The organism is Planctomycetota bacterium, assembly GCA_033763975.1.
In the GTDB taxonomy this organism is placed as follows: Bacteria; Planctomycetota; Phycisphaerae; order Phycisphaerales; family UBA1924; genus RI-211.
This window is the reverse complement of sequence record JANRJM010000001.1, coordinates 229502-287172: the sequence shown is the minus strand read 5'-3', so window position 1 is coordinate 287172 and position 57671 is coordinate 229502. Positions and strand designations below refer to the sequence as shown.

Sequence of the window (57671 nt, the reverse complement as noted above, 5' to 3'; positions counted from 1 at the left end):
GGGACGTTGTCGAGATACGCGACGACCGAGCCGGCGCCGAGCAGCACCACCAGCTCGCCGGGCGGGGACGAAGCCGGCTCGGTGCGACGACGCCCGCCCCCGATGATGAACACCGGCGTGCGGTTCTTGATCGTGTCGGGCACGCCGATGGTCAGGTAGTGCGTCCAGATGGGGTGGCTCGTGTCGGCATCGGGGCGCCAGCGCTGCGACGTGAGACGCAGCACATGGACCGTGCCGCCGGGCACGACAAACTCCTTCGCCTTCGACCACGCGTACGCGCCGTCGTCGAACGCGACGTAGCGCTCGAGCGCGGACGCGCCGGGCGGCGAGCTGTCGGGCACGCCCTCGCCCAGCGGGATGGCGCCGATCCACCGCGTGGTGTCAACGTCGGGGAACCCCACGGGCAGGACGGGCGTCTGGGCCGCCGCCACGGCGTGCAGCAGCACCGCCGTCGTGACCGCCGCGAGTGTGCGCATGAACTTCATGGCGAGAGGGTACGGCATTTCCCGCGGCGGGACCGCGTCGGCCCGCGCGGGCGGCGCGTCTGCCCGCGTCACGAGGCCGGGTAAGCCAGGACTCACGGCGGGCGTGAGATGCCGCTCATCCCCCGGCGCATCCCGCCGCGATGCACCCGCGACCTGCAGCCCCGACGCCCGCCCCCCATGCCGGCGAGATCGCGTACGACATTCTCTGCGCCGCGTGCCGCTACCCCGCGGAAGGGCGGTCACCCGGCCGGTGCCCGGAGTGCGGCGGGTCCGGAACGGCGCGGGTCGTGCGGCGCTCGGCGTACGACCTCCGCTGCGAGCGCGTGCTGTGGGGCGTGCTGGCGGCGCACGCGCTGCTGATCATCGCGGTCGTCGTCGTCGCCCGGTTCGGGGCGCGCCTGCTGAGCGCGTGATCGCGCTCAGGACGGCGAGCCCGTTACGCCCGCGGACACTGCGCGGCGAGGCATCGCTGCGCCCGGGCGGGAGATAGACTTGCCTCCTTGCGGTTGACCGAAGTGTCTTCTCCCGGGAACTTTTGCGTGAATATGCACCGCTCGTCGCGCCGTCGCGCCTTCCTGCTCGCCACCCTCTCGGGCACTGTGCTGCCCGCGCTCGCGTCGGGCCAAACGACGCCGAACGCCGGCATGCTCCGCTGGCCCGACGTCTCACGCTCGCACATCGTGTTCTCCTACGCCAACGACCTGTGGATCGTGCCCAAGGACGGCGGCACCGCGACGCCCATCGCCTCGCCCCCCGGCCCCGAGCAGTTCCCGCGCTTCAGCCCCGACGGCGCCCGCGTCGCCTTCGTCGGCAACTACGACGGCAACCGCGACCTGTATGTCGTGCCCGTCGCGGGGGGCGTCGCCGAACGCGTCACCCATCACCCCGGCGCCGAGACGCTCTGCGACTGGACGCCCGCGGGCGACTCCCTGCACTTCATCACCAACGGGCTCGCCGGCCTCGCCCGCCAGACCCAGGCCTTCACCATCGACGTCGATGGCGGGGCGTACGAGCCCCTGCCCGTGCCCTACAGCGGCTTCGGCGCCATCTCGCCCGATGGCACCTGGCTTGCCTACACGCCCCACTCCACCGATTCACGCACCTGGAAGCGCTATCGCGGCGGCATGGCGACCGACGTGTGGCTCTTCAACCTCAAGGACAAGTCCAGCCGGCGCGTCACCGACTGGGAAGGGACCGACACCATCCCCATGTGGGTGCCCGGCAGCGACGGCGCCACGCTGTACTACCTCTCCGACGCGGGCCGCGAGCACCGCCTGAACATCTGGGCGTACGACGTCGCCCGGCGCACGCCCACGCAGATCACGACCTTCACCGACGACGACGTCCGCTGGCCTTCCATCGGACCGGGCTCCAACGGGCGGGGCGAGATCGTCTTCCAGCTCGGCGCCAAGCTCATGCTGCTCGACCTCGCGACCAAGGCGTCGCGCGAGGTGAAGGTCACCGTGCCGGGCGATCGCCCGACGCTGCGCGCCCGACGCGTGAACGCGGCGGACGCCATCACCTCGGCCAGCATCTCGCCCACCGGCAAGCGCGTCGCGATCGAGGCGCGCGGGGACATCTGGTCGGCCCCGGCCAAGGAAGGTGTCGTCCGCAACTTCACGCGCACCGACGGCGTGGCCGAACGCGACCCCGCGTGGAGCCCCGGCGGCAAGTGGATCGCGTACTTCTCCGACGAGGCCGGCGAGTACGAACTCTGGGTCCGCCCCTCCGACGCCAAGCCCCCGGAAGCAAAGAAGGACGATGACAAGAAGGACGACGACGCGAAGAAGGACGACGCGAAGCCGGACGAGCCGGGCACGCCCGACGCCGAGCCGAAGGACGACGGCGCCGAGAAGCCCGCGGGCGACGACGCCGCGTCGCACGCCAAGGCCGCCCCCCGCAAGCTCACCAACCTGGGGCCCGGGTTCCGCTCGCGCACGAACTGGTCGCCGGATTCCAAGCACATCGCGTTCACCGACCAGGGCGGGCGCCTGTTCGTGACGACGCTCGAATCCGGCGAGACGCGCGAGATCGACAAGGACCCGTGGATGAACTCGCCCTCGTGGAGCTGGTCGCACGACAGCGCGTGGCTCGCGTACACCCGCGCCGACGACCGCACCTCGACCGAGGTCATCTGGATCGCGAACGTCGCGACGGGCGAGAAGACCCGCGTCACCAGCGGGATGTTCGCCGCCGGCAGCCCGGCCTTCGATCGCACGGGCGACTATCTCTTCTACCGCTCCGCGATGGCCGTGAACAACCCTGAGTATTCCGACCTCGACTCGACCTACGCGTATCGCGGGAGCGAGGTCATTCTCATGACCCCGCTCCGTGCGGACGTCAAGAACCCCATGCTCCCCAAGAGCGACGAGGAAACGCTCAAGAAGGACGACAAGAAGGACTCCAAGAAGGACGCCGACAAGAAGGACAGCGACAAGAAGGACGCCGACAAGAAGGACGCTGACAAGAAGGACGCTGACAAGAAGGACGACGACAAGAAGGACGACGCCGCGCCCGACGACGGCGTGAGCGGGCGGTGGACCGGCACCGCCACGGGCGCCAGCCCCGAACTCGCCGCCGGGATGGCCGTCACCATGACGCTCACCCTCGGGCCCGACGGGCGGCTCACGGGGACGATCACCAGCGCGATGGGCTCGGGCGACCTCAGCGGCACGTACGACCGCGCCTCCGGGCAGCTCGACTTCACGTCGCGCATCGGCGAGAACCTCGTCACCTTCACCGGCACGCTCAAGGACGGCGCCGCCCGCGGACGTTGGACCGTCGGCGATCGCTCGGGCGACTGGTCCGTGACGCGGGACGCGGGGGGCGGGCAGCCCGCGGCGGACGGGAAGCCCGACGCCGCGAGCGCGACTGATGCCGAGAAGAAGCCGCTCGTCATCGAACTGGACGGGCTCGAGGCCCGCGCCATGCCGCTGCCCGTCGCCCCCGGGAACTTCGGCGGCATGGGCGTCGCCGACGGCAACAAGCTCATCTTCTCGCGCACGCAGGCGCGCGGCAGCGGCGAGACGGGCATCCGCGTGATCGAGTACCTGAGCGATGAGCGCGAAGAGAAGGGCGTCACCGGCGCGGGCGGGTGGGAACTCTCGGCCGACGGCAAGAAGCTGCTCGTCATCCGGGGCTCGAGCATCGCGATCCACGACCCCGCGGCCGGGGGCGGCAAGGCCCAGACCGTGCCGACCGCCGGCATGCAGTCGTCCGTCCGTCCGCGCGAGGAATGGCGACAGATCTTCGACGACGCCTGGCGCATCATGCGCGACTATTACTACGAGCCGACGATGCACGGCGTGGACTGGGCCGGCATGAAGGCCCACTACGGCGCGATGCTCGACGACGCCGCCAGCCGCGACGACGTCAACTGGATCATCGCCGAGATGATCTCCGAGCTCAACGTCGGGCACGCCTACCTCAGCGTCCCGGGCGATGTCGAGGATCAGCCGAGCGTGGGCGTCGGGATGCTGGGGTGCGACTTCGAGCGCGTCGAGACCGACGCCGGCGGCGCCTACCGCATCTCGCGCATCCTCGGCGGCGCCGCCTGGGACGCCGATGCCCGCTCGCCCCTCGCCCAGCCGGGCGTGGACGCCAAGGTCGGCGACTACCTCCTCGCGGTGAACGGCGTGCCGGTCGACGCGAGCCGCGACCCGTGGGCGGCCCTCGTCGGAAAGGTCAACCAGACGGTCTCGCTCACGCTCAACGCGCGCCCCGAGTTCGACGGGGCCGAACGCGAGGTCGTCGTCAAGACGATCCCCAGCGAGGTCAACCTGCGCTACCGCGCGTGGATCGAGGCCAAGCGGGCCTACGTCGCGGAGAAGTCCGGCGGCAAGGTCGGCTACATCTACGTCCCCAACACCGGCGTCGACGGACAGAACGACCTCTACCGCCAGTTCTTCGGGCAGCGCGGGACCGAGGCGCTCATCATCGACGAGCGCTGGAACGGCGGGGGGCAGATCCCCACGCGCTTCATCGAGCTGCTCAACCGCCCGGTGACGAACTACTGGGCCCGGCGCGAGGGCAACGACTGGCCCTGGCCGCCCGACGCCCACTTCGGGCCCAAGTGCATGCTCATCAACGGGCTCGCCGGCTCGGGGGGCGACATGTTCCCGTGGCTGTTCCGCCACAACAAGCTCGGGCCGCTCATCGGCACGCGCACGTGGGGCGGGCTGGTCGGCATCTCGGGCAACCCGCGCTTCGTTGACGGCGGGGCGATCACTGTCCCCACGTTCGGCTTCTACGAGACCGATGGCACGTGGGGCGTCGAAGGGCACGGCACCGACCCCGACATCGAGGTCATCGACGACCCGGCCCGGATGACCGACGGTGGCGACCCCCAGCTCGACCGCGCGATCGACGAGATGCTCAAGGCCGTCCGCGAGCGCCCGTACCGGGCCCCCAAGCGCCCGGCCAGCCCCAACCGCAAGGGCATGGGCATCCCCGAGAGCGATCGCTGAGCATCCGCCGGCGCACCGCGGTCGAAACGATCCGGCAGGGCAGGCGAAGAATGACGGAGTCGCCGGCGCCGGACGCCGCGCGCCCGGTGTCGCCAGGAGGTAGTCGCGCTCGTGTTCGTCATCGCCCTGACCATGCTCGTGCGCGACCGGTCGAAGTTTCTCTTCATCGTGATGGGCGTCACGCTGGCGTCGATGGTCATCACCTGGCAGGGCTCGATCTTCCTGGGGCTCATGAGCCGCACCGTCGCCGTGCTCACCGATATGCGCGACCCGGACATCTGGGTCATGGACCCGAAGGTGCAGTACATCGACGACGTGAAGCCGCTCTCGAGCACGGCGTTGTACCGCGTGCGAGGGGTCGAGGGCGTGGCGTGGGCGTCCCCGCTCTACAAGGGTCAGACCCGCGCGCGCCTCGCCAACGGGCAGTTCCAGAACTGCAACCTCATCGGGCTCGAAGATTCGACCCTGACCGGCGGCCCGCCCCGCATGCTCGAAGGGCGCCTCGAAGACCTGCGCCGCGCCGACGCGGTGATCGTCGACGCCGTCGGCGCCTCGACGCGCCTGGCCCGCCCACCGGCTTCGCCCGGGGGCTCGCCCGAGCCGCTGCGGGTGGGCGACATCATGGAGCTCAACGATCGGCGGGCGATCGTCGTGGGCATCTCCCAGAACACGCGGACCTTCCAGAGCCTGCCGACCATCTACACGACGTACGCCCGGGCGACGTCGTACGTCCCGCGCGAGCGCAAGCTGCTGTCGTTCATCCTCGTCAAGGCCGCCCCGGGAGAGGACATCCCCGCGCTGTGCGACCGCCTCGAACAGACGACCGGGCTGGCGGCGTACACCCGCGACGAGTTCAAGGGGCGCACGATCAACTACTTCATCCAGAACACCGGCATCCCGATCAACTTCGGGATCGCCGTGGGCCTGGGGTTCGTCATCGGCACCGTCATCACCGGGTTCATGTTCCTGAGCTTCACCGTCGACAACCTCCGCTACTTCGGCACGCTCAAGGCGATGGGCGCCTCCGACGGACGCCTGCTCGCGATGATCCTGCTCCAGGCGGGGGTCGTCGGCGGGATCGGCTACGGGCTGGGCGTCGGGATCGCGTCGGCCATGGGCAACGCGGCGGCGAACAGCCCGCTGGCGTTCTACATGCCCTGGCAGCTCCTGCTCGTCGCGGGGGCCGCCACGATCGTCATCGCGCTGGGCGCGGCCATGCTCGCCATCCGCAAGGTCATCGCCCTGGAGCCGGCGATCGTGTTCAAGGGCTAGCCGCCCCCCCGGCGCCCGGGCCCGGGCGGGGAGTGCATCCGCGGGGGCTTGACCGGCGAACAGTGTGCGGTACACTAACGGCGTTCAGTGAACGCTGTTCACTGTGCGACCCGGAGCCCCCCGTGCCCCCAGCCGATCGACGGGCCAGAGAGAAGGCGGCCGCCCGCGGGAAGATCCTTTCCGCCGCCCGGGATCTGTTCGTGCGTGACGGGCTCGAGCACGTCACCATGCGGCGCATCGCCGACGCGGCCGAGTACACGGCGCCCGCGCTCTACGTGCACTTCCCCGACAAGGACGCGCTCATCGAGGAGCTCTGCCGCGACGACTGCTGCATGCTGCGCGAGGCCTTCGGCGTGGCCGAGTGCATCGCCGACCCGGTGGAGCGCCTGCTCGAGATCGGGCGGGCGTACGTGCGGTTCGCGCTCGACCACCCCCACCACTACCGCTTCATGTTCATGACCCCCAAGCCGCCGCCCCCCGAGGCGGTGCTCTCCACCGTGCGCGACAACCCGGACCTCGACGGGTACGCGTTCATGCGTCAGGCGGTCAGCGAGTGCATCCGCGCCGGGCGCTTCAAGCCCGGCTACCGAGATCCGGAGCGTGTGGCGCAGATCTGCTGGGCCGCGGCCCACAGCGTCGCGTCGCTGTACATCATCCACGGCACGTGCCCGTGGGTGCGGTGGCGCGACCCGCTCGAGACGGCGTACCGCCTGCTCGAGGCCGTCACCGACGGCATGCTCGCGCCCGGCGACGCGCGGAAGGGGGTGTCGGCATGATCCGCGTGGCAATCAAGATGATCATGGGCGACCGGCTCAAGTTCTTCGGGCTGCTCATCGGGCTGTCGTTCGCGTCGATGCTCATCACGCAGCAGGCGGCGATCTTCCTGGGCTACACCACGCGCACGTGGGCGTTCATCGACGACGTCCCGTCGCCGGACATCTGGGTCATGGACCCGCAGGTGCTCTTCACCGAAGACTTCAAGCCCATCGCCGACACAGCGGTGCAGCGCGTCCGCGCGGTCGAGGGCGTGCGCTGGGCCGTGCCGATGTACAAGAACCAGCTCCCCGTGCGCCTGCGCGACGGCACGCTCCAGGCGTGCACCGTGGTCGGCGTCGACGACGCAACGCTCATCGGCGCGCCGCCGCTCATGGTCGAGGGAGCACCCGAGCACCTCCGCCAGAGCGACGGGGTGATCGTGGACGCCCGCGCCAGCGACCTGTCCATCGTGGACGCGTCCGGCGTGCGCCGCGCGCTCGCGCTGGGCGACACGCTCTCGGTGAACGACAACACGGCGCGCGTCGTCGGCGTGGCGACGCTCACGAAGGCGTTCTACTGGCAGCCGGTGATCTACACGACCTACTCGCGGGCGCTCGCCTGGGCCCCGCCCCAGCGGCGCCAGCTCACCTACGTGCTGGCGAAGGCCGACCCGGGCGAGGCGATCGATGCGGTCGCGCGGCGCATCGAGGACACCACCGGGCTGCGCGCGCTCACCCGCGACGAGTTCATCCGGATGACCGCGTCGTACACGCTCGACAAGACGGGCATCCTCATCAACTTCGGCATCACCGTGGCGCTGGGCTTTGTCATCGGGCTGCTCGTCGGCGGGCAGACGTTCTTCAACTACGTCGCCGACAACCTCAAGACGTTCGGCGCCCTCAAGGCCCTGGGCATGAACAACCTGGGGCTGGTCCGCATGATCGGCGCGCAGGTCGTCGTCGTGGGGCTGCTGGGGTTCGGCATCGGGGTCGGCCTCGCCGCGTTCACGGGCGTCATCTTCTCGCGCATCGGGATGGGCTTCCACCTGCCGTGGCAGCTCGCGGTGGGCTCGGCGGTAAGCGTGCTGTGCATCTGCGCGGTGGCGGCGTTGCTCGCCGGGCTGCGGGCGCTGCGCGTGGAGCCGGGGATCGTGTTCAAGGGGTAGGAACGCACCGCGGGGGGGCCGCCCGCTCGCACATCGAGCCCGCCGCAGCAGACGAAGAGGACCGCATGACACCCGCGAACCCAGCCCCGCGCACGTCCGATCTGTCCGCCACGCTGCGCGACGGCGAGTCCGTCGCCGTCCGCTGCCGCGCCGTGACGAAGACGTACGGCTCGGGCAACGCCGCCGTTCGCGCGTTGCGGGGGGTGGACCTGGACGTCCGCCTGGGCGAACTGCTGATGCTGGTGGGGCCCTCCGGCTGCGGCAAGACGACGCTGATCTCCGTCATCGCGGGAGTGCTCGACCGCGACGAGGGCGAGTGCGAGGTGCTGGGCGCCGACTTCAAGAAGATCGGCTCGGGCGCCACCACCCGGTTCCGCGCGGCGAACGTCGGGTTCGTGTTCCAGGCGTTCAACCTCATCCCCACGCTGACCATCGCCGAGAACGTCGCCGTGCCCTTGCTCATCAACGGCGTGTCGCGCCGCGAGGCCGTCGAACGCGCCCGCGCGATGCTGGCGCGCGTGGGTCTGGGCGACCGCACCCGCGACACGCCGACCCGGCTCTCTGGCGGGCAGCAGCAGCGCGTCGCGATCTCTCGCGCGCTGGTGCACAACCCGCGCCTGCTCGTGTGCGACGAGCCGACCAGCGCGCTCGACCACGCGACGGGTCAGAAGGTGATGGAACTGCTCCGCGACGTGGCGGAGGGGCACGACCTGTCGCTCGTCGTCGTCACGCACGACGCGCGCATCTTCGAGTTCGCCGACCGCATCGCCGAGATGGACGACGGGCGCATCGTGAACGTCACGACCGGCCAGTCGCACCGCAAGTCCGCCCACGCCCTGCCCCACGCCCCCTGACCCATACCACCGAGGCTCGCCATGATCCGCACGTATCTCATCCCGCTGCTCGCGATCGCCGGCGTCGTCTTCGCGACCGTCCAGGTCGTGAAGGGAAGCCGCCCCCAGATAGCCCAGCCGCCCGTCATCGAGCCGCCCCGCGCGCCGTACGACTCGTTCGTCGCCGGTTCCGGCCTGGTCGAATCGTCGTCGGAGAACATCGCCATCGGCGCCCCCGTGGGCGAGATCGTGACCGCGCTGCCGGTGCGCGTCGGCTCCGATGTCGCCGCGGGCGACGTGCTGTTCGAGCTCGACACGCGCGCGCTCCGCGCCCAGCTCGCGGAGCGCGAGGCGGCGGTGCGCGTGGCCGAGCGCACCGTTGCGCGCCTGGCGGCGGGAACCCGCCCCGAACTGCTGCCCCCCGCACGCGCCAAGGTCGCCGAGGCCGAAGCCTCCCTCGCCGACCAGCGCGACCAGCTCCGCAAGTGGGAGCAGATCACCGACGCGCGCGCCCGCAGCGAGGACGAGATCAGCCGGCGCCGGTTCGCGGTGCAGATGAGCGAGGCACGCCTCGAGGCGGCCAGGGCGGAGGTCGCGCTGCTCGAGGCCGGCACCTGGTCGTACGAGCTGGGCGTGGCCGAGGCGCAGGTCGTGCAGGCCAAGGCCGCCGCCGAGTCGGTGCGTGTCGAGATCGAGCGTCGGATCGTCCGCTCGCCGCTCAACGCGCGTGTGCTGCAGGTGAACCTCCGCGCGGGCGAGTTCGCCGCCGCGGGCACGCTGAGCACCCCGCACATCATGATCGGCGCGGTCGACCCGCTGCACGTGCGCGTGGACGTCGACGAGCACGACGCCTGGCGCGTGCGCGCCGGCGCCCGCGCCCGCGCGTTCGCCCGGGGCAACAAGGACATCAGCACCGAGCTGGAGTTCGTCCGCTTCGAGCCCTTCGTGGTGCCGAAGCGGTCGCTCACCGGCGACAGCGTGGAGCGCGTCGACACACGCGTGCTGCAGGTGATCTTCCGGTTCCCCCCGCGCGACCTCCCGCTCTTCGTGGGCCAGCAGGTCGACGTGTTCATCGAGGCCCCCCCGCTCGGACAAGTCTCATCCGCTCCCACCACCGAGGAACTCCCATGACCCGCGCCCTGCTCGCCCTCTCACTCGCGTCGCTCGCCGGCGCGTGCGCGCCCGTCGGCCCGAACTACGAACGCCCGGCCGTCCGCACGCCCGCGTCGTTCGCCTCGCTCGCGCCCGACGAGGGCGTCGCCACCAGCGGGCGCGACACCGCGATCGCCACCTGGTGGCGGGTCTTCGACGATCCCGTGCTTGACCGGCTCATCGCGCGCGCGGTCGCCGGCAACCACGACGTCCGCATCGCCGCCGCCCGCGTGCGCGAGGCCCGCGCGCTGCGCGGCGCCGCCGACTCCACCCTCCTGCCCAGCGTCGACGCCGCGGGCGGGTTCTCCCGCAGCCAGCGCAGCGGCACCATCGCCAACGCCTTCGGCAGCGACGAGCCCAACAGCCTCTGGCGGGCCGGCCTGGATGTCTCGTGGGAACTGGACATCTTCGGCGGGCGCCGGCGCGCCATCGAGGCCCTCGACCGCGACCTCGAGGCCACCGAAGAAGCCCGGCGCGACGTGCTCGTCACCCTCACATCCGAGGTCGCGCGCACGTACGTCGAGCTCCGCTCGCTGCAGCAGCGCCTGGAGGTCGGCGAGCGGGCGGTCGTCGCGCAGAGCGAGACCCTCGACCTCACCGCCTCGCGCGCCCGCGCGGGCATCGCCCCCGACATCGAGACCGAGCAGGCCCGCGCGCAGCTCGCAAACCGCCAGGGACAACTCCCGCCCATCCGCGCCGAGATCCGCCGCGCCACGTTCCGCCTGGGCGTCCTGCTCGGCCAATCTCCCGACGCGCTGCTCGACGAACTCCGCGCCCCCGCCGCCATCCCCACGCCCCCGGCCAGCGTGCCCGTCGGGCTGCCCTCCGATCTGCTCCGCCGGCGCCCGGACATCCGCCAGGCCGAACGCCAGCTCGCCGCGTCGGTCTCGCGCGTCGGCGTGGAGACCGCGGCGTTGTACCCGTCCTTCTCGCTCACCGGCGCGGGCGGGGTCGAGAGCGCCGACCTCGCCACGCTCTTTGATTCCTCCAGCCGCTTCTGGTCCATCGGCCCCAGCGTGCGCTGGCGCGTGTTTGACCGTCGCGAGATCCGCCAGCGCATCGCCGCGGCCGACGCCCGCTCCGAGCAGGCGCTCCTCGCCTACGAACGCTCGGTGCTGCTCGCGCTCGAAGAGGTCGAGGCGAGCCTGACCGACCTCGCCCAGCAGCAGGACCGCCGGCGCTTCCTCGCCCAGGCCGTCGACGCCGGCCGGCGCGCGGTCGATCTCTCCACCCAGCGCTACCAGAGCGGCGTGGGCGACTTCCTCTCCGTGCTCGTCAACCAGCGCGACCTCTACGACGCCGAAGACCAGCTCGTGCAGAGCGAACTCGGCGTCACGCGATCACTCGTGCTCGTCTACAAGGCGCTCGGGGGCGGCTGGGAAGACGACCCCAACACCAGCGCCGGGCAGACTACGCCTTCCGACGCCGACGCCCCGCCTCAGGACCCCGCGGCCGCACCGCCCGCCGACGAGTCGTCCCGCTCCACCACCTCGCCCTCCTGATAGGCCCGCACGAGCGTCTCGAGGTTCTCGATGTCCTGGCGGATCTCGCGCCCGTGCCACGTCTCGCCGATGGTGCGCGCGCCGGGATACCGCCGCACCGTGCCCACGCCCGGCTCGATGTCGGCCCCCTCGTGCACGACCGACTCCACACCCGTGAACGGCGCGAGGTGCGCGAGGTCGATGCGGTCCGGGCGAATGACGAGCGTGTAGCCGCGATCGCCGTACGCGGCGCTGAACGCCCCATCGATGGTGATCGCGTTCCCGCCGCGCTTGAGGGGCTCCTCGCCCTTTTCCATCTTCACGGGCACATGCCCGTTGACGACGAGCACGTCCTCGCCGCAGCCGAAGAGCGCGCCGATCTTCCGAATGAACGCCGCGTCGTGCATGAGATCGAAGTACGCGTTCTTCGTCTCCTTGTGGGTGCTCTTGTCGCCCAGGAAGTACGTCTCGAAGGTCGCGAGCTTGTCCTTGCCGAACAGCGGGCTGCGCGGGCCGCCCCACAGGTACCAGAGCCAGTCGGCGTCCTCGTCGAGCCCGAACCAGCGTTTGCGCATGGCTCGGCGCACGACCGACCCGAGCGCGTCCATGAGCTCTCGCCCCGCGACCTCGCGCCCGTCCACGCGCATCGAGAGCGGCACGCCCTGCCCATCCACCGGCACGCACGCGTGGAACATCAGCACGTCGTCGCGCCGCGTCCACATGCCCCCGTGGCGCACCAGCCACTCCATGTGCTCGCGCAGGCGCATCGACCGCGTGAACGAGTCGCGCAGGCGGTCCACGCACGCCTGCTCCTCGGGCGAGTAGGCGTACGGGTTCGCGGGGTCGATCGTGGGCAGGCGCGTGTCGAGCAGCGGGTGCGTCACGCCGCCGATGGTGACCGTGCCCGCCCGCAGATCGATGCGGTGCAGCAATCGCCGGTGATCCAGCTCCCACTCCGGGTGGCGCTCGATCATCCGCCCCTCGCTCTTGAACTGCATGATCGCGAGCGCCTTCTGCATCCGCGCCACGGTCCGCTCGTCGCGCAGGCCCACGCCTTTGGGCTTGAAGTGCTCCGCCGGGTCGTCGGCGTACACCTCGCGCACCAGCCGCTCGAGGGGCGTGGTCAATATGCCGTACCCCTCCTCCAACTGCGCCGCCTGGCGGTACCGCGCCGAGAACCGCAGCATCGTGAGCATGCAGGGCTCGTGCCCGAGGTGCGCTCCCACCCAGAGCATGTCGTGGTTTCCCCACAGCAGCGACACCGACGGCTGACGCATCAGCGTGTCGCACACCCGGTCCATCCGGGGCCCGCGATCGCCCAGGTCGCCGATCACGAGCAGTTCGTCGATCGACAGATTCCGGATCAGCCTCGCCGCGGCCCGCACCGCGCCCCAGTCGCGGTCGTGCGCCGCCAGCCCGCGGATCATCTCGCCGATGTACGCCGGACGCAGCGCGTTGCCCAGCTCCATGAACAGCTCGCGGTACGTGCGGGGGATGAGCGCCTCGAAGCGGTCGCGCCGGTACGTGGTGCGGAGCACCCGCACGATCTCGAACTGCAGCGTGAGCGTGCGCTGCACCCACTCCAGGCGCTCCCCGCTCGCGACGATCTCGCGCGAGAACGCGTTGATCGACTCGCGCGGGTAGTAGAGCACCGCCAGGAACCGCTGCTTCTCCCGCGCGCTCAGCCGGTCGCCCACCACCTGCTCCACCAGCCCGCGCAGCGCGCCCGACGCGTTGTTGATCACGTGGCGCAGCTTCGCGTCCTCGCCGTGCACGTCCGAGATGACGTGCACCACGCCCATCGGCAGCGTGAGCTTGGCGCGCAGCGCCGCGATCTCGCAGATCGCGCTCTCGGCCGTCGGGAACCGCGCCGCCAGCGAACGCAGCATGCTCCGACGACGAACGTCTTCCCCCGAATCCTGCCCCTGGCCCTGGCTTGTACCCATAAGCGCGCAGTGTAGAGCCCCGCGGGCGTGCCTCGTCGAAACACCGGGGCGCCGCCCGGCGATCGGCGCCGTGCCCTACTCCGCCACCGCCTCGCGCAGCGCGCGCAGGACCCCCGGCGAGAACCGCCCGTGCGCGTCCCGCGCCGACGTGTGCAGCCAGTCGCTCCCCGACGCCTCCCGCACGGCGCGGGCGTTGTCGGCGCGAACCCCGCCGCCGGGCAGCAGGTCCAGCCGCCCGCCGATTGCGCCGCGCACGGCGCGTAGCCGGTCGGTCGCGCCGGGCGCACGCACGCTCTGCCCGCCCGAAGCGAGCAGCCCGCCGAACCCCAGCGAGACCAGCGTCTCGATCGCGCCCCGCCAGTCCGCCAGCGCGTCGAACACGCGGTGGAAGACGGGCGTGGCGCCCCCGCACGCCGCGACGATCGCCCCGCACGCGCGGGGGTCGATCTCGCCCGAGTCGGCGACCACCCCGAACACGAGCCGCGCCGCCCCCGCCGCCGAGAATGCGCGGGCGCTCGCCGCCATCGCGTCTACCTCGCGCGCCGACGCGCGATAGCTGTCCGCCCGCTCGCGCAGCATCACCGCCAGCGGCCCGCGCCCCGCCGCGACCACCCGGCGCACGTCGGCGAGGTCGGGCGTCACGCCGTTGGTCTCCAGGCGGGCGCACAACTCCACGCGGTCCGCACCGGCGTCGAACGCCGCGAGCGCGTCCTCGACGGAATCCACCGCGACCTCGATCCGCGCCGCGCGCGCAGGCGCCGCGCCGCGCTTCGCTCGGGGGCCCGCGTCCGGGACCGCGCCCGTGCCCGCCGCCGTCGTGTCGTTCTCGCGTCCGCTCATGCGCGCACCCCGCGGAACATCGCTCCCAGCGCGCCCTCCAACTCCAGGAGTGCTCGCTTGCGTTCCAGCCCGCCCGCGTACCCGTGCAGCGTGCCGTCCGACGCCAGCACGCGGTGGCACGGCACAAGCATTGCGATCGGGTTCGCGCCGTTCGCCGCACCAACCGCACGGACCGCCCGGGCATCGCCCAACCGGCGCGCGATCTCACCGTACGTCGTCGTCTCTCCGTAGGGGATCTCCGCGAGCAGCGCCCACACCCGTCGCTGGAACGCCGTCCCGCCCGCGTCGAGCGGCACGTCGAACGCCCGCCTCGCGCCCGCGAAGTACTCGCGGACCTGATCGGCACACCGATCCACCGCGCCGCGCGCGGTCCCATCGTCCGCCGCGCACCGCGCGGCGTCTGCGCACGCCGCGTCACCAGCGCCGGCGGGCGCCCCAACGGCCGGAGCCCCGTCGAGAAACCCCACCCGTCGCACCCCGCGGGCGCCGCCGACCACCTCGACCCACCCCAGCGGGGTCCGCAGCACCCGTCGGAGCACAACCACCGGTTCTCCCTCGCCCTGTCGCGTTGTGTCCACGCCCGCACGATATCGCGCCGGCGCCCTCCTATAGTCGGGGCTTTGGGGAGTAGTTCTCCGCGCCGCCGGCGCGGGCGTGCGGGTCGTCAAGACGGATCGGGGCGGCTGTCCCCGGTCCCGGCCCCCACGGCGCGTCGCATCGACGCCGCGAGCGAGACCAGCGTCAGCCCTGTCGCGCGCCGCGCGGAGGTCGTGATGTTGGCGGAAGTCGTTGTTCTCGCACAGGACCTTGCCCCGGCGGCCGGCGATCCCGCCGCCCTGAAGCCCTGGGCGTACGCGATCTTCCTGCTGCTCATCTGCGCGTTCCTGGCCCTTGATCTGGGTGTCTTCCACCGCGAGGCGCACGTGGTCTCCATGAAGGAGGCCGTCACCTGGTCGGTGATCTGGCTGACCTGCGGCGTGCTCTTCGCGGGCGTGGTCTACCTCGCCTACGAGAACCACTGGCTCGGGCTGGGGCTCTCCACCCCCATGTACAACCCCAACCCCGGGGTGGGCGAGGAAGTCATCATCCGGGGCGAGGTCCTCGGGTCCACCGCCGCCAAGCACTACCTCACCGGCTACGTCGTCGAGAAATCGCTCGCGATGGACAACATCTTCGTCATCGCGATGATCTTCTCGTACTTCGCGATTCCCGCCCGCTATCAGCACCGCGTGCTCTTCTGGGGCATCCTGGGCGCCCTTGTCATGCGGGGCATCATGATTTTCCTCGGCGCCGAACTCGTCCTCCGCTACACCTGGATCCTCATCATCTTCGGCGCGTTCCTGCTCCTCACCTCCGCCAAGATGGCGCTGGTCCACGGCGAGTCCGACCCCTCGCGCAACCCGGTCGTCCGCCTCGCGCGGCGGCTGTACCCCACCGTCACGTTCTACGACGGGCAGCGGTTCTTCACGCGGCGCACGGTCCCGCCGACCTACACGACCGACCCCGCCACCGGCAAGATGGTCATGGACCCGCCCCCCCCGGGCACGCTCCGAACCGCCGGGAAGGCCGCCACCCCGCTCTTCCTCGCGCTCATCATGGTCGAGGTGACGGATCTCATCTTCGCCGTCGACTCGATCCCGGCGATCTTCGCCATCACCCCGGACCCGTTCATCGTCTTCACCAGCAACATCCTGGCGATCCTGGGGCTGCGCGCGCTCTACTTCTGCCTGGCCGCCCTCATCTCCAGGTTCCGGTTCCTGAAGCCGGCCCTGATCCTCATCCTCGCCTTCGTCGGGGTGAAGCTCCTGCTGCTGAGCGTACCCCCGTACCTCCCTGTGCTGGGCCTGGAGGCCGGACGCCCCGTCAAGATCGAGGCCGAAGTCTCGCTGATCGCCGTGCTGGCCACGCTCGCGGGCGCGGTGGTGCTCTCGATCCTCTTCCCCAGCACGCCCCGCGCGAACTCGGGCGATCCCCCCGCCGCGCCCCCGGGCACCTGACCCCGGCGCACCCTACCGTCCCGGTCCGCACCGGCCCGACAGCGCGCCGGTCGCCGGAGACGCTCGCATGCTCGCGTGGTTGTGGGTCGGCTTCATCGTGTTCGTGCTGGCGATGCTCGCGATCGACCTGTTCCTCGTCAACCGCAAGCCGCACATCATCAACATCCGCGAGGCGCTCGGCTGGACGGGCGTGTGCGTCGTTCTCGCGCTCGCGTTCAACGTCGGCGTCTACTTCATCTACGAGCACGACCTGTTCGGCATCGGCGAGAAGTTCGCCCACATGCGCCCCGGCGACGACCCCGCCCCCGCCGGCGGCATGGGCCGCCCCGCCGCAATCCAGTTCCTCTCCGGCTGGCTCATCGAGTACTCGCTGAGCATGGACAACATCTTCGTCATCGCGCTCATCTTCTCGCACTTCCGCGTGAAGCGCGAGCACCAGCACCGCATCCTCTTCTGGGGAATCCTGGGCGCCCTCATCCTCCGGGGCATCATGATCGGCGTCGGCTCGGCCCTCGTCGCCCAGTTCGAGTGGATCCTCTACCTCTTCGGCGCCATCCTCATCTTCACCGCCTACAAGCTCGTCGCCCAGAAGGAAGACGACTTCCACCCCGAGAACGGGTTCGTGCTGCGACTCTCCCGCAGGCTGCTGCCCATCTCGCCCGAGCCCGACGGGCAGCGCTTCGGCACCCGCATCAACGGCAAGTTCTTCTTCACCCCGCTCTTCGTCGTGCTGCTCGTCGTCGAGACGACCGACGTCGTCTTCGCCATCGACTCCATCCCCGCCATCTTCGGCATCACCCGCGATCCGTTCCTCGTCTTCACGTCCAACGTCTTCGCCATCATCGGGCTGCGGTCCCTCTACTTCGCCCTCGCCGCGCTCATCGAAAAGTTCACGTACGTCAAGTTCAGCCTCGCCTTCATCCTCGCCTTCGTCGGCGTCAAGATGCTGCTGGAGGGCGTCCAACACCTGCGGGGCCTGGCCGACTGGGCCTTCGCCGGCGTGCCCGCGTGGCTCGGCTGGCTGCCCGCCGAACCGGTGCACCTCTCCCCGGGCGTTTCGCTCAGCATCATCGCCGCCTCGCTCATCGTCGGCATCGGCACCTCCTTCGTCGTCTCGTCCAAGCAACAGGATCCCGCCGAACCCGACCCGCCCCCGGGCGCCTAAGAACGGTCGAACACCCGGAGACGCCCCGCCTCCATGCCCTGGCCGTGGATCCTGCTCATCTCCCTGGTCTGCCTGCTGGTCGTCCTTGACCTGCAGTTATCCCCACGCGGGCCGCTGTCGCGCGCCTCGCTCTTTGCCCGCGCGGGGTTCTACGTCCTGCTCATGTTCGGCGTCGCGTTCCTCATCGCGCTGGGCTTCGAGCATCACACGTTCGGCCTCGGGCTCGACGCGCACGGCGCACCCACGCTCTCCCCGAGAAAGGCCGGCCTCGCACTCATCACCCTCACGCTCTGGCAGGTCGCCCTCGATCTCGACGGCGTCTTCGTCGTCGCCGCGCTGTTCACCCACCTGCGCACGCCCCCCGACGCACGACACCGCGTCCTCATGTGGAGCGTCCTGCCCGCCATGGCCGTCCGCGGCGCCCTCATCGGCAGCGGCGCCTGGGTGCTCGAGGTCGCCCCCTGGGCGCGATTCCTCATCTGCGGCCTGCTGCTCCTCGCCGCCCTGCGCATGCTCGTGGTGCGCCAGGAGTCCTTCGACGAAGGTCGCAACTGGATCCTCGCCGTCCTCCGCAGGTACATACCCCCCACTTCCCGCTTCCGGGGTGACGACATCCTCACCCGCGAGGGCGGGCGTCTCGCCTTCACCCCGCTGCTCGCGGCCCTGGTCCTCCTCGGCACCGCCGACCTCTGGATCTCCTTCGACTCCGTCCCCGCCGCGCTCGCCCTCTCCCGCGATCCGTTCCTGCTCTTCGCCTCCAACGCCCTTGCGCTGCTCTGCCTGCGTTCCATCTACGGGGCGCTCGAGGGGCTCAAGGGCTGGCTGCGCTTCGTCAAGATCGGCCTCGCGTGCGCCATCACGTACGCCGCCATCGTCATGGCCCTGCCGCGCGCACTGCACCCGACGATGCTCGAGTCGCTCGCGGTGATCTTCCTGTGCGTCGGCGCCGGGGGCGTGTTCGCGCTGCGCCCGCGCACGCCCCTGCCGGACAACATCTCCGCGCTGGGCGAAGACGCCGACCGGGCGGCCCGCCTCGCGCTCCGCCGCGCGCGGCAGGCGGTCGTGCTCGTCGTCGGTGGGTCGCTCCTGGTAATCGCGCTCATCATGATCCCCGGGCCGGGCCCGGGAATCCCCGTCGCCTTCATCGCGCTGGCCATCCTCGCGAACGAGTTCGCATGGGCGCGGGAACTCCTCGAGAAGTACCGCGGGAAGGCGATGAAGGCCGCCGAAGCCTCCGCCGCCGCGGCCCGACGCCGCTTCCGCCCGTGGATCATGATCCCCCTGGTGTTGGGCACGCTCGCGTTCTTCGCGAGCCTGTACATCTGGACACCCATGCCCCTCTTCGGCGCGATCCTGGGCGCGATCCCGGTGCTCGTCGGGCAGGCCGCCTGGGGATACCTGGCATTTGTCCGCAAGCCCGCCGCGAGCCCTGCGGGCAACGGAGCCTCTCCGGACGCGCCCGGCGCTGATACAGGTCCCTCCGCGCCCTCCGACGGCCCGCCGGCCAGTCACGAGGCCGCCTGACTACGCTCGCGTCGTGTCGCGCACGGCGATCTCCATCGGCAACTTCGACGGCGTCCACCTGGGCCATCAGCGCCTGATCCGCCGCGCCCGCGAGCTGTGCGGCCCGGCCGGACGCGTCGTCGCCCTCGCCTTTGATCCGCATCCCACCACCCGCCTGCGCCCCGCGCACGCGCCCGCGCGGCTCACTTCGTTCGAGCAGCGCGCCGACCTGCTCCGCGACGCCGGCGCCGACCTCGTCGAGCCACTCGAGCCCACCGACACGCTCCTCGCCCGCTCGCCCGAGGACTTCATCCGCGACATCCTCTCGCGCCACGCCCCCGCGTACTTCGTCGAGGGGCACGACTTCCGCTTCGGGCATCAGCGGCGCGGCAGCGTCCGCACCCTGCACGAACTCGGCGCCCGCCACGGCTTCGTCTGCGACGTCGTCGAGCCCGTCGACGTCGTGCTGGGCGACCACCAGCTCGCCCGCGCCAGCAGCACGCTCGCACGCTGGCTGCTCACGCACGGCCGCGTCGCCGACGTCGCCCGCGTGCTCGGACGCCCGTACGAGATCATCGGCGAGGTCGTGCCCGGCGATCGGCGCGGACGCCAGATCGGTGTCCCCACCGCCAACATCCGCACCGAGCAGGCGCTGCCCGCCGAGGGCGTCTACGCGGGCGTCGCCACCCTCCCCGACGCGCGGCGCCTGCCCGCGGCCGTCAGCGTCAGCTCCCGCCCCACGTTCGACGGCGTCGGACGCCGCCTCGAGGCCCACCTGCTGCTCGACCCCGCCGACGCCGCGCAGGCGCCGGCCCGCTGGGCGCCGATCCCGGGCCTGCCCGAGTACGCCTGGCCGCTGCGCATCGCGCTCACGTCGTGGATCCGCGACGACCTTCGATTCGACTCCGTCGGGGCGCTCTGCGACCAGATGGCACGCGACATCGCGCTCGTGCGGCGCCTGGCGCACGCGCCCGCGCTTCCTACCCTCCCCCTTCCGCTCGGGAGTTCCGCATGACGACCGCCTGGACAACCAGCGCTTCCCTCGCCGAGGTCAGCGAGTTTCTGCGTCCGCGCCGGCGCATCGTCGTCACGACGCACGTGAAGCCCGACGGGGACGCCATCGGCTCCACGCTCGCGCTCGTCCGCGCCCTCAACCATCCGGGCCCGTGGAACCCGCGCCCGCGCGCCGAGGCGTGGTACTTCGGCCCACCCCCCGCGTGGCTGGCCGACATCGCCGGCGACACGCCCCACCGTGTGCTCGCGCCCAACGAAGCCCCGCCCGATGATCCGGCGATCGACGCCGTCTGCGTGCTCGACACGGGCTCGTGGGCGCAGCTCGAGCAACTGCGCGTCTTCCTCGCGTCGCGGTCCGACATGACCGCCATCGTCGACCACCACATGCACGGCGACGCCGATGTCGCGCGCCGGCGTCACATCGAGACCGGCGCCGCCGCCGCCTGCCAGCCGGTCGCGGAACTCTGCCGCCTGCTGCTCGGCGCCGACTCCCTCAGCGCGCTCCCGCGAGCCGTCGCCGAGCCGCTCTACCTCGGGCTCGCGACCGACACCGGCTGGTTCCGCCACAGCAACGTCTCGCGCGCCGTCATGGAGACGGCGGGCGAACTGCTCGCCGCCGGCGCCGACAGCGCCCACCTGCACCAGGTCGTCGAGCAGCGCGAATCCCCCTCGCGCCTGCGCCTGCTCGCCCGCGCGCTCGCCAGCCTCGAGCTCTTCGAGCACGACCGGCTCGCCGTCATGACCCTCCGCCGCGCCGACTACCACGAGACCCGCGCCCAGCCCGGCGAGTCCGGCGGCTTCGTCGACTTCGGCCAGACCCTCCGCACCGTCCTCGTCACCTGCCTGCTCACCGAGGCCGAGCCCGCCGAAGCGCCGGGCGGCAAGGGTCCCCTCACCAAGATCAGCCTCCGCAGCAAGCCCGACACCGTCGACGTCAACCAGGTCGCCCGCGCCATCGGCGGTGGCGGGCACGTGCAGGCCGCCGGCGCCCGCATGCCCCTCGATCTCGACGCCACGCGCCGTGAAGTCGTCCGCCTCATCGCCGCCGCGCTGCGCAGCTGACCCATGCCCCGGCCTCCCGACCCCCACCGCTCGCCCGACAACACCCCCGCCCCGCGCCCCCGGCGCGCCGACGCCTCGCGCCCGCCCGCGTCCCGCGCGCCCGACCGCCCGGTCCTCCGCCTCTTCTCCACCACGCTCTGGGAGTACCCGAGCCAGCACTACGACTCGTTCGTCGACGACCAGGGCACCGTCCAACGCTCCCGCCATGCGCCCCCGACGCGCGCCCCCGCCATGCAGGGCGACAAGGAGTACGTCGGCGCCACGCCCTCCTGGGTCATCTGGCAGTGCCTCATGCGCTACACCCGCCCCGGCGACGTCGTCGTCGACCCCATGTGCGGCAGCGGCACCACGCTCGACGTCTGCGCCGACCTCGCCCGCGTCGGGCACGGCTTCGACCTCGCGCCCTCCCGCCCCGACATCCGCCAGGCCGACGCACGCGCCCTCCCGATGCCCCCGGCCAGCGCCGACTTCGTGTTCGTCGATCCCCCCTACTCCACGCACGTCGACTACAGCGATCACCCCGACTGCATCGGACGCCTCAGCGCGGGGGGCGAAGACGCGGGCCGCGCCTACTACGAGGCCATGGCGGGCGTCATCGCGCAGATCGACCGCGTGCTGCGCCCCCGGCGCTGCATGGCCCTGTACGTGAGCGATTCGTTCCGCAAGAAAAAGGGCGTGCCCGGCGGGGCGTTCATGCCGATCGGCTTCGAACTCTTCTCGATGCTCGCCGCCCGCTTCCGCCCGCTCGACATCATCTGCGTCGCGCGCCGCAACCGCAAGCTCGAGCGCGCCAACTGGCGCCGGGCCGCCGAGGAGGGCAACTTCTTCCTCCGCGGGTTCAACTACGTCTTTCTGATGCGCAAGGACGACCCGGCCTAGACCGGCTGCGGGGCGAGCGCGCCGAGCTTCCACGCCTCCCGCGCGTAGTCGCGGACCATCCGGTGCGTGCTGAACCGCGACCCATTCAGCGAGATCGCCCCGCGCATCACCCGCGCCCAGCCCGGGCGATCAAACCGGTACAGCGGCGCGACGAACTTCTCCAGCACGTCGTAGAACGACCGCGCGTCCCGCTCCCACTCTTCACCGGCGTCGCCGGGCGCGCGATCTTCGCCCACGCTCCAGCCCGTCTCGCCCTCGCGCCGTCCCTCGAGCCACCAGCCGTCGGGCACCGACAACGACGGCACGCCGTTCACCGCCGCCTTCATCCCGCTCGTGCCCGACGCCTCCAGCGTCCGCAGCGGGACGTTCACCCACACGTCGCACCCCGACACGAGCGCCGCCGACAGGTCCATGTCGTACCCGGGCACGAAGCAGATGCGGATCAGGTCCGACGAGCGGTGCGCCGCCGCGTTCAGCCGCTCGATCATCGCCTTGCCGCCCCCGTCGCGCGGGTGGGCCTTGCCGGAGAAGATGAGCTGCAGGCCCCCCGCCGCGTGCGCCGCGCGTTCCAGCGCACCCATGTCCGACAGCACGAGGTCCAGGCGCTTGTAGGGCGTGCACCGTCGCGCGATGCCCAGCGTCAGCACGCCCTCCGACAGCCCCGCGTTCGTCTCCCGGTTGATCCGCCGGATCATCGCCCGCTTCGCCCGGGCGTGCGCGCCCAGCAGGTCCGCGTCCGAGAGCGCCGCGGCCCGCTCCAGCAACTCCCCGTCGCCGCGCCACCCGGGGGCCGCACGGTCGAAGAGCGCCGCCATCCACGGGCTCGCCCACGTCGCCGGGTGCACGCCGTTGGTGATCGCGGCGATCTCCGCGCCGGGAAACATGTGGCGCGAGACCTCCGCGTGACGCACCGACACCGCGTTCGCCGCGCGAGAGAGCGCCAGCGCCGTGCGCGTCGTGTCCAGGTGCTCGTGGTGGATGAAGAACGGGCTGCGCGCCAGCACCTGCGACGGGCCCACCACGTCGCGCACCAGGTCCAGGTCGAAGCGGTCGTGCCCCGCGGCGATCGGCGTGTGCGTGGTGAACACGCAGCGCTCGCGCACCAGCCGGGCGGCGTCGGGCGAGTCGATCCCCACGCCCAGGTGCAGTGATTCCTCGCGCAACAGCTCCGCCGTCAGCAGCGACGCGTGCCCCTCGTTCATGTGGTAGCACGCGAGGTCGCGCAGCCCGAAACTCCGCAGGATCCGGATGCCGCCGATGCCGAGCACGATCTCCTGCGCCAGTCGCCACCGGTGGTCCCCGCCGTAGAGCGCTCCCGTCAGGGGCCTGTCCGCCGGGTGGTTCGAGTCCAGGTCGCTGTCGAGCATCAGCACCGGCACCACGTGCCCGCGCGCGCCGTGTACCTCGTACACCCACGCCCGCAGGTGCACCTCGCGACCCGCGACGGTCACCGACGCGCGCGCCGGCACAGGACGCAGAAAGTCCCGCGGGTCCCAGCGCACGGCCGACTCGACCTGCCGCCCGGCCTCGTCCAGCGACTGGTGGAAATACCCCTGTCGATGCAGCAGCGTCACGCCGACCACGGGCTCACCCAAGTCCGCCGCGGCTTTCAGCGTGTCTCCCGCCAGCACGCCCAGCCCCCCGCTATAGGTGGGCAAGGACGACTCCAGGCCGACCTCCATCGAGAAATAGGCGACTTTCGGCGAATGCTGCACGCGGTCGTCCTCCTCACGGGGCGGGGAGTTTATCGGATCGTGGGTCCGCCCGCGCGCCGTCAGAACGCACTCCCGGGGAATCTAGGGTGCAAATCCTCGGGTTGCAGAGACTTCGGACCTTGCGGAGTTTGCCATCCTCATTATGCTCCACCTTCATCATGCCGCGGCGCTCGTCCGCGCGGGCGGGCTTCACACCCCCCGAGTTTCGCAGGATCCATGGGAGTGCATCAACATGAAGCGTTCTGACGTGCTCAAACGACTGATCCAGGCCGCCTCGCTCACCGTGCTCGCGGGCTCTGCGCTCGCCGGGCCCGACGTCATCGTCGGCGACCTCCACGAGATCACCCGCTGGGGTTCGGGCACTTCCAACGGCGTGCCCGTGCAGGCCTACTCCGTCGGCACGATCTCCTGCAACGCGGGCGACACGCCACTCCTCTGGATCGCCAGCACGAACCAGCACCCCGTCATCTCCGGCAACATGTACCGGCTCGTGCCGGCCACAGGCCGCTTCGAACAGATCGGCCAGTCGTGGCTCAAGCACGGCTTCACCGCTCTCCAGGGCGACGTCTGCTACACCGATTGCGCCGCCTACCCCAACGGCACGCGCCTGGGCGTTCACTGCTCCGATCCCTACGGCGCGGGCCTGAACGGCGACCAGGGCCGCCTCGGCCCCAAGTGGGAGGTCAACGCTGCCACCGGCGCGTACCCCTACCCCTACACCAACAGCAGCGGTTCGGGCACCATCTTCAAGCGCCTCCAGGTCCCCACCGCCGATCTGCAGACCCCCGGCGCGCTGTACTTCGTCTCGGCCATGTACATCGCCCCCGACGACGCCGCCGCGGGCAACGGCCTGAACAACGCCTCCTACCGGCGCGCCACCATCGATTCCGTGACTTTCGCCCCCGCCCTCGTCGGCACCACCCAGCGCACCCGCCCGGCCATCTTCGCCTGGAAGGACCACGGCCTGGGCGCGAATCAGCCCGACCCCGACGTCTTCATCACCAGCGTCGACGTCCCCGGCGACGGACGCTTCTACGTCGCCGCCAAGGCCACCGATCTCGGCGGCGGACGATGGCGCTACCGCTACTCCGTCCAGAACCTCAACAGCCACCGCTCCGCACAGTCCCTCAGCATCCCGCTCCCCAACGTGCAGACCAGCAGCGTCACCAACGTCGTGTTCGACGATGTCGACTATCACTCCGGCGAGCCCTTCTCGCTCACCAACTGGACCCCCTCCACGACTTCCACGGCCCAGACCTGGGCGTCCCAGACCTTCGCGCAGAACCCCAACGCCAACGCCCTCCGCTGGGACACGATCTACTCATACGAGTTCGAGTGCGCCGTCCCGCCCGCCTCGGGCAACGCCACCATCGGGCTCTTCCGCACCGGGTCACCCTCTTCCGTCACCATTTCTACGGTCATTCCCAGCCCCACCGGCACCCAGCAACCCATCAACGACGCCTGCGCGTTCGCGGCCTCCGTCGGCAGCGGCGCCACCCCGTTCTCCACGGTCGGCGCGACCACCGACGGCCCGCTCGCCTGCAACGAGTTCAACTACAACCAGGTCGGTAACGACATCTGGTTCCGCTGGACCAGCCCCAACTGCGCCGGCAACTCCGTGATCAGCACCTGCGGCAGCGCCTACGACACCAAGATCGCCGTCTACGCCGACACCGGCACCTGCCCCACCGATAACTCACACCTCGCCTGCAACGACGACAACACCGCCGTCTGCGGCACGGGCTCGCTCCACTCCTCCGTCACACTCGCCACCACCCCCAACACCTCCTACCTCATCCGCGTCGGCGGGTACAACGCCATCACCGGCACCGGCACCCTCACCATCACCCCGCCCGACTGCGGGCCCACCAACGACAACTGCGCCAACGCCACCATCCTCGCCGACAACAGCCCTGTCAGCGGCACCACCGTCGAGGCGACCAACGACGGCACGGCCTCCTGCGGCCAGTCCGGGTCGTCGGCCGACATCTGGTTCCGATACACACCCCAGGTCTCCGGCAACTTCCAGGTCAACACCTGCAACAGCTCCTACGACACCGTCCTCGCCGCCTACTCCGGCACCTGCGGCTCGCTCTCGCAGATCGTCTGCAACGACGACGAGGGCACCACCGGGCCCTGCACCGGAACGCTCCAGTCCTCCATCACCGTCAACGGCGTCGCCGGCACCACCTACCTCATCCGCCTCGCCGGATACCAGGGCGCCACGGGTAACTACACCATCCGCGTCGTCGGCGGCGGCGGCGTCCTCCCGCCCATCAACGACAACTGCAACAATCGCGCGGGCGTGTCCAACGGCTCCAACCCCTTCACCACCCTCGGCGCCACCACCGACGGGCCCACCCACGCCGCGTGCTCCTTCAACGCCTCCAACCAGATCACCAACGACATCTGGTTCAACTACCCCTCCCTCTGCGATGGCCAGCTCACCGTCGACACCTGCGCCGCCGCCTCCTTCAACACCCGCATCGCCATCTACAGCGGGGACACCTGCACCAACTTCGATAGCCGCCTCCTCGACTGTTCCGACGACGACTGCCCCTCCGGGCGCTCCAGCGTTTCCATCCCCGTCGTCGCCGGCCAGTCCTACACCATCCGCGTCGGCGGCACCAACGGCGCCGTCGGCACCGGCACGCTGACCATCAACTGCGTCCCCACTCCGCCCCCCTGCGACCCGGACTTCAACCAGGACGGCAACGCCGATCAGGACGACATCGCCTGCCTCTCCCAGGTCGTCGCCGGCGACACCGACTGCTCCTCCATGGACCCGGACTTCAACCAGGACGGCAACGTCGACCAGGATGACATCGACGCCCTCTCCCAGGTCGTCGGCGGCTCGCCCTGCCCCTAAACGACGCGTCCGCTCCGTACATCGCGTCCGCTCAACCGCCCCGGCACCCGCCGGGGCGGTTTTTCGTTGCGCACCCAAACTTCGGCGTTGGCGCGTCCGAATACGTCGATACCATCCACCTTGCTCTTCCCGCCACGCCGGAACTCCACCATGCACCTCCGCGCCGCCACTCTCCCCGTCGTCCTCCTCGCCGCCTTCGCCGGCGCCCAGGACAGTGTTTCCCGCAACGCCAACGCCGGCAACGGCCTGCCCGGCGACGCGCCCGCGCCCTGGAGCGGGGTCTACCAGCGCCAGAGCTTCGTCGTCGACCTTTCCCCCATCGTCTCCGCGTGGGGAACGCCCTTCGGCGCCGCGCCCGTCATCAAGTCCGGACGCATCAACACCACGCGCTTCAACGCCTTCGCCGCCGCCACCACCATCAGTCCGTCCCTCGTCACCGGCGCCGCGCTGCCCGCGCCGACGTACACCCTCTGGACCCAGGCCGGCGGCGGGCTCCACACCGGCGAGAACAACCCCGCCCTCAACACGCTCGTCTCGCCCCCCGCCTCCGCCACGCTCTTCGCCCTCGCCTGCCTTGACGTGGACGAACAACTCAGCAGTTCCACCTTCTTCTTCTCGAACGTCCTGCAGGGCGCGCAGGCCGCCTACGACCCCAACCAGCCCGACCGCCTGTTCGTCACGCGCGTGATGGCGGCCCACAACAGCACCACCCCCACCCTCACCGATCGCTCGCAACTCGGCCTGGGCACCATCGACGCCGCTGGCAACCTGGTCTTCCGCGCCGACTCGTTCGGCAGCGCCAACCCCACGAACCCGCTCGTCGGCGACAACTACTTCCGCGTCCGCCTGCCGGGCCGCTCCGGGGTGTCAAACCCCATCGACAACAACGGCGCCGCCAACGCCGCGGCGGTGGATTGGCTGCTCCAGCGTTCCACGCTCACCCACGCCGTCCCCGCGGCGTTGCCCGCCGACATCGCCGGGCGCTCCGTGCTCGTCGGCGCCGACTTCGTGGGGCGCCTCGGCGCCGAGACCACGCCGCTCGCGCTCGCGACGACCACCGCCCACCGCCCGGGCACGCTGGATCACCGGGGCAGCGCCTCGATCCGCCCCCAGCCGCTCTTCCCCACGGGCGTCGCCACCGCCGCCACGCTCGCGCGCAGCACGGGCGCCAACGGCCCGGTCGATTCCATCAGCCTCGCCGCGCTCGACGCCAACGCCGTCGTCCTCGCATCGCGCACGCTCACGCTGCCCTCCGTCGTGCTCGACCCCTGTCGCCCGTTCACCTGGATGTCCAGCGCGGGCGGCCTGCGTGGCTACGACAGCCAGACCACCTTCCGCGGGCCCGTGGGCCCCGTCGCGTTGGGGCGCGATCAGGCCGGGCGGGCCCTCGCCGCCGGCGTGCTCTACGCGGGCGTCCCCGCCAACCCCGCCTCGTCGTTCAACGCCATCGCCGTGGCCCGCGCGGACCTCTCGCAGCCCGGCGTGCCCGCGCAGTGGGTGCTCGCCGCCTGGGTTGATCCCGCCACCGGGCTCGGCAAGGACATCCGCGGCGACTTCGGCGCCGACGGCACGCCCGACACCAACGACGCGGGCGAGCGCGACGGCTCCGTCGACGCCACCGACGCCCCCATCGGACGCATCGTTTCGCTCGCCAGCACGCCCCTGGGCTTCGCCGGCCCTTCCATCTCCGTCCCGGGCATCGACAGCGTCGGCAACCTCTACTTCATCGCCGCCGTCGAACTCAACCGCTCGACGCCCGGCGGCATCGTCGCCGAGCCCACGCTCGCCCTGGTCCGCGCCATCTACAACCCCGCCGCCTTCTGCTACGAACTCGACGTCGTGCTGAAGGCCGGCGACATCCTTCCCGGACGCAACAGCGCGCGCAACTACCGCATCGACTCGCTCGTCCTCGCCGACGGCGACTCCATCTCCTCCGCGTCCATGTTCGCCTCCAGCGTCTCGGCCAGCGCCTGGAACGCCGTTCCCACCGATTCGCTCGCGACCATCGACCCCCGCGCCCTGGGCGGGCTCGCCCTCGTCGCGCGCATCACCTACGACGTCGACCAGGACGGCGACTACGCCGACCCCACCCGCCCCGGCTCGGACATCGACAGCCCCGACGAGTCGTACAACGTCGTCATGTACGTCGGCAACACGTTCGCCGGCGGGCCCACCTGCGACCCGGACTTCAATCAGGACGGCAACGTCGATCAGGACGACGTCGCGTGCCTCACGCAGGTCGTCGCCGGAGACCCGGGCTGCTCCGCCTCCGACCCGGACTTCAACGCCGACGGCAACGTCGACCAGGACGACATCTCGGCACTGACCCAGGTCGTCGCCGGGGCGCCGTGCCCGTGAGAGGGACAGGCATTCGGCATTCGGCATTCGGGAAGATGCGCCGAATGCCCGATGCACAATGCCCATTGCCTAATGCCTAATGCCTAATCCCGAGTGCCTTGCTTCTCGTGTCTGGGTTCGTGCCAAGAGCCTTCTGTCTTCTTCGTGCCGCCTCAGCCGTCCGGCGAACGCCGGCGGAGCTCCGCGATGGTCCGCTGGAGCTTGCGGTGCAGGATACTGACCCGCAGCAGGCTCCGGACGCGCGCCAGCAGTTCGATCCGGTTGACCGGCTTGGTCAGAAAGTCGTCCGCGCCGGATTCCACCGCGCGCTCCACGTCCGATACTTCGTTGAGCGCGGTCACCATCACCACCTGCAGATCCGCCGTGGCGGCGTCACGCTTGATGCGCTCGCACACCTGGAACCCGCTCATGCGGGGCATCATGACGTCGAGCAGCACCAGGTCCGGACGACGCCGCTCGATCTCGGCCAGCGCCTGGGCCCCGTCCGCCGCGGTGCGGATCTCGCACCCCAGTTCCTCCAGGTACGCGATGAGCAGTTCGAGATTCTGCTCGTTGTCGTCGACGACCAGGATGTTGCACGTGGACACGTCGAGGTCGATCCCGTCGGTGTCGGTCGGTCGCGGGTCGGTCATCCGCTGGTCTCCTGTGCGAACCGCCATGGTACGGATGCTGCCCCTCCCGCGCGTCGGCCCGCCGTTTCCACAGCCCGCGCTGGACTTTCTAGGGGAAGTACCCTATAAACCCTTCGCTGGATGCGACTTGGCCCTCGGTCGAGGGCAGGCACGGGGCGAACGCATGTCAGGTCTCGCAGCACGGCATCGTCCGGCGTGGTCGGACCGCTTTCGGGTCCCCGAGGCGCACTCGCTCGTCGGCGAGCTGCCCCGCGCGTTCGGCCCTGCCGTGGAGCACGCCCGGCGCATCCTCACCGGCACGCATGCCTTCACCGAGTCCGTCTGCTGGCAGGGCGTCTGGAACTGGTGCCTGCGGTACGGCCCGAATCCCATGCCCCCCATCGCCTGCGCCTATGTCGTCCCCGACCCGGCCAAGCCCCGACTGTGCATCCCATTCCCGGAGTTCACGCTCCGCGCGATGTCTCCCAAGCGCGTCGGCAAGTCCGTGCGCGATACCCTGGTGCACGCGCCGTCGGTCAACGGCATCCGCTGGGCGACCTGGGACATCCAGAGCAAGGCGCAGGTCGAGGAGGTGCTCGACCTCGTCACCCTCGGCCTGACCGTGCAGCCCCCGATGGCCGCCGCGACCTGAGCGCCCTCGCCTTCATCCCGATCAAGCCCGCGCACTGTGCGTGCCGATGCACTGGGGTGGTGGGGAGATGCCCGGCCATCGGCAGTCTGGGCGGACTGGGAGGAATGGGATGAATCGAGTCGCGTTCGTTCTCGCCGCCTGTCTTTTTCCGGCGGCCGCGGGTGCCCAGTCGCTCGCGCTGTCGAACGAAGTCTCGCGCGCCGTCTCGAACGCGAAGCTCGGCGCCGCCACCGTGGGCATCAGCATCCGCGACGTCACCTCCGGGCAGGTGCTGTCCGACGTGCGCGCCGATCAGCCGATGATCCCGGCGTCGAACATGAAAGTGCTCACGAGCGGCGCCGCCCTGCTGGCGCTCTCGCCCGCGTTCCAGTTCCGCACCGAACTCGTCCAGGACGGCGACCGTCTGGTGTTCAAGGGCTCGGGCGATCCCGCGCTGGCGGACCCGGACCTGTTGGCGCGCATGAACCCGCGCCTCACCGTGAGCGACGTGCTGGGCGTGCTGGCGGGGGCCGCGCAGAAGGCCGGCGTGGTGCAGGCGACCGAGATCGTGGTGGACGACCGCGTCTTTGACCGGCAGTTCGTGCACCCGAGCTGGCCCACCGAGAAGCTCGACCGCGGGTACAGCGCGGAGGTCGCGGGCGTGAACTTCCACGCGAACGTGCTGCTGGCGTTCCCCGGGCCCGGTCGCGGCGGCGCCGGCTCGCTGCCGACGTACTCGATCCAGCCCGACGCGCCATGGATCGAAGTCGAGAACCGCGCGCGAACGACCTCGCAGGGCAAGAACAGCGTGTGGCTCTCGCGCGAGCCATTTTCCAACCGCTTCACGCTGCGGGGCGAGGTGCGCCAGGCCGCCCAGGTGGGCGTCGAGATCACCATCCACAACCCGCCGGAGTTCGTGGGCCAACTGCTGGCCGATCACCTTTCCCGCGCGGGCGTGCGCATCGGCGACGGCACGGGCGGGAGCACCTCGCGTGTCGCCTCGGAGGGGGACGTCTTCGAGGGCGGGCGGGTGATCGCCGCCGTCAACACGCCCATCGAGGAAGTGCTGCACCGCTGCAACAGCGACTCGGCGAACTTGTACGCCGAGGCCCTTCTGAAGCGTCTCGGGCATGAGGTGACGCGCGAGCCGGGGTCGTGGAGCAACGGCGGCGCGGTGCTGCGCATGATGATCTCCCAGCACCTGGGCGCCCGGGCCGCGGGCGACGTCACCATCGCCGACGGCTCGGGCCTGTCGCGCGACAACGCCGTCGCGCCCGCGACGCTGACGCGCTGGCTCGGCGTGCTGGCCTCGAACGACGCGGCCCGCGACATGTTCACCGCCTCGCTCGCCCGCCCCGGGCAGGGCACGCTCCGCCGGCGCTTCTCGGGCGTGCGCCTCCAGAACGAGCTCTACGCCAAGAGCGGGTTCATCAACGGCGTGCGGACGCTCTCGGGCTACGTCGTCGACCCGAGCAGCGGGCGGCGCGTCGCCTTTAGCGTCATGGTCAACGACATCCGCACCGACACGCAGACCGCCGGCGCCCTCAATCTCCACGAGGACGTCGTGAAGATCATCGACCGCTATCTCGTATCGCTCGCGCCGGCGGCCTCGCCCCGCTGAGGCGCCAGGCCGTACTCGGCCCACCGGGCCGTCACCCGCGCGCCGATATCCGGCGGCATGCGGATGAACGGGGGCCACTCGCGCACGGGCAGCCCGTGGGCCTCGTCGCCCGGTCCCTTGGGCGTCGCGTCGAACGCGACCCGCCGCCCGCACTTGCTGAGCACGCGATCACGGTCGGGGGCCGCGTTGGCCATCCAGTGAAAGAACGCGTCGTCGGCGTTCGCGACGTCGGCATCCGGGCCAACAACGACGATCCAGCGGGGAAGGGCGCACTCGCCCGTAAGCCCGCCGAGGGCCTTGATGAGCCGCGCGCCGTCGCCCGGGGCGGTCTTCGCCAGGCGCACGAGCAGCCACCACCCGCCCAGTTCCTCCGGCACGCGCGCGTCGAGCACGCCCTCGACCGCCCGCACGCGCGTTTCGGTCGCGCGGGCGTCGTCACCGAGGACGGCGTTGACCGGCCCGGCGTCGCACAACTCCCGCGCCAACTCGTCCAGCACCCGGTGGGTTTCGGCGGGGTCGCTCTTGCGGGTCGCGTCGAGGCCCATCTTTCCGCCCGCGCCCAGGAACGGGGCCGCGTGGTCCAGGATGTCGAGCGGCCCGCGCACCAACTCGCTGTCTCGCGCCGGCACGCAGCGCTCGCCCACGGCACGCATCACGCCGGGGTGATCGTGCACGTCGACGTCGTCGTCGACCACCACGATCGCCTTCGTCCACGACATCTGCCCGGCGCCCCAGATCGCGTGCATGACACGGCGCGCCTGCAGCGGGTACGCCTTGCGGACCTTGACGAACGCGCAGTTGTGGAACGCCCCGAACAGCGGCAGGTCGTAGTCCTCGATGTCCGGCACCAGCGTCTTGAGCAGCGGCAGGAAGATCCGCTCCGTCGCCTTCCCGAGGTAGTAGTCCTCCTGCGGCGGGTAGCCCACGATCGTCGTCGGGTACACGGGCTCGCGCCGGTGTGTGATGGCCGTGACGTCGAGGATCGGGTACCGGTCCGGCATCGAGTAGAACCCGGTGTGGTCGCCGAACGGGCCCTCGAACACGGCGCCCGGGCCGATGTCGCCGTCGCGGCGCGGGTCGTAGCCGATCAGCCCCGCGTCGGGGCGGACGAACCCCTCGATCACGATCTCGGCATTCGCCGGCACCCAGAGCGGCACCGTCTTCGCCCGCACCATCGGGATGCCCCGCCCGTGCAGGAACCCCGCCATGAGCAGTTCGCTGATCCCCGGCGGGAGCGGCGCGGTCGCCGCGTAGGGCATCACGCTCTCGCCCCCCAGCACCACGGCCACGGGCATGGGCTTGCCCAGCGCCTTCCACGATCGCCAGTGCCGGGCGCCGTCGTGGTGCAGGTGCCAGTGCATCGCGAGGCGGTTGCGCCCCATGAGCTGCACGCGGTACATCCCGATGTTGTGCGACGCCGGGGCCGGGTGGTCGCGGTCGTCGGCGTGCACGGTGTGGATGCCCGCGAGCGTGATGAACCGCCCGCGGAACCGGGCGTCCCAGTCGCTGCCGCGCCCGAGCCCCTCGACCGCGTCGTTGACGCCCGCCGGGTAGCCCAGGGCCGCGAAGTCGCCGTCGTGAGGCCAGCAGCGGATGATCGGCAGGCGCGTGAGGTCTACCCCGTCGCCGGTCAGCATCACCTGCTGGCACTCGCCGAGCCCGCGCCGGCGCCTGGGGGGCGTGCGCAAGAGCGGCAAGAACCGGCGGGCCGCGGCGATGCCCTCGCCGATGGTGCGGGGGGGTTGGGGCTTCACGAGTTCGGCGATGCGTGCGGCGATGGATTCGAACCCGCCGCCGGTGCAGCCCAGCGCCATCTCGAGACGTCGGTACGACCCCCAGGCGTTGATGAGCACGGGCATGTCGGCGCCGTCGACATTCGTGAACAGCAGGGCCGACCCGCCACGATCGTGGAACCGCGGGTCCGTCGCGCGGGCGGGGGCGCTGGGCAGGCCCGGGCAGCGCGACTTGCTGACGCGATCGGCGATCTCGGCGATCTCGAGGACGGGCGAGACGCGGGCCGATACTCGCGAGAGTTCACCCGCGCGATCCAGGGCCGTAACGAACTCTCCGAGCGAGGCGTACATGGGGTGCCCGAGCGTATGAGCGAGACCAGGCCCAATCCGTGGAACGAGACGCCCGCGCCGGGGCAGGCGCTGCTCCCCGCGCACGTGTACGCCGCCTCGCGCGACTGGGGCGGCTACTTCCGCTCGCTCGCGCACCTGGGCCCGCGCGAGACGCTGCTCGCCGCGCTCTCTTCGTTCGACGCCGACCCGCCGGCGGATGCGTCCCGCGACGCGATCGACCTCGGCTGCGGCGACGGGCGCGACACCGCCGAACTCCTCCGGCGCGGCTGGCGGGTGCTGGCGATCGACGCGTCGGACGAGGGGCTCGACCGCCTCCGCCGGCGCAACGACCTCGTGCACCCCGAGCGCCTCGAAACCCGGCGCGCGTCGTTCGAAGACGTCACGCTCCCGCCTTGCACGCTGCTGTGCGCGTCGTTCTCGCTGCCCTTCTGCCCGGCGCACGCCTTCCCGCGCCTGTGGGCGGCGGTCACGGGCTCGATCCGCCCCGGCGGGCGCTTCGCGGGCCAGCTCTTCGGCGACGCCGACGACTGGGCCCGCCTGCCCGACCGCACGCACCACACGCCCGACCAGGCGCGGGCGCTCTTCGAGGGGTTCGAGCTCGAACGCTTCCAGGAGGAGCGCCGCGACAGCGCCGTCGACCCCGTCTCGCACCCGAAGAGATGGCACGTCTTCCACATCGTCGCGCGGCGCGCCGGGCAACCCGCGTCCGCCCCGTCGTCTCGGGTATCCTGAGGGCTTCGCGGGGGGTTTCATGAGCGTCGCCATCTCACACCGCAGCGACTGGGCCATCGACCTCACCCACGTCGACAAGAAGTACCGCGGGAAGGTCCACGCCCTGCGCGGCATCGACATGCGCGTGCGCCGGGGCGAGGTCTTCGGCCTGCTCGGCCCCAACGGCGCGGGCAAGAGCACCCTCGTCAAGATCCTCATGACCGTCATCTCGCCCTCGCGCGCCGACGGCACCGTGCTCGGGCGCCCCGTGGGGCACAAGGGCTCGCTCGCCAACATCGGCTACCTCCCCGAGCACCACAAGTTCCCGGAGTACCTCACCGGCGGGCAGGTGCTGGATTTCTACGGCGCGCTCTCGGGCGTGCCCAGAGCCGAACGGCGCGCCCGCGCCCCCGAACTGCTGGAACTCGTCGGCATGACGGCGTGGGCCAAGACGAAGGTCAAGCAGTACAGCAAGGGCATGCGTCAGCGCATCGGCATCGCGCAGGCGCTCATGAACGACCCGGAGCTCGTCATCCTCGACGAGCCCACCGACGGCGTCGACCCCGTGGGCCGGCGCGACATCCGGGGCATGGTCCAGCGCCTCAAGGAGCGCGGCAAGACGGTCTTCCTCAACTCGCACCTGCTCAGCGAGCTCGAGATGGTCTGCGACCGCGTGGCGATCCTCGTGCAGGGCAAGGTCGCCAGCCAGGGCACCATCGCCGAACTGACCGACGACCAGGCCCGCTACGAGATCGACCTGTGGCTCGACGAAGGCCAGCCCGCGCACGACCTGCTCGCCCGCGCGCTGCCAGAGGCCGCGAACGCGAGCCCCCCGCCCGCCGACGTCAACGCGCTCGCGCCCCGCGTCGCGTGGAGCGGCACGCTCACGACGGGCGAACTCTTCCGCATCACGCGCGCGGGGATCACCATCAACACGACCGACGCGGCGCGCGTGCAGCCGATCATCGACCGCCTGCGCGCGGGGAACGTGGTGATCAAGTCCATCCGCCCGGTGCGGCCTTCGCTCGAAGACCTCTTCATGCAGGCCGTGACCGATCCGAACACGGGCAAGGCCGCCGCGCCGGGTGCGGCACGGGAGAAGGCCTGATGTCGCGCGCCGCCACCCAGACCATCGCGATCTTCCACGACGCGTACCGCGAGCTCAACGCGAAGCGCCTGTTCTGGATCGTGATGATCATCTCCGTCGTGATCGTCGCGGCGTTCGCGCTCGTGGGCCTCACGGACAAAGGCCTCAAGGTGATCGTGTGGGAGATCCCCATCCCCTTCTTCAACCGCTCCACGATGGAGCCGGCGATGTTCTACAAGATGATCTTCGTGAACCTGGGCATCGGGTTCTGGCTGTCGTGGGGCGCCACGATCCTCGCGATCATCTCGACCGCGAGCATCATCCCCGAGTTCGTGTCGAGCGGCTCCATCGAGCTCACGCTGAGCCGCCCCGTCTCGCGACTGCGCCTCTTCCTCACGAAGTACCTCACCGGTCTGCTCTTCGTCGCGCTGCAGGTCACGGTGTTCACGCTCGCCGCGTTCGTCGTCATCGGCTTCAAGGGCGACGCCTGGATGCCCAAGCTCTTCTGGGCCATCCCGATCGTCGTCCTCTTCTTCAGTTATCTCTTCAGCATCTGCGCGCTCGTGGGGCTGCTCACCCGCTCCACCATCGCGGCCCTGCTCATCACCCTGCTCATGTGGCTCTTCTTCTTCGGGCTCAACGCGACCGACGGGATCTTCGTGAGCCTGCGCGAGACCACCCGCCTGCGCGAGAACGTGCTGGCCAAGCGCGTGGAGCGGCTCGAGCGCAACGCGTCGCTGCGCATCTGGGAGAAGCGCCGCGCCGAGGCCGGCGAGCCGGCCCCCCCCGAGGGCACACCCCCGCCCGTCTACACGCCGGCCGAGATCGATGCCGAGAACCCGCTCATTCAGAACCAGCGGACGAAGCTCGCCGCCGAGCGCGCGTCGCTGGCCAAGTGGACCCGCTGGGCGAGCATCTTCTACTGGGTCAAGACGCCCCTGCCCAAGACAAGCGAGACGCTCGCCCTGCTGGAGCGCACGCTCATCAGCGAAGAAGAACTCGAGCGCCTCCGCACGCCCAACGACGACCAGCCCGTCGCGTTCGGCGAGCAGGACGACGTGCAGGTGAGCGCCCGCGAGGCGCAGTTGGGCTCGGAGAAGGCGCTGCGCGCCCGCAGCACCGCGTGGATCATCGGCACCTCGCTCGGCTTCGAGGCCTTCATCCTCGGCATCGCGTGCGTCATTTTCTGTCGGCGCGACTTCTGATCACCCGCGATTGCTGACCTGCGCGCGATCTCGGATCCACGCGCATCGCCCCTACCGCCCGTCCGCCAGCGTGCGCCCCCGGTCGCGGGCCGCCAGGATCGCGCGGGCCCAGGTCTCCATCGCGTCGCTGTCCTCGAGCACGCGGACCGCCGCGGCGGTCGTCCCGCCCGGGCTCGTCACGCCCGCGCGGAGCGTCGCGGGATCTGGGCCGCCCGCGCCGGTTTGCCCGGCACCTTCCGCCAGCAGCGCCGCGGCCCCGGCGATCGTCTCTCGCACCATCTCCAGCGCTTGCGCATGCTCAAAGCCCATGAGCACGCCCGCCCGCTGCATGGCCTCGGCGAGGTAGAACACGTACGCCGGCCCGCTGCCCGCCAACGCCGTGAACGCGTCCATGAGCGCCTCGTCCACCCGGAACACCTTCTGTCCGCCCGTCCCGAAGAGCGCGCACGCGAAGTGGTCGTCGGGGTGTGCGGCCCCGTCGCTCAGGCACACCGCCGTGCACCCGCGCCCCACGCGCAGCGCGAGGTTCGGCATCGCCCGCACGACGCGTGCGCACGCCAGCAGGGCGCGGACCTTTGCCCCGGGCGTCCCCGCGAGGATGGAGATCACGACGCGGGGGTCATCGCCCAGCGCCGGGCGCAGCCCCGCCGCCACGTCCGCGAGCGCCTGGGGCTTCACCGCGAGCAGCACCTGGGCGTGCGCGCCCCGCGCCCGCAGCCACGCGCCGCCGCCGGCGAGATCCGCGAACGTCTCGACCGTCCGCGGGAGGCGTGCGCGTCGGCCCGCGTCGGGTTCGACCACGGCGAGGGCGTCGGGGGGGAGCACGGCGCTACGGAGGGCCCCGTCGACGATCGCGCCGCCCATGGCCCCGGCTCCGACGACCAGCAGCGAGGGCGGTTGGGTGGCGTGCGGGGTGTGCATCCCGCAGGGTAGTGCGTGTCCCTATCCTTCCGGCACATGTCGGTCTATTACCAGTTGGACTTCGAGAAGCCGGTCGCGGCGGTCGAGCAGCAGATCGAATCCGCGGAGGAGCGCCTCCGACGCACCCCCGCCGCCGACGAGGACCCCGCCGCGCGCGCCCGCGTGGAGCACGACCTCGCGGCCCTTCGACGCGAGCGTGAAGAGGCGCTCACGAAGGCGTACGCCAGGCTGTCCCCGTGGGACACGGTGCGCGTGGCCCGGCACCCGCTCCGCCCGCAGACGCGCGATTACATCGCCCTCATGTGCCGCGACTTCGCGGAACTGCACGGCGACCGGCGCTTCGCCGACGACGCGGCGATCGTCACGGGCTTTGCGCGCCTGGGCCCGCTGAAGGTCCTGCTCGTCGGGCACCAGAAGGGCAAGCAGACGAGCGAGAAGCTCGCGTGCAACTTCGGCTGCGCCCACCCCGAGGGCTACCGCAAGGCGCTCGCGAAGATGAAACTGGCCGAGAAGTTCGGCGTGCCGATCGTGACGCTGGTCGACACGCCCGGCGCCTACCCCGGGCTGGGTGCCGAGCAGCGCGGCCAGGCCGAGGCCATCGCGGTGAACATGCTCGAGATGAGCCGCCTGCGCACGCCCATCGTGAGCGTCGTCATCGGCGAGGGCGGGTCGGGGGGCGCGCTGGGGTTGGCGGTCGCCGACCGCGTCGCGATGCTCCAGCACGCGTGGTACTCCGTCATCAGCCCCGAGGGCTGCGCCGCCATTCTCTGGAAGGAAGCCAACGAGCAGACGAACCACGCGGCGGCCCGCGCGCTGAAGCTCACGGCGCAGGACAACCTCTCGCTGGGCATCATCGACGAGGTCATCCCCGAGCCCCTGGGCGGGGCGCACCGCGACCCCCGGTCTACCGCGCTCGCGCTCCAGCAGTGGATCGTGGCGCAGCTCAACGCGCTGCGCACCGTCGAGCCGGACGAACTGCTCGCGCAGCGGTACGCCCGCTTCCGGCGCATGGGCCAGTACCTCGAGAGCCCGGGCGAGGCCACGCCCCCGGACGACACCGCCCTCGCGGGCACGCCGGGCGTCTAGCACCCCCGCGCCCGGACGCTGGTGGCTTTGACTGGCACGGGGTGTCCCCCTAGCGTTTCGGCCATTCGCCGCGGGACACCTTCCGTGTCCCGGCGCACGCGTGGAGTCGCCCGTGCCCAAGAACACTCCCGCCGAGAAAAAAGCGTTGAAGCCAAAGCCCGCGCGCGAAAAACCCGCGAAGAAGACGCCCGTTGCCAAGGCCAAGGCGGCCTCCAAGCCCGCCCCCAAGGCTTCGCGCCCCGCGAAGGCCGCCGAATCACCCGCGAAGCCCAAGGCCAAGGCGCGCCCCGCGGCCAAGGCCGAGCCCAAGAGCGAGAAGGCCCGCCCGCCGGCCAAGCCCCGCGCGGACGAGAAGCCCGAGAAGGGCGCAAAGGCCGCCCCCGCCGCGCCCGAACCCAAGGCGGCCCCCGTGGCCGACGCGAAGACCGCGCGCAAGGGGATCACGATCGTGACGCCCAAGCCGGTGCGCAAGGCGAAGGCGCCGATCTCGATGGCGAACATCATCCCGTCGGGGCTCGGGCGCCTGCTGGATCCGAAGTCTCCGCGCAAGCCGCTGATCCCGTCGGGCCCGAAGGCGTCGCCCGCGCGGGCGCTGGGGCAGCACGGCGGGCCGGAGCTGCCGCAGACGGTGGTGACCGGCGTGTCGCCCTTGTCCGAGACGCAGATCGAGTACTTCCGCCAGCGCCTGATCCGCAAGCGGGCGGAACTGGTCGGCGACGTGAACATGATGGAGCGTGAGGCGCTGCGGAGCGAGTCGGGCTCGCTCTCGAACATGCCCTCGCACCTGGCCGAGCAGGGGTCCGACGCTTCGGAGCAGTCGCTGTCGCTCGACCTGGCGGCCGCCGACCGCAAGCTGATCCGCGAGATCGACGACGCGCTCGTGCGGATCACGAAGGGCACGTTCGGCGTGTGCGAACTGACGGGCAAGCCGGTAAAGCTCGAGCGTCTGGAAGAGCTGCCCTGGGCGCGCTACTCGATCGAAGCCGCGCGCGAGCTCGAACGCCACGCGATGCGCTCGTAGATGAACGCGACGCCCACAGCCCCGCCCGCGCGTACGCCCGTCCACCCCACGCGCAAGCCGCGGCGTGCCTGGCTCGTGCTGCTCGCGACGATCATCGTGGGCCTGGTGATCGACCTGGGCAGCAAGGCGGCGGCGTTCCGGTACATCGCCGACGCGCCCGTCGTCGTCGACCGAGCGCAGGTGATGCGAGCGAACCATCCATCCGCGCTGATCCCGGCGCACGAGCCGGTCCGCATCGTCCCGCACGTGCTCGAGTTCACGCTCGTCCTGAACCCCGGCGCGGTGTTCGGCATCGGCGCCGGGCGCAGGGGCGTGTTCATGCTCTTCACCGGCGTCGCGATGGTCTTCGCGATGATGCTGTTCGTGCGGTGGACCACCGCGCGCGACACGCTCAGCCACGCCGCGGTCGGCCTGCTGGTCTCGGGCGGGCTGGGCAACCTCTACGACCGGCTCGTGTACGCCTGCGTGCGCGACTTCATCCACCCGCTCCCCGGCGTCGTGCTCCCGGGCGGGCTCGAGTGGCCCTGGGGCGGGCGCGAGGTCTGGCCGTACGTCTCGAACATCGCCGACCTGTTCCTCATCATCGGCATCGGCGCGCTCATCTGGCGCACACTCCGTCCGATCGGCGACGACCGCCCGGCGCCCGCCGAACCGGCCGGCGCGGCCGATGGCCCCGGCTCTCAAACGGGCTCGGGCTCTCAGGCCGGCGCGGGCTGATTCGCCCGCTGACGGATCCCGTCCAGCATCCCCCGAACCTCCGCCGCCATCCGCGAGTTCGGGAACTCTTCCACGATCTGCTGCCCCAGGCGCGTCGCCTCGGCCCACCGGTGGTCCTGCAACGCGAGGCGGAACTGCGCCCCCAGGTTCTGGCGCGCCCGACCGATGACCCCGCGCGCCAGTTCGCGCAGCGGCTCGGCCTCGACGGGCGTCAGGTACTGGTCGAGCTCGCGCAGCAGCGTCAGCGCTTCCTCCGTCCGGTCGGCCTGCGCCGCCAGGAGGAACCGCCTCTCCAGATCCCGGCGGAACGCGTCGTACGCCTGCCCCACCCGCGCCCGCAGGGGCTCTACCCGCGGCGAGTCCGGGTACAGCCGCATGATCTTGCTCGCTTCCAGCGATGCGTCGTGCCACCGGCGCTGCAGCACCAGCCCGTCGAGCACCCCGATCGCCTCTGTGATCTCCTGCTCCAGGCTCTGCCGACGCAGGTCGTCGATCCGCGCCCGGAACCCCTCGGCCTCCGCCCGGTACCCGAACCGGTCGGCCAGCTCGCGGATCAGCGCCAGGGCCGCGTCCCAGTTCCTCGCCGCGAGGTCTTCCTCGATCGCGCGGCACAGGATGTCACGCTCTTCCCGCCGGTTGAGCGCGCGTCGGGCCTCGTCCGAGAGCACGCTCGAATCCGCCAGACGCCGCACGCTCCGCTGCACGTCGTCCAGGCGCGCCAGCAGCTCGCGGTCGCCGGACATCGTCTCGCGCCGCAGCATCAGCACCACGATCGGGCCCAGCGCGCCCACCACGGCCAGCCCCAGCAGCCCCAGGCCTCGGTCCTGCTCGCGCACCAGCAGCAGCACCGTCACGCCCAGCGCCGCCGCGAAGTTCAGCAGCACCAGAAACCACACCAGCCGCGAGTCCCGCCGACGATCCGACACGCCATTCGACGGTTGATGGTCCATGCGACCTCCCTGGGTGCGCGCTCAGCCCGCGGCCCGCGGGCAAGTGTAAACCGCCCGGGCAAGCGGCCATAGACTGCCCCGTGACAGACCCCGCGCTCGCCATCGCCCGCTTCGAACTCGGCCCGTTTCTCACCAACACGTACGTCGTGGGCGTCCGCACATCGCCCGACTGCTGGATCATCGATCCGAGCTTCGAGCCCGCGCCGGTCATCGAGCACGTCCGGGCGCAGGGCCTCACCCCCCGCGCGATCGTGCTCACGCACGCCCACATCGACCACATCGCCGGCATCGCCGACGTGCGACGGGCCTTCCCGGATGCGCCGGTTCTGCTGCACAAGGCCGAGCACGACTGGCTGGGCGCCCCTGAACTCAACCTGAGCCTCCTGTCGGGCGCGCCGATCAGCCTGCCCGACCCGGATCGCGCGCTCCAGGACGGCGAGACGCTCGAACTCGCCGGCGTCGGCTGGCGGGTGCTGCACACGCCCGGGCACTCGCCCGGGGGCGTCACGCTCGTGCAGGATCGGTCGAACATCGCCATCGTGGGCGACACGCTCTTCGCGGGCAGCGTCGGGCGCTCGGACCTGCCCAACGCCGACCCCGACGTGCTCGAAGCATCGATCCGCACGCGCCTGTACACGTTGCCCGACGCCACGACGGTGCTGCCCGGGCACGGCCCGCCCACAACCATCGGCGCCGAGAAGCGCACGAACCCGTTCGTCCGCGCCCGCTGACGCTCCGGCGCCCTGACGCGCCACCCCGTTCGCTACATCGCGCTCGCCAGGCCCATGCACCGGCGCCAGGCGCTCACCTGCCCCGCGTGCATCATGACGTGGCTGTTGATCAGGAAGTTCACCAGGTGCCCCACGAGCGCGAACCGCGCGCGCTGCGCCTCGTTCGGGTTCTCGCGGAGCAGCACGTCGTCGGGCGTGTCGCGCACGCCCGCGTGCATCGCGTCGGTGATCTCGAAGTACCGCGTGACGATCTCCCCGAACGCCGGGTAGATCGCCCCGCTGGGGTCGTCGTGGCACGGCGCCCCGGCCTTGAAGAGCGCCTCCCACGTCTCGGGCGTCGCCGCCGGCGCGGGATCCTTGCCCACCAGCGTGAGCACACGCGCGCCGTAGAGGGACAGGTGCCCGAAGACGAACACCGGGTGGTTGGTGTCGATCACCCCCTCGCGTCCCACAGGCTTGCGGGCCGCCTGCTCCGGGCGAATGCCCTGCACCAGGCGATCGGTGTAGTCGCGGGCCCGCTGCGCGGGGGTGAGCATGATCGACGCGAGGGCGTTCATGGGCGGCTTCCTCCGGGTCTCTTTGAGCGTAGGGACCGGTAATCCGTTGCGCGGTGTTCGGACGAGCGCGGGTCCCGCGTTCACCGGACAGTTGCCCCAAAGTCGCGCGCCGGACGGGTCGAAGTTGAAAGCGAGGTGGTTCCCGGTCTCCCGTGAACCACTCGTCCGCCGAGTACCCGGACGGACCCCGGCCCGCACACACCCCCAGAGAGGTCACTCATGTCGAAGCCCACCGGTCGTCCGCGGAACAATCGAACCGAGATCACCCGCCTGCTCCTGGCCGCGGGCCTGCTCCACACCGCGGCGGCCTCGACCGCCCTGGCCCAGGGCGGGTCGCCCGTCAAGAGCCCCGCGCCGGCGGAGGCCGCGCCCGTCGAGGACGACGCCGCCACCGAGGCCAGGGTGCGCGTCGACGAGAACAACCTGGTCGACCTCGCCGTGAACGACGAGGACCTGGGCAACGTGCTCGAGATGCTCTCGATCCAGAGCCAGAAGAACATCATCGCGAGCAAGAGCGTCAGCGCCCGCGTGACCGCGAACCTCTTCCGGGTCTCGTTCTACGAGGCGCTGGACGCCATCCTTGGCGTGAACGGGTTCGGGTACGTCGAGCAGGGCAACTTCATCATGGTCTACACGCTCGACGAGCTGCGCGTGCTCGAGTCGCAGTCGCGTCGGCGCGTCAGCAAGGTCATCAACCTCAACTACCTCAGCGCGACCGACGCCGCGGAGTTTGTGAAGCCCCTGCTCTCCGTCGCCGTGGCGGGGCAGGAGGCCGGGCAGATGAAGACCAACGGCAAGCTGGCGAACTTCCCGTCCATCGGCGACACGCCGCTGGGCGCGGACGAGTTCGCGTCCACCTCCACCATCGTCGTCTTCGACTACGAGGAGAACGTCTCCGAGATCGAGGCCCTCCTGCAGCAGCTCGACATCCGCCCCTCGCAGGTCCTGGTCGAGGCCACGATCCTCCAGACTAGCCTCAACGAGGCGAACGCGCTCGGCGTCGACTTCTCGCTCGTCGCGGACGCGAACCTCGCGGACTTCGTCTCGCAGGGCGGGCCGCTCGGCGTCGTGAACGGGCTCATCTCCGGGCGCGCCACTTCCGGCGGCTCCTCGCCGCTGCCCGCGGACGGCAGCGCCACCGGCGTCACGAGCACGGTGGGCGGCACGGCCGGCGCGGGCGGGCTGAAGGTCGGCATCGTCTCCGATGACGTCGCCGTCTTCCTCCGCGTCCTGGACGAAGTCACCGACACCACGATCCTCTCGAACCCCAAGGTGCTCGCCCTGAACCGCCAGGCCAGCCGCGTCCTGGTCGGTCGCAAGGTCGGCTACCTCAGCACGACGAGCACCGACACCGCCACGACCCAGACCGTGCAGTTCCTCGACACGGGTACCCAGCTCTACTTCCGCCCGATCGTGAGCTCGGACGGCATGATCCGGATGGAACTCAAGCCGCAGGTTTCGGAGGCCGTCATCCGCGAGCAGCGCGACGCCACCGGCGCCGCGGTGACGATCCCCGACGAGATCACGAACGAACTCACGACCAACGTGATGGTGCGCGACGGGCAGACCGTGGTGCTGGGCGGGCTGTTCCGCGAGAGCACGCAGTCGTCGCGCAGCCAGGTGCCGCTGCTGGGCGACATCCCGATCATCGGGTACGCGTTCCGGGGCCAGGAAGACGAGGTCCAGCGCAGCGAGATCATCTTCACCGTGACGCCGCACATCATCACCGACGCGGCGATCGACGCGCAGGCCTCTCGCTTCCGCGATCAGGCCGACCGCGTCCGGGCCGGGGCGCGCGAGGGCACGCTGCCCTTCAGCCGCGAGCGCCTGACGAGCATCCTGAACGTGAAGGCGGAGAACGCCGCCGTCGCGGGCGACACCGACCGGGCGATGTGGTACCTCAGCCGCTCGCTCGCGATGAACAGCAACCAGCCCGAGGCCATCGGCCTGCGCGAGCGCCTCGCGGGCAAGAAGATGAACTGGCCCAACCGCAGCGTGCTCGACCGGATCATCGACGGCGAGACCGACCACATCATCAGCAAGTCCGCGGACGCCGGGTCCACCGCCGTCATCGACTCGGTCCTCGCGTCGGACCTGCCGCCCGCAACGCCAGAGGCAACCTTCACCCTCTCCACTACCGACACGCCCGACGGCATGTACACGACCGCCGGCACGCAGCAGACGTCGGCCAACACCTCCTCGGCGAACACCGCCGCCGCCGACGCCCCCGCCGACAACGCCTTCTTCGTCTACACCCAGCCCCCCACCGCCACCAGCTTCGGCGCCGTCGGCATGTTCAACCAGTTCGTGAGCATCCGCTTCAGCCGCCACGCGGCCCAGCTCCGCGAAACCTGGCGCACCACCAACGTCTCGGAGGAAGTCCCCGCGTCGATTCCCGAGATCGAGACCATGCCCGGCGGCTTCAACAAGTAACACCCACCGCGCCCCGCCCGAAAGGGCCGGGCGCGATTTTTCCCCCTCCCCCTCTCCCCCCTCACCCGTCCCGCCGCTGCGCGGGGCCCCTCTCGGAAAGCGAGTGAACCCATGAACCGATCCACGACGAGCGTGCCCACGCATCGCGCCCGCACCCCGCGGGTTCTCGGAACCGCGCGCCTCGCGCTGCTCGCCGGCGCCCTCGCCGGCGTGCTCGCGACGGGCGCGTGCGGCAAGCACGGGAAGTTCACCGAGAAGCACATGAGCGCCGCCAAGCTCCGCATGGCGGAACTCAAGTCCGCCACCGAGTACCAGATGGCGCACCAGGCGTTCCTCGCGGGCGACCTCAAGAAGTCGCTGCGCCACGTGACGTACTCGATCGAACTCAACCCGATCATCCCCAAGAGCCACATCCTGCTGGGTCGCACGCACCTGGAGGGGGGCAACGTCGAGGACGCCGCCGCCGCGTTCCAGAAGGCCGCCGAACTCGACCCCGTCAACGTCGACGCCGCCTACTTCCAGGGCATCCTCGCCGAGCGCCTTGACCGCAAGGAGGACGCGCTCAAGCACTACACGCGTGCCCTGGAACTCGAGCCGACGAACCCGCAGCACGCGATCGCGGCGTCCGAAATGCTGATCTCCCTCGGGCGCATCGATGACGCCGAGCGTCTGCTGCGCAACGACGCGTCGTCGTTCCAGCACAGCGCTGGCGTGCGCCAGTCGCTGGCGCACATCGCGCTGCTCCGCGGGCAGCCCGAGGTCGCCGTCACGCTCTTCCAGGAGGCGCGCCTGCTCGCGCCGAACGACTCGAACCTGCTCGAGTCGCTCGCGACCGCGCAGATCAGCGCCGGCCAGTTTGCGCAGGCCGAGTCGAACCTGGCTGGGCTGCTGCGCGACCCCGAGTACGCGCAGCGTCGCGACCTGCGTCGCCTGCGGGCCGACTGCCTGGCGCGGACGGACCGGGCGGTGGAGGCCCGCGACGTGTACCTGTCGCTGAGCGCCGACCAGGAAGGCTCCGCCGACCCCGAGGTCTGGAACCACGTCGGGCAACTGTCGGTCATCCTGAAGGACTGGCCCCGGGTGCGCACCGCGGCCCAGCGTCTGATCGCGATCGATCCCGACGCCGCCGCCGGGTACGTCCTGCGGGGGCTGGAGCTGCGTTCTCGCGGCGAGCACCGGGCCGCGGCCGACAGCTTCGCCCACGCCGTGCAGCGCGAGCGCACCGCCGACAACCTGATCCTGCTGGGCATGAGCCTGCACTCGATGGGGCGCGACGCGGACGCGCGGACGTGCTTCACGAACGCGCTGGCGCTGCGTCCCAACGACTCCGCCGCGACGCGCCTGCTCGCGGGCATCCCCAACGCCGACTGACCGACGTACGCAGCGGAAGGGCACTCGCAGCCCCGGAGGCCGCGCCGAGGGGGCGCGCCCCGGGGTTCTTTCTCGTTCACGCGCCAGCGTGCAATAGGTCGTGCAGGTCGCACTCGACGCTGCGCCGCCCGTTGAACTCGTTGATCCGGGGCGTCACGAAGACGTCGAGCAGGCTCCCGCGCGGGATGTCCTTCGCCCGTGCACCCCAGTTCCACCCCACCAGCCGCACCGGCGCGCCGCCCGCGTCGGGCGTCACGCGCAGCGACAGGTGCTTGTTCTGAGGCCCGAAGGTCTCGGGCAGCGTCGCCACACGCACACCCCGCACCCGCAGGCGCACCGGCGGGTTCTCGCGCCCGAACGGCCCGAGCAACCCCAGGCGGCGTGCCGTGTCGAGCGAGAACTCGTGCAGCCCGGCGTCGGTATCGAAGTTCCCGCGCGCCACCAGATGCGCCGCGTCGATCTGCCGGTTCGCCACGCCCACGAACGCCTCGGCGAACGCGTCGAGGTTTGCCCTCGACAGGCGCATCCCGGCCGCCATGTCGTGCCCGCCATACCCCGTCAGGTGGGCCGCGCACTCGGCCAGCGCCGCGTGCAGCGAGAACCCGTCGATGCTCCGCCCCGAGCCGTGGCAGGCCCCGTCGGCCTCGCAGAGCAGGATCGCCGGGCGGTGGTAGCGTTCGACGAGCCGCGAGCACACGATCCCCACCACCCCCGCGTGCCACGCGGGGTCGGCGAGCACGATCGCCCGCCGCTCGCTCCCCGTCATCCCGCCCTGTTCGGCCAGCTCGCACGCGCGCCGGAAGATCTCGCGCTCGGTCGCCCGGCGCTCGTTGTTGAGGCGGGTCAATCCCTCCGCGATCTCCCGCGCGCGGTCGCCCTCGGCGACCGTCAGCAGTTCCACCGCCTCGCGCGCGTGCCCCATGCGTCCGCACGCGTTCAGCCTCGGCGCCAGCGTGAAGCCCACGTCGTCCTCGCGCACGTTCTCGCCCGACAAGCCCGACGCCTCGACCAGCGCGCGCAGCCCGCCCAGGCCCGAGTGCTTGATCCGCGCCAGCCCGAACCGCGCGATCACCCGGTTCTCGTCGCGCAGCGGCACCACGTCCGCGATCACGCCCAGGGCCGCCAGCGCCAGTAACTCCAGCAGCAACTCGCGCACCGGCGGCGGGACGCGCTCCCCGCCGCAGTGCATCGTCGCCAGGCGCCACGCAAGCTTGAACGCGACGCCCGCGCCGCACAGGTCGCCGAAGGGGTACACGGAGTCTGGTCGTCGCGGGTGCACGACGGCGTACGCGTCGGGCAGTTCGCCCATCGTCGCGGGCGGGTTGTGATGATCGGTGATGATGAGGTCGACGCCCGCGTCGCGCGCCACCCGCGCCGGTTCGACCGCCGTCACGCCGCAATCCACCGACACGATGACCTTCGCCCCGCGCGCCGCGAGATCGCGGATCGCCTGCGCGTTGAGCCCGTACCCTTCTTCGAGCCGGTGGGGCACGTACGACGAGATCACCGCTCCGGGCTCGAGCAGCCGCAGCACGTGGTGGAGGATGGCGACCGACGTGACGCCGTCGACGTCGTAGTCGCCGTAGAGGACGATGGGCTCGCCCGTCCGAGCCGCGTGCAGCACGCGAGCCGCCGCGCGGTCCATGTCGGGAATGCCCGAGGGATCGTGGAGATGGCGCAGGCTGGGCTCGAGGAACCGGGCGCGCGCGTCCGGGTCGGTCAGCCCGCGCGCCCGCAGCACGCGCGTGACCAGGTCCTCGTTCGGGAGAACCTCCACGCCCTGCCCGGTCCAGAGCTTCGTCAGCCCGCGAACCAGCGGGCCCGCCGTCATGCGATCCGTCGCGCTCGGCATGGCGGCAGGATACCGTGCCTGTCCCCGCGTGCCCCCCGCTCTCCCGACAGCCCTTCGCACGCGGGGTCGGAAGCGGGGCTTTCCGTCGCCCTCACCGGCGCAGTCCTCTCAGGGAGCACCCCCATGGTCAAGCTCACCAAGATCTACACCCGCACCGGCGACGACGGCACGACGGGCCTGGCGACCGGGCAGCGCGTCCGCAAGGACGACCTCCGCGTCGACACCTACGGCAGCGTCGACGAAGCCAACGCGTGCATCGGCCTCGCAGTGCGAGAGGCCGACCACGCCGCCACCTCGCCCGGCGCCGCGCCCGCCGCGGCGGACATCGCGTCGATCCTCCGCGCCATCCAGCACGACCTGTTCGACCTGGGCGCCGATCTCGCCACGCCCGTGGCGGGCGAAGAGCCCGCGGGCTCGCGCCTGCGCATCATCCCGACGCAGGTCGCCCGCCTCGAGACCACCATCGACCGCTTCAACGACACCCTCGCCCCGCTCACGAGCTTCGTGCTGCCCGGGGGCTCGGCGCTCGCCTCGCACCTGCACGTGGCGCGCACCGTCGTCCGGCGTGCCGAGCGGCTGGCTGTCGCGCTCGCCGCCCGCGAACCCGGCGCCGTCAACCCCGAGGCCGTCAAGTACCTCAACCGTCTGAGCGACCTGCTGTTCGTGCTCGGGCGCGTCGCGAACGACTCCGGCGCGGGCGACGTCCTGTGGAAACCCGGCGCGAACCGCTAGCCGCCGCGTCCGCGGCACGCGCCCGCACTCCTCAATGAAAAACGCCGGGCGACGGCGCCCGGCGTTCGTGGTGCGATCTCGCGTTCGCGTTACTTCTTGCTCTTCTTCTCGCCCGCGTCCTTGCCCTTGCCCTTGGGCTTGTCGCCCTTGGCGTCGGCGCTCTTGGATTCCGGGGCGGCCGCGGGAGCGGGCGCTCCCTCCGGTGCGGCGCCCTCCGCGGGGGCGTCCTTCTTCGCCCAGCCGACGACGCGGGCCTTGTCCGACTGAATCGCCTGCTCGATGGCGTCCGCGCGCCGGCGCATCGCCTTCTCGCGCTTGTCCTCGCGCTCCTCGCGGCTGCCGCGGCGCTCGCGCTCCTCGCGTTCCGGGCGCTCGCCGCCCTTTTCCTCCGCAGGGGCCGCGTCCTTGGGCAGCTCGCGGTCGGGCTTCACCACCAGCTTGACGATCGCGTCGAGATCGGTGTCCAGCTTGATGTGCAGCTCGTACTTGTCGACCCGCTTGATCGCGCCCGGCAGTCGCACGTCGCGCGGCTTCACTAAGTACCCGCGCGTCGTCAGTTCCGTCGCCACGTCCTGCTGGGTGATCGCGCCGTACAGGATGCCCTGGTCGTTGCACGACCGGACGAGTTCGAGCTCGACACCCTCGAGCTTCGCGGTCGTCTCTTCGCGCTGGGCGCGCTGCTGCGCGACCTGACGCTCCGCCTCGGCACGCTTGGCCGCGAGCGTCTGCACCAGTTCCTCGCTCGGCTCGGTCGCGAGGGCGCGGGGCAGCAGGAAGTTGCGGGCGTAGCCCGTCCGCACCGAGACCACGTCCCCGACGATTCCCAGGGAATCGACGTTCTCGATCAGCAACAACTTCATGTTCTTGGGCACAACTGTCCTCCCCGCGCGGCGCGCGTCAGAAGTTAGGAGCCGCCCCGCCCGGTGCACGCGCCCCGGGCCGCCGACCCCAATCGCAAGCCCAGAGTCTAGGCCGCCGCAGGGCGTTCGTCCGCCGGCCGCACGCCCGACGCCAGCAGCCGCCGGCGCCGCCACAGCAGCACCACCAGCCCGATCACGTACAGCAGCCCGAACCCCGCGCCCGGGCCGTACATCCCCCACAGGTTTACCGCCGGGTAGATGAGCGCCGGCGTCGCCTGCACCGGCAGCGCCGAGGGCGTCAGTGTCAGAGGCGGCTTCACCCCGGGCCGCGGCACCGAGACCTGGAACTGGCTGTCCTCCCCTCGCTCGACCACGATCTTCTGGCTGTGCTCGCGCCCCACGAACACCGTCGACAGCGAGCGCGGCTGCACGGTGAACATGACCTGGAGCGCCAGCCCCACATCCGCCGCGGCCTTCGCGTCGTCCGGGTCTGACAGGTCGATGCCCGCCGCTTCGAACAGCCGACGCCCGATCGATCGCTCGATCGCGGGAAACTCTTCCACCACCGCGCCGGATGTGTCCTTCAGCACGCCGGCCGCTGGCGGGTACGACAGCTCGAGCGTGCCCTTCTCGACCCCGTCGTTCACCAGCGTCAGGCGTCCGATCCCCACCTTCGGCTTGTTGAACGCGTCGTCGTTCGTGTTGATCTCCAGCCGAAACTCATAGGACTTCTCCCGCCGCGTCGCCGTGCCGTCCGCCCCGTCCCGATACGCCGGCCCCGGAACGAACGCGTAGCGGTGGATCCAGTCCCATTCCCACGCCGGCGGCGGGGCCGGCCGGGGCGCGGCCGCAATCCGCGCCTGGTTCGCCACCCACAATGAAATCGGCCCGCCCACGCCCGCGCAGACCATCGTCCACCCGACGACGAGCATCGCCGTCGACCCACGGAACGCGATCGCCATCCGCGGGGTGATCACCCCCACGCTCATCAGCCGCGCACCGCATTCCGGGCATGTCCACACGGGGTTGCGCAGCGCGTACCCGCACCCGCCGCACGTCGGCTCGCGACGGACCTCGAGCGGGACCGCCACGCTCCGCAGCACCATCGAGATGCCGACGACTACCAGCGCCATCAGCACCGCCAGCCACACCGACGATTCGATCATCGCGGATCCCCCGTCTCGTGCGGCGCGGAGTCTACCGCCCCGCGCGGGATCCATGCACTGACGTCGCCGGGCTCAGAACGGAATGTCGTCGGCCGGCGGCTCGTTCCCCGCCGGCGATGAGGCGCGGCCCGCGCTGGGCTTGCTCGACCACGACGACGGACGCCCTTCCACTTCCCCGTCCGCACCACCGCCGCCGCCGCCGCCGCCACCACCGCCGCCCTGACGCGAATCGATGAACTGGAAGCTGTCCACGACGACGCTCATCTTGGAGCGGTTCTGGCCCGACTCCTTGTCCTGCCACGTGTCCAGCTTCAGGCGCCCCTCGATGAAGACCGGGCGCCCCTTCGACAGGTACTTCGCCATCGTCTCCGCCGTACGCCCCCACGCCTCGCAGTCGACGAACGTGGTCTCCTCGCGCTTCTCGCCGGATTGGGTCGTGTAGTGCCGGTTCACCGCCAGGCCGATCTTCGCCACCGACGTGCCCCCGCCCACCGACTTCAGTTCGATGTCGCGCGTCAGGTTGCCCATCAGCAGCACCTTGTTGTAACTCGCCATGTGCGGCCTCCAGCGGCGCGAGCCGAACGGCCCTCACCGACCCGATCATACCCCAACCGGCACGCCCGCCGCGCGCCCCGAACCGACACACCCATCGCGACCGCGGGCGCCGATCAGGCCTGCGGGGCGACTTCCTCTTCCGGGGCGGCGGGCGCGGGCGCCGGCGCGGGCGCCTGCACCACCATGGCCGGGCGCTCGGCACGCATCTTCGCCTCGATCTCCAGTTCCTTGGTCGCGTCCTGGGCGCGGATCGTCTCCTCGGTCATGTGGTCGCAGCGCAGGATCATCGTGCGGAGGATCTTCTCCGACAGGTTGCAGTCCCGCTCGACGTGCGCGATGTCGACCCCGGGCGCCTTGAAGAACACGAGCACGTAGTACCCGCGCTTCTGCCCCTCGATCTCGTACGCCAGGCGACGGTCGTCCCACTTGCGCATCGCGAGGATCTCGCCGTGCCCGCGCGCGATGATCTCCCGGATGTGCTCGATCGCCCCGTTCAGGTCCGCCGCCACCGCCTGGCTGAGCAGGAACATCGCCTCGTAGTTGTACACTCGCTTCTTCGACATGCTCGGTCCTTTCTCGCCGGGCGCCCGCTGCCGGGCGCGTCGTTCTTCACTGTCCAACTCATTCCCCGCCCGTCTGCTTCTTCCCCTCGCCGGGCTTCGGCTCCGGCGCGTTCACGCTGTTCATCGCCTGCGCCAGCCCGCGCGACGCCCACGCCTCGGCCCCTTGCACAGCCTTGGCCAGCCCGCCCTCCAGCGCGGCGTGTTCCTCCGCGCTGAACCGCGACAGCACATAGTCCGCCTGGTCCATGTGCGCGGGCTTGCCGCCTCCCGGCAGCATGCCCACCCCGATCCGCAGGCGCGCGTACGCCTCCGTCCCGAGCGCTCGCTGGATGTCCGTGAGCCCGTTGTGCCCGCCCGTGCCGCCGCCCGGGCGAAGCCGCACCGCGCCGGTGGGCAGGTAGAGGTCGTCGACGACGACCAGCAGGTCGGCGCCGACGTCGGCTTTGTAGAAGGCGATGGCCTCTCCCACGCACTGCCCGGAGAGGTTCATGTAGGTCGTCGGCTTGAGCAGCAGGCACTTCTCGCCGGCGATCACGACCTCCGTGGTGGCCGCCTTGAAGCGGGCGCGGGGCGTCGCCCCCGCGCCGTGCTTCGACGACAGCCGGTCCACCACCATGAACCCGACGTTGTGCCGGGTCGAGGTGTACTCCGCGCCTGGATTGCCCAATCCGACGATCAGCTTCATGGCTCCCGGACCTGCGTGCTCCCCTGGCGTGCGACGCGCCGCTGCGCTTACTTCTTCTTGTCGCCACCACCCGCCGCGGGCTTCGCGCCGGCCGCCGCGGGCTTCGCACCCGCCGCGGGCTTGGCCCCGGCCGCCGCGGGCTTCGCGCCGCCGGCCGCGGGCTTCGCACCCGCCTTGGCCGCGTCCTCGCCCTCGGCGGGCTTCTTGGCGGTGATGACCTCCGGCTCCGCCGCGCCGCCCGCGGCCGCCGCTTCCTCGCCCACCTTCTCCTCGAGCTGCACCACGATCTGCGCGACGATCGCGTGCGAGTCCGTCACGAGGCGCATCTCCTGGGTCGGGAGCTTCACGTCCGCCGCCGAGATGAGCTCCCCGACGTCGAGTTCGTCGACGCGGATCTCGATGTAGTCCGGGAGGTCCACGACGCGGCACTCGATCTCGAGCTCCGACGTCGGGTGCATCAGGATCGCCCCGACCTGCTTGAGGCCCTTGGCCTCGCCGACCAGGTGCACCGGCACCTTCGCCTTCACGCGTTCGTTCAGGTCCACCCGCGCGAAGTCCGCGTGCACGATCGTCGTGCCCATGTGGTCGAACTGCAGGTCCTTCAGCAGCACGACCTGCTCCTGGAACCCGCCCTCGAGCGTCATGCGGAAGACCTTGTCGCCCGAGTGGATCTTGCGGACCGTGTCCCGCGCTTCCGAGAGGTACACGGGCACCGGCTGCTCGCCGTGCCCGTACACGATCGCCGGCAGCCCGCCCGCCTTGCGGATCCGCTCGCAGTACCGCGTGCCCAGCTTCTCACGCTTCTTGACACTGATCAGTGGTGACTTCTCGTGCATGGCTCGTCCCTTTCACAAATCCCGGGTGCTTCATCCCGAATGCCGAATGCCTGTTGCCGAGTGCCGATTCCCGGCACCCGGTGCGTTGCGCTGCCTACCGCTTCGTCCCCGCCGTGTTCTTGAAGAGCGCGCTCACGCTCTCGTTGTGATGGATCCGGTGGATCGCGTGCCCCAGCAGCGGGCCCACCGAGAGCTCGACCAGCTTGGCCCGCAGCGGCGCGACCCGGTCCGTCAGCGGGATCGTGTTGCACACCACCACGCGTGAGATCGGGCTGGCGAGCAGACGCTCGACCGCCGGCCCGACCAGCACGGGGTGCGTCGCGGCCGCGATGACCTCGCGCGCCCCCTTGTCCATCACCAGTTTCGCCGCCTCGCACACCGTCCCGCCCGTCGAGATGATGTCGTCGAACATCAGCACCGTGCGCCCGCGCACGTCGCCGATGAGGTTGCCCGTGGTGACCGTCGACCCGCTCAGGCGCCGCTTGTTGATGATCGCCAGTTCGCCCCCGAGCAGGTTCGCCATGCTCTCGGCCACCTTCACGTTGCCCACGTCCGGGCTCACCAGGCACAGGTCGGGCAGCTCGCCCCGGCGCTGCAGGTCCTTGAAGTAGTCCACGAACACGGGCGTCGCCGACAGATGATCCACCGGCAGGTCGAAGAACCCCTGGATCTGCGCCGCGTGCAGGTCCAGCGCCAGCACGCGGTCCGTGCCCGCCGCCGTGATCAGGTTCGCCACCAGCTTCGCCGTGATCGGCACCCGACCCTCGTCCTTGCGGTCCTGGCGCGCGTACCCGAAGTACGGCAGCACCACCGTGATCCGCCCCGCGCTCGCCCGGCGCAGGCAGTCGATGCAGATCAGCAGTTCCATCAGGTTGTCGTTCACCGGCTCACAGGTCGAGACCACCACGTACACGTCGCGCCCGCGCACGTCCTCGTCGATCTTGACGATCACCTCGCCGTCGGGGAACGTCTGCATCCGCGACTGCCCCGGCTCGCAGTCCAGGAACCGGCACACCTCGGCGGTGAGCTTCACCACCGACCGACCGGCAAACACCCGCAAGTCGCCGTTGGGATCTCTCATGCTCGCCCCGCTTGCGCCGACGTCGCCCGCGCCCGGTAGATCGCGTCCACGCGCGCCAGTTCCTCGGGCGTGTTGATGCTCAGCACGTCCTCGGGCGGCACCGACGCCACCACCTCGACCCGCCCGCCCTCCGACCGCAGCAGCCCCGGCACGTCCGTCAGGTAGTACTCGCCCGTCAGCGCGTTGCGTTCCACGCGCTCGAGCGCGCCGAACAACGCCGCCGATTCGAAGCAGTAGTAGCTCGGGTTCACCTCGCGCACCTCGCGCTGCGCGGGGGTGCAGTTCTTGTGTTCCACGATCGCCATGAACCGCCCGCCCTCGTCGCGGATGATCCGTCCGTAGTTCGTCGGGTCGTCGAGCACCGCCGTCGCCAGCGTCGCCGCCGCGCCCGTCTCCGCATGGCGCGCCACCAGCGTGCGGATCGTCGCCGCGCGGATCAGCGGCCCGTCGCCGCACAGCACCAGCACCGCCCGGCCCGCCGGCACGTCGCGCCGCTCGGGCGTCTTGTCCCCGCCCGCCCCGGCGTACACGCCCCGCGCGGACAGCACCGCGTGCCCCGTCCCGAGCTGCTCGCGCTGCTCCGCGAACTCCACGCCGTACCCGTCCAGCGCCGCGCGCACCAGTTCCTGCTTGTGCCCCACCACGACGATGATGCGTCCCACGCCCGCCTCGCGGCATGCGTTCACCACGGCGCACACCATCGCGCGCCCGCCCACCGGGAACACGACCTTGGGCAGGTCCGACTTCATCCGCGTGCCCTTGCCGGCGCCGAGGATGATCGCGTCGAGTTGTCCGGGACCGGATGCCATGCGACGTGAGCGTCGGCGTGCGCCGGGCGGGCGGGCTCAGCAGACAACGGAAACTGGCCGACCTGGATTCGAACCAGGACAAACAGAACCAAAATCTGCTGTGCTACCGTTACACCATCGGCCAAAGACACGAGGCCGAACCGTCTCGCGCCGCCCTGAGTCCGGGGACGCCGAGACCTCCGACACGTCGTGATCGCACGCCTTCGCGTACCTCCAACTGCCGGTCGAAGACCCGACCGGCCAACGCGGTGGACCACGCGGTCCGCCGCCGCCCGGAGCCCGGGCGAACACGGAGGCCGCGGCAGTGGGTGCCGGCCCCGCTGCGGGGACGCCGGCCGGAACTGGACCTTCCATCAGCCGCGATGGGAAGGCCCCTGTACGTGCCTCGTCGAGCGGCTCTGCCCGCCGCCCGCCTCCGTCACGCACGGTTCCAACGAACCCGCCATCGTAGTGAGCAGCCCCGGCGAGTCAACCATCCGGCGTTTCACCCCCGGGCGCGTTCCCCTCTCCGGCCGCACGACGGATCGCCTGCTCGCTGAACAGGTCGTAGCAACTGGCCAGCAGCCCGACCATCGGGAATGTGCCCTGCAGCGGGCTGGGTCCCAGCCGACGCAGCAGCGGGTGGCTCACCGGCGGCGGCCCCATCGGGATCTCGATCTCGCGCAGCGACGCCGGTGCGTCCCAGAACGTATCGATGACCGTCTCCAGGGGCTCGCCGGGCGTTTCGGAGATCGCCGGGACGTGCTGGGCGTACACCGGCGCCCGCTCCCCCGCGCTCGCCATCGTCCGCTGCTCGCGAAGCCGTTCGAGCAGCTCCGCGCCGTCAAGCCCGCGCAGCGCGAACATGAGGTAGGGCTCCACCGCCAGGCGTTGCGCCACCAGGTACCCCACGCAGCACGCGTGCTTGCACCAGCGCGCGTCCGAGGTCGCGCCCTCGGGCTGCCCGTCGTGCACCGCCGCCCGATGCACGTCGCACGTGCACGACGCCGTCAACTCCTTCGGTTCAACCGGGAAGAGGCGCAGGTCCAGCGGGCCCAGCGCGTCCTCGATGTTCGTGGGCAGTTCGCCCGCGAGCAGTTTGGCGGCGTAGATCGCGCCCTCGCCCATCAGTCGCACCACGCGCTCCCACGACGCCTCGGGTAGCACGCTCATGGAAATCTGCGTGACGTACGGGCGGTCCGAGCGTCCCTGCACCAGCCCCTCGATCTTCCCGGGCGAGATCGTCAGCCGCTTGGTCTGCCCTTCTTTGGCGTACTCGAGCCCTTCGACCATCGCCGTGCCGGGCGCGACACTCTCGATGACGCGCATCCATCGCTGGCCGGCCCACAACACCGGCCCCTCGAGCACGCCGCCCGGCAGCTTTACCCCGCCCCGCACGCGGCGCGGGTGCATCAGCGGCGCCCGCGGGACGGGGCGGCGATCCGGGTTCGGGGGCAGCGTGCTCAAGCCTGAAGCGTTGGCACGAAGCCGCCCAACGTCCACCCGCCGGCCGATCGCCCACAGACAGGGACCGCCGACGCGAGCCGAATGTCCCGCAGGCCAACGCCCGGCTAGAACAGACGCTGCTGGTCCTTCACGTCGCGGACCCGCCCGTCGAGCAGGTTCAACTGCTCCTTGAGTTCGCGCACGCTCTTGAACTGGTAGTACTCGCTCGCGAACCGCACCCACGCCACCTCGTCGACGTCGCGGAGTTTCGCCATCACGCGCTCGCCGATCGTGCTGCTGGGCACCTCGCGGTCGAACTCCTTGTGCAGCTCGTCCTCGATCTCGTCGACCAGCGCGATCTTCCGTTCCTCGGGGATGGGCCGCTTCCCGCACGCCGACTGCACGCCCCGCA

At 71.1% G+C, this 57671-nt stretch carries 49 protein-coding genes and 1 tRNA gene (2 of these 50 running past the window's edge); 28 read left to right on the top strand and 22 right to left on the bottom strand.

What is annotated here, in order from left to right; genetic code table 11:
* Positions 1-485 carry the 5' end (the start) of a PhoPQ-activated protein PqaA family protein gene (locus tag SFY69_01265; GenBank protein MDX2130663.1) on the bottom strand. The gene continues 1060 nt to the left of window position 1, outside the view, so only the first 485 of its 1545 coding nucleotides appear in the window; its start codon is at positions 483-485; its stop codon lies beyond the left edge, outside the window.
* A 287-nt stretch (positions 486-772) separates the two neighbouring features.
* On the opposite strand from SFY69_01265, the gene SFY69_01260 reads away from it, so the two are divergent.
* From SFY69_01260 to SFY69_01225, 8 genes are all read left to right on the top strand, one after another.
* The gene (locus SFY69_01260) at positions 773-898 is read left to right on the top strand and encodes a hypothetical protein (GenBank protein ID MDX2130662.1); all 126 of its coding nucleotides are present in this window, start codon (positions 773-775) and stop codon (positions 896-898) included.
* Between the two features lie 132 nt (positions 899-1030).
* The gene (locus tag SFY69_01255) at positions 1031-4951 is read left to right on the top strand and encodes a PDZ domain-containing protein (GenBank protein ID MDX2130661.1); all 3921 of its coding nucleotides are present in this window, start codon (positions 1031-1033) and stop codon (positions 4949-4951) included.
* Between the two features lie 111 nt (positions 4952-5062).
* On the top strand, positions 5063-6223 hold the full coding sequence (locus tag SFY69_01250; GenBank protein ID MDX2130660.1) for an ABC transporter permease: 1161 nt from the start codon (positions 5063-5065) through the stop codon (positions 6221-6223).
* A 122-nt stretch (positions 6224-6345) separates the two neighbouring features.
* Positions 6346-6999 carry a TetR/AcrR family transcriptional regulator gene (locus tag SFY69_01245; protein ID MDX2130659.1) on the top strand — a complete coding sequence of 218 codons (654 nt, stop codon included), beginning with the start codon at positions 6346-6348 and terminating at the stop codon, positions 6997-6999.
* The gene (locus SFY69_01240; GenBank protein ID MDX2130658.1) at positions 6996-8144 is read left to right on the top strand and encodes an ABC transporter permease; all 1149 of its coding nucleotides are present in this window, start codon (positions 6996-6998) and stop codon (positions 8142-8144) included. The genes SFY69_01245 and SFY69_01240 overlap by 4 nt, the downstream gene beginning before the upstream one ends.
* A gap of 65 nt (positions 8145-8209) precedes the next feature.
* Positions 8210-8998, top strand: coding sequence for an ABC transporter ATP-binding protein (locus tag SFY69_01235; protein ID MDX2130657.1), 789 nt, complete (start codon positions 8210-8212; stop codon positions 8996-8998).
* Between the two features lie 21 nt (positions 8999-9019).
* Entirely contained in the window at positions 9020-10108 is a 1089-nt protein-coding gene (locus tag SFY69_01230; GenBank protein ID MDX2130656.1) for a biotin/lipoyl-binding protein, read from the top strand.
* Entirely contained in the window at positions 10105-11631 is a 1527-nt protein-coding gene (locus tag SFY69_01225) for an efflux transporter outer membrane subunit (GenBank protein ID MDX2130655.1), read from the top strand. The genes SFY69_01230 and SFY69_01225 overlap by 4 nt, the downstream gene beginning before the upstream one ends.
* Here the strand turns inward: SFY69_01225 and SFY69_01220 are convergent.
* From SFY69_01220 to SFY69_01210, 3 genes are all read right to left on the bottom strand, one after another.
* Positions 11568-13556 (bottom strand): fructose-bisphosphatase class III, encoded by a 1989-nt coding sequence (locus SFY69_01220; protein ID MDX2130654.1) that lies wholly within the window; start codon positions 13554-13556, stop codon positions 11568-11570. The two genes, SFY69_01225 and SFY69_01220, sit on opposite strands and share 64 nt — an antisense overlap.
* Positions 13557-13631: 75 nt before the next feature.
* Complete coding sequence (locus SFY69_01215; protein ID MDX2130653.1) at positions 13632-14396, bottom strand: copper homeostasis protein CutC; 765 nt, start codon at positions 14394-14396, stop codon at positions 13632-13634.
* Positions 14393-14974, bottom strand: coding sequence for a methylated-DNA--[protein]-cysteine S-methyltransferase (locus SFY69_01210; GenBank protein ID MDX2130652.1), 582 nt, complete (start codon positions 14972-14974; stop codon positions 14393-14395). The genes SFY69_01215 and SFY69_01210 overlap by 4 nt, the downstream gene beginning before the upstream one ends.
* A 195-nt stretch (positions 14975-15169) precedes the next feature.
* Here SFY69_01210 and SFY69_01205 point away from each other — a divergent pair, with 195 nt between their 5' ends.
* The 6 genes from SFY69_01205 to SFY69_01180 all read left to right on the top strand — a co-directional run bounded on the left by SFY69_01205 (position 15170) and on the right by SFY69_01180 (position 22016).
* Positions 15170-16393: a TerC family protein gene (locus tag SFY69_01205; GenBank protein MDX2130651.1), complete on the top strand. Its 1224-nt coding sequence runs from the start codon at positions 15170-15172 to the stop codon at positions 16391-16393.
* Between the two features lie 67 nt (positions 16394-16460).
* Positions 16461-17558 (top strand): TerC family protein, encoded by a 1098-nt coding sequence (locus SFY69_01200; protein ID MDX2130650.1) that lies wholly within the window; start codon positions 16461-16463, stop codon positions 17556-17558.
* Between the two features lie 33 nt (positions 17559-17591).
* The gene (locus SFY69_01195) at positions 17592-19082 is read left to right on the top strand and encodes a PGPGW domain-containing protein (GenBank protein MDX2130649.1); all 1491 of its coding nucleotides are present in this window, start codon (positions 17592-17594) and stop codon (positions 19080-19082) included.
* Positions 19083-19095: 13 nt separating this feature from the next.
* Positions 19096-20076 (top strand): riboflavin kinase, encoded by a 981-nt coding sequence (locus SFY69_01190; protein MDX2130648.1) that lies wholly within the window; start codon positions 19096-19098, stop codon positions 20074-20076.
* Positions 20073-21137: a DHH family phosphoesterase gene (locus SFY69_01185; protein ID MDX2130647.1), complete on the top strand. Its 1065-nt coding sequence runs from the start codon at positions 20073-20075 to the stop codon at positions 21135-21137. The genes SFY69_01190 and SFY69_01185 overlap by 4 nt, the downstream gene beginning before the upstream one ends.
* A gap of 3 nt (positions 21138-21140) precedes the next feature.
* Positions 21141-22016, top strand: a complete 876-nt coding sequence (locus SFY69_01180; GenBank protein MDX2130646.1) for a DNA methyltransferase — start codon at positions 21141-21143, stop codon at positions 22014-22016.
* Here SFY69_01180 and glgP read toward each other — a convergent pair.
* Positions 22013-23731: an alpha-glucan family phosphorylase gene (gene glgP, locus SFY69_01175; protein MDX2130645.1), complete on the bottom strand. Its 1719-nt coding sequence runs from the start codon at positions 23729-23731 to the stop codon at positions 22013-22015. The two genes, SFY69_01180 and glgP, sit on opposite strands and share 4 nt — an antisense overlap.
* A gap of 232 nt (positions 23732-23963) precedes the next feature.
* Between glgP and SFY69_01170 the strand changes: the two genes are divergently transcribed.
* Both SFY69_01170 and SFY69_01165 read left to right on the top strand, forming a co-directional pair.
* Positions 23964-26600 (top strand): hypothetical protein, encoded by a 2637-nt coding sequence (locus SFY69_01170; GenBank protein ID MDX2130644.1) that lies wholly within the window; start codon positions 23964-23966, stop codon positions 26598-26600.
* 120 nt (positions 26601-26720) lie between these two features.
* Positions 26721-28958 carry a hypothetical protein gene (locus SFY69_01165; protein MDX2130643.1) on the top strand — a complete coding sequence of 746 codons (2238 nt, stop codon included), beginning with the start codon at positions 26721-26723 and terminating at the stop codon, positions 28956-28958.
* 152 nt (positions 28959-29110) lie between these two features.
* Here SFY69_01165 and SFY69_01160 read toward each other — a convergent pair whose 3' ends face one another.
* A complete protein-coding gene (locus SFY69_01160) occupies positions 29111-29590 on the bottom strand; it encodes a response regulator (protein MDX2130642.1) in 480 nt (159 codons plus the stop codon).
* Positions 29591-29753: 163 nt separating this feature from the next.
* On the opposite strand from SFY69_01160, the gene SFY69_01155 reads away from it, so the two are divergent.
* Both SFY69_01155 and dacB read left to right on the top strand, forming a co-directional pair.
* Positions 29754-30221: a hypothetical protein gene (locus SFY69_01155; protein MDX2130641.1), complete on the top strand. Its 468-nt coding sequence runs from the start codon at positions 29754-29756 to the stop codon at positions 30219-30221.
* Positions 30222-30330: 109 nt separating this feature from the next.
* Positions 30331-31821, top strand: a complete 1491-nt coding sequence (gene dacB, locus SFY69_01150; protein MDX2130640.1) for a D-alanyl-D-alanine carboxypeptidase/D-alanyl-D-alanine-endopeptidase — start codon at positions 30331-30333, stop codon at positions 31819-31821.
* Here dacB and SFY69_01145 read toward each other — a convergent pair.
* Positions 31782-33905: a UbiD family decarboxylase gene (locus tag SFY69_01145; GenBank protein MDX2130639.1), complete on the bottom strand. Its 2124-nt coding sequence runs from the start codon at positions 33903-33905 to the stop codon at positions 31782-31784. The two genes, dacB and SFY69_01145, sit on opposite strands and share 40 nt — an antisense overlap.
* A gap of 15 nt (positions 33906-33920) precedes the next feature.
* Here SFY69_01145 and SFY69_01140 point away from each other — a divergent pair, with 15 nt between their 5' ends.
* Genes SFY69_01140 through SFY69_01130 form a run of 3 tightly spaced genes read left to right on the top strand, consistent with a single transcriptional unit; the run spans position 33921 to position 36908 of the window.
* The gene (locus SFY69_01140; protein ID MDX2130638.1) at positions 33921-34637 is read left to right on the top strand and encodes a class I SAM-dependent methyltransferase; all 717 of its coding nucleotides are present in this window, start codon (positions 33921-33923) and stop codon (positions 34635-34637) included.
* Positions 34638-34656: 19 nt separating this feature from the next.
* The gene (locus SFY69_01135) at positions 34657-35724 is read left to right on the top strand and encodes an ABC transporter ATP-binding protein (protein MDX2130637.1); all 1068 of its coding nucleotides are present in this window, start codon (positions 34657-34659) and stop codon (positions 35722-35724) included.
* Entirely contained in the window at positions 35724-36908 is a 1185-nt protein-coding gene (locus tag SFY69_01130; protein ID MDX2130636.1) for an ABC transporter permease, read from the top strand. The genes SFY69_01135 and SFY69_01130 overlap by 1 nt, the downstream gene beginning before the upstream one ends.
* Positions 36909-36959: 51 nt before the next feature.
* On the opposite strand, the gene proC is transcribed toward SFY69_01130, so the two are convergent.
* Complete coding sequence (gene proC, locus SFY69_01125) at positions 36960-37829, bottom strand: pyrroline-5-carboxylate reductase (GenBank protein MDX2130635.1); 870 nt, start codon at positions 37827-37829, stop codon at positions 36960-36962.
* A gap of 36 nt (positions 37830-37865) precedes the next feature.
* Between proC and SFY69_01120 the strand changes: the two genes are divergently transcribed.
* The 3 genes from SFY69_01120 (at position 37866) to SFY69_01110 (ending at position 40653) form a co-directional block, all read left to right on the top strand.
* Positions 37866-38915: an acetyl-CoA carboxylase carboxyltransferase subunit alpha gene (locus tag SFY69_01120; protein ID MDX2130634.1), complete on the top strand. Its 1050-nt coding sequence runs from the start codon at positions 37866-37868 to the stop codon at positions 38913-38915.
* A 112-nt stretch (positions 38916-39027) separates the two neighbouring features.
* The gene (locus tag SFY69_01115) at positions 39028-39936 is read left to right on the top strand and encodes a TraR/DksA C4-type zinc finger protein (GenBank protein ID MDX2130633.1); all 909 of its coding nucleotides are present in this window, start codon (positions 39028-39030) and stop codon (positions 39934-39936) included.
* Complete coding sequence (locus SFY69_01110; protein ID MDX2130632.1) at positions 39937-40653, top strand: signal peptidase II; 717 nt, start codon at positions 39937-39939, stop codon at positions 40651-40653.
* Here the strand turns inward: SFY69_01110 and SFY69_01105 are convergent.
* On the bottom strand, positions 40635-41603 hold the full coding sequence (locus SFY69_01105) for a hypothetical protein (protein MDX2130631.1): 969 nt from the start codon (positions 41601-41603) through the stop codon (positions 40635-40637). The two genes, SFY69_01110 and SFY69_01105, sit on opposite strands and share 19 nt — an antisense overlap.
* 80 nt (positions 41604-41683) lie before the next feature.
* On the opposite strand from SFY69_01105, the gene SFY69_01100 reads away from it, so the two are divergent.
* Positions 41684-42334, top strand: a complete 651-nt coding sequence (locus tag SFY69_01100; GenBank protein MDX2130630.1) for an MBL fold metallo-hydrolase — start codon at positions 41684-41686, stop codon at positions 42332-42334.
* Between the two features lie 32 nt (positions 42335-42366).
* Here SFY69_01100 and SFY69_01095 read toward each other — a convergent pair whose 3' ends face one another.
* Positions 42367-42891: a DinB family protein gene (locus SFY69_01095; protein ID MDX2130629.1), complete on the bottom strand. Its 525-nt coding sequence runs from the start codon at positions 42889-42891 to the stop codon at positions 42367-42369.
* Between the two features lie 219 nt (positions 42892-43110).
* Here SFY69_01095 and SFY69_01090 point away from each other — a divergent pair, with 219 nt between their 5' ends.
* Positions 43111-45324 carry a secretin N-terminal domain-containing protein gene (locus SFY69_01090; protein MDX2130628.1) on the top strand — a complete coding sequence of 738 codons (2214 nt, stop codon included), beginning with the start codon at positions 43111-43113 and terminating at the stop codon, positions 45322-45324.
* Positions 45325-45435: 111 nt separating this feature from the next.
* Complete coding sequence (locus SFY69_01085; GenBank protein ID MDX2130627.1) at positions 45436-46695, top strand: tetratricopeptide repeat protein; 1260 nt, start codon at positions 45436-45438, stop codon at positions 46693-46695.
* A gap of 76 nt (positions 46696-46771) precedes the next feature.
* Here SFY69_01085 and recJ read toward each other — a convergent pair whose 3' ends face one another.
* Positions 46772-48547, bottom strand: a complete 1776-nt coding sequence (gene recJ, locus SFY69_01080) for a single-stranded-DNA-specific exonuclease RecJ (GenBank protein MDX2130626.1) — start codon at positions 48545-48547, stop codon at positions 46772-46774.
* Between the two features lie 123 nt (positions 48548-48670).
* On the opposite strand from recJ, the gene SFY69_01075 reads away from it, so the two are divergent.
* Positions 48671-49279 (top strand): cob(I)yrinic acid a,c-diamide adenosyltransferase, encoded by a 609-nt coding sequence (locus SFY69_01075; GenBank protein ID MDX2130625.1) that lies wholly within the window; start codon positions 48671-48673, stop codon positions 49277-49279.
* 89 nt (positions 49280-49368) lie between these two features.
* On the opposite strand, the gene rplI is transcribed toward SFY69_01075, so the two are convergent.
* The 11 genes from rplI to nrdR all read right to left on the bottom strand — a co-directional run.
* Positions 49369-50151: a 50S ribosomal protein L9 gene (gene rplI / locus SFY69_01070; GenBank protein ID MDX2130624.1), complete on the bottom strand. Its 783-nt coding sequence runs from the start codon at positions 50149-50151 to the stop codon at positions 49369-49371.
* Between the two features lie 95 nt (positions 50152-50246).
* On the bottom strand, positions 50247-51305 hold the full coding sequence (locus SFY69_01065; protein ID MDX2130623.1) for a hypothetical protein: 1059 nt from the start codon (positions 51303-51305) through the stop codon (positions 50247-50249).
* A gap of 72 nt (positions 51306-51377) precedes the next feature.
* A complete protein-coding gene (gene ssb / locus SFY69_01060) occupies positions 51378-51860 on the bottom strand; it encodes a single-stranded DNA-binding protein (protein ID MDX2130622.1) in 483 nt (160 codons plus the stop codon).
* A 113-nt stretch (positions 51861-51973) separates the two neighbouring features.
* Positions 51974-52423 carry a 30S ribosomal protein S6 gene (gene rpsF / locus SFY69_01055; protein ID MDX2130621.1) on the bottom strand — a complete coding sequence of 150 codons (450 nt, stop codon included), beginning with the start codon at positions 52421-52423 and terminating at the stop codon, positions 51974-51976.
* A gap of 58 nt (positions 52424-52481) precedes the next feature.
* Positions 52482-53108 (bottom strand): aminoacyl-tRNA hydrolase, encoded by a 627-nt coding sequence (gene pth, locus SFY69_01050; protein ID MDX2130620.1) that lies wholly within the window; start codon positions 53106-53108, stop codon positions 52482-52484.
* Between the two features lie 47 nt (positions 53109-53155).
* Positions 53156-53944: a 50S ribosomal protein L25 gene (locus tag SFY69_01045; protein ID MDX2130619.1), complete on the bottom strand. Its 789-nt coding sequence runs from the start codon at positions 53942-53944 to the stop codon at positions 53156-53158.
* 94 nt (positions 53945-54038) lie between these two features.
* Complete coding sequence (locus SFY69_01040; protein MDX2130618.1) at positions 54039-55025, bottom strand: ribose-phosphate pyrophosphokinase; 987 nt, start codon at positions 55023-55025, stop codon at positions 54039-54041.
* A complete protein-coding gene (locus SFY69_01035) occupies positions 55022-55834 on the bottom strand; it encodes an NTP transferase domain-containing protein (protein ID MDX2130617.1) in 813 nt (270 codons plus the stop codon). Before SFY69_01035 ends, SFY69_01040 begins: the two co-directional genes overlap by 4 nt.
* 53 nt (positions 55835-55887) lie before the next feature.
* A tRNA-Gln gene (locus SFY69_01030) sits at positions 55888-55958 on the bottom strand.
* 344 nt (positions 55959-56302) lie between these two features.
* Positions 56303-57280 (bottom strand): hypothetical protein, encoded by a 978-nt coding sequence (locus tag SFY69_01025; protein ID MDX2130616.1) that lies wholly within the window; start codon positions 57278-57280, stop codon positions 56303-56305.
* Positions 57281-57384: 104 nt separating this feature from the next.
* Positions 57385-57671, bottom strand: partial view of a transcriptional regulator NrdR gene (nrdR, locus tag SFY69_01020; GenBank protein MDX2130615.1) — the 3' portion only. It continues 202 nt past the right edge of the window; the window shows 287 of its 489 coding nt (coding positions 203-489); the start codon falls outside the window, past its right edge — the gene reads right to left on this strand; it ends in the stop codon at positions 57385-57387.

Bases quoted from the DNA above. Each gene is read 5' to 3' on its own strand.
- SFY69_01225 (MDX2130655.1), top strand. From the start codon at position 10,105: ATGACCCGCGCCCTGCTCGCCCTCTCACTCGCGTCGCTCGCCGGCGCG.
- SFY69_01220 (MDX2130654.1), bottom strand. From the start codon at position 13,556: ATGGGTACAAGCCAGGGCCAGGGGCAGGATTCGGGGGAAGACGTTCGT.
- SFY69_01120 (MDX2130634.1), top strand. From the start codon at position 37,866: ATGTCGGTCTATTACCAGTTGGACTTCGAGAAGCCGGTCGCGGCGGTC.
- SFY69_01185 (MDX2130647.1), top strand. From the start codon at position 20,073: ATGACGACCGCCTGGACAACCAGCGCTTCCCTCGCCGAGGTCAGCGAG.
- SFY69_01135 (MDX2130637.1), top strand. From the start codon at position 34,657: ATGAGCGTCGCCATCTCACACCGCAGCGACTGGGCCATCGACCTCACC.
- SFY69_01230 (MDX2130656.1), top strand. From the start codon at position 9,020: ATGATCCGCACGTATCTCATCCCGCTGCTCGCGATCGCCGGCGTCGTC.
- dacB (MDX2130640.1), top strand. From the start codon at position 30,331: ATGAATCGAGTCGCGTTCGTTCTCGCCGCCTGTCTTTTTCCGGCGGCC.
- SFY69_01215 (MDX2130653.1), bottom strand. From the start codon at position 14,396: ATGAGCGGACGCGAGAACGACACGACGGCGGCGGGCACGGGCGCGGTC.
- SFY69_01110 (MDX2130632.1), top strand. From the start codon at position 39,937: ATGAACGCGACGCCCACAGCCCCGCCCGCGCGTACGCCCGTCCACCCC.
- SFY69_01160 (MDX2130642.1), bottom strand. From the start codon at position 29,590: ATGACCGACCCGCGACCGACCGACACCGACGGGATCGACCTCGACGTG.
- SFY69_01145 (MDX2130639.1), bottom strand. From the start codon at position 33,905: ATGTACGCCTCGCTCGGAGAGTTCGTTACGGCCCTGGATCGCGCGGGT.
- SFY69_01130 (MDX2130636.1), top strand. From the start codon at position 35,724: ATGTCGCGCGCCGCCACCCAGACCATCGCGATCTTCCACGACGCGTAC.
- SFY69_01170 (MDX2130644.1), top strand. From the start codon at position 23,964: ATGAAGCGTTCTGACGTGCTCAAACGACTGATCCAGGCCGCCTCGCTC.
- SFY69_01195 (MDX2130649.1), top strand. From the start codon at position 17,592: ATGCCCTGGCCGTGGATCCTGCTCATCTCCCTGGTCTGCCTGCTGGTC.
- SFY69_01155 (MDX2130641.1), top strand. From the start codon at position 29,754: ATGTCAGGTCTCGCAGCACGGCATCGTCCGGCGTGGTCGGACCGCTTT.
- SFY69_01035 (MDX2130617.1), bottom strand. From the start codon at position 55,834: ATGGCATCCGGTCCCGGACAACTCGACGCGATCATCCTCGGCGCCGGC.
- SFY69_01235 (MDX2130657.1), top strand. From the start codon at position 8,210: ATGACACCCGCGAACCCAGCCCCGCGCACGTCCGATCTGTCCGCCACG.
- rpsF (MDX2130621.1), bottom strand. From the start codon at position 52,423: ATGTCGAAGAAGCGAGTGTACAACTACGAGGCGATGTTCCTGCTCAGC.
- SFY69_01095 (MDX2130629.1), bottom strand. From the start codon at position 42,891: ATGAACGCCCTCGCGTCGATCATGCTCACCCCCGCGCAGCGGGCCCGC.
- SFY69_01240 (MDX2130658.1), top strand. From the start codon at position 6,996: ATGATCCGCGTGGCAATCAAGATGATCATGGGCGACCGGCTCAAGTTC.
- SFY69_01255 (MDX2130661.1), top strand. From the start codon at position 1,031: ATGCACCGCTCGTCGCGCCGTCGCGCCTTCCTGCTCGCCACCCTCTCG.
- SFY69_01040 (MDX2130618.1), bottom strand. From the start codon at position 55,025: ATGAGAGATCCCAACGGCGACTTGCGGGTGTTTGCCGGTCGGTCGGTG.
- SFY69_01045 (MDX2130619.1), bottom strand. From the start codon at position 53,944: ATGCACGAGAAGTCACCACTGATCAGTGTCAAGAAGCGTGAGAAGCTG.
- pth (MDX2130620.1), bottom strand. From the start codon at position 53,108: ATGAAGCTGATCGTCGGATTGGGCAATCCAGGCGCGGAGTACACCTCG.
- SFY69_01205 (MDX2130651.1), top strand. From the start codon at position 15,170: ATGTTGGCGGAAGTCGTTGTTCTCGCACAGGACCTTGCCCCGGCGGCC.
- SFY69_01065 (MDX2130623.1), bottom strand. From the start codon at position 51,305: ATGATCGAATCGTCGGTGTGGCTGGCGGTGCTGATGGCGCTGGTAGTC.
- SFY69_01085 (MDX2130627.1), top strand. From the start codon at position 45,436: ATGAACCGATCCACGACGAGCGTGCCCACGCATCGCGCCCGCACCCCG.
- ssb (MDX2130622.1), bottom strand. From the start codon at position 51,860: ATGGCGAGTTACAACAAGGTGCTGCTGATGGGCAACCTGACGCGCGAC.
- SFY69_01105 (MDX2130631.1), bottom strand. From the start codon at position 41,603: ATGGACCATCAACCGTCGAATGGCGTGTCGGATCGTCGGCGGGACTCG.
- SFY69_01180 (MDX2130646.1), top strand. From the start codon at position 21,141: ATGCCCCGGCCTCCCGACCCCCACCGCTCGCCCGACAACACCCCCGCC.
- recJ (MDX2130626.1), bottom strand. From the start codon at position 48,547: ATGCCGAGCGCGACGGATCGCATGACGGCGGGCCCGCTGGTTCGCGGG.
- SFY69_01200 (MDX2130650.1), top strand. From the start codon at position 16,461: ATGCTCGCGTGGTTGTGGGTCGGCTTCATCGTGTTCGTGCTGGCGATG.
- proC (MDX2130635.1), bottom strand. From the start codon at position 37,829: ATGCACACCCCGCACGCCACCCAACCGCCCTCGCTGCTGGTCGTCGGA.
- SFY69_01140 (MDX2130638.1), top strand. From the start codon at position 33,921: ATGAGCGAGACCAGGCCCAATCCGTGGAACGAGACGCCCGCGCCGGGG.
- SFY69_01090 (MDX2130628.1), top strand. From the start codon at position 43,111: ATGTCGAAGCCCACCGGTCGTCCGCGGAACAATCGAACCGAGATCACC.
- SFY69_01075 (MDX2130625.1), top strand. From the start codon at position 48,671: ATGGTCAAGCTCACCAAGATCTACACCCGCACCGGCGACGACGGCACG.